This window comes from Methanosarcina sp. 1.H.A.2.2 (assembly GCF_000979975.1).
Taxonomy (GTDB): Archaea; Halobacteriota; Methanosarcinia; order Methanosarcinales; family Methanosarcinaceae; genus Methanosarcina.
The window spans coordinates 1-53,518 of the sequence record NZ_JJQL01000005.1; the positions used below are offsets into that span (position 1 = coordinate 1).

At 43.7% G+C, this 53,518-nt stretch carries 44 protein-coding genes and 1 pseudogene; 20 read left to right on the forward strand and 25 right to left on the reverse strand.

The annotated features are described in order from the left end of the window. From EO93_RS00755 to cobD, 10 genes and pseudogenes are all read right to left on the reverse strand, one after another. Positions 1 to 330: pseudogene (locus EO93_RS00755) on the reverse strand ([dimethylamine--corrinoid protein] Co-methyltransferase); the annotation flags it as partial. A gap of 6 nt (positions 331 to 336) precedes the next feature. Then, positions 337 to 987, reverse strand: a complete 651-nt coding sequence (gene mtbC / locus EO93_RS00760; protein ID WP_048137022.1) for a dimethylamine corrinoid protein MtbC — start codon at positions 985 to 987, stop codon at positions 337 to 339. A gap of 745 nt (positions 988 to 1,732) precedes the next feature. After that, positions 1,733 to 2,098, reverse strand: coding sequence for a hypothetical protein (locus tag EO93_RS00765; protein ID WP_048160616.1), 366 nt, complete (start codon positions 2,096 to 2,098; stop codon positions 1,733 to 1,735). 115 nt (positions 2,099 to 2,213) lie between these two features. Beyond that, positions 2,214 to 3,176 carry a SufD family Fe-S cluster assembly protein gene (locus EO93_RS00770; protein ID WP_048135212.1) on the reverse strand — a complete coding sequence of 321 codons (963 nt, stop codon included), beginning with the start codon at positions 3,174 to 3,176 and terminating at the stop codon, positions 2,214 to 2,216. A 3-nt stretch (positions 3,177 to 3,179) separates the two neighbouring features. Next, complete coding sequence (locus EO93_RS00775; protein WP_048135214.1) at positions 3,180 to 3,887, reverse strand: ABC transporter ATP-binding protein; 708 nt, start codon at positions 3,885 to 3,887, stop codon at positions 3,180 to 3,182. Between the two features lie 66 nt (positions 3,888 to 3,953). Next, positions 3,954 to 4,565, reverse strand: coding sequence for an NTP transferase domain-containing protein (locus EO93_RS00780; protein WP_048135215.1), 612 nt, complete (start codon positions 4,563 to 4,565; stop codon positions 3,954 to 3,956). Continuing rightward, positions 4,550 to 5,386 carry an adenosylcobinamide-GDP ribazoletransferase gene (gene cobS, locus EO93_RS00785; protein ID WP_048135216.1) on the reverse strand — a complete coding sequence of 279 codons (837 nt, stop codon included), beginning with the start codon at positions 5,384 to 5,386 and terminating at the stop codon, positions 4,550 to 4,552. The genes EO93_RS00780 and cobS overlap by 16 nt, the downstream gene beginning before the upstream one ends. Before the next feature lie 17 nt (positions 5,387 to 5,403). After that, positions 5,404 to 5,946 carry an alpha-ribazole phosphatase CobZ gene (gene cobZ, locus EO93_RS00790; protein WP_048135221.1) on the reverse strand — a complete coding sequence of 181 codons (543 nt, stop codon included), beginning with the start codon at positions 5,944 to 5,946 and terminating at the stop codon, positions 5,404 to 5,406. A gap of 317 nt (positions 5,947 to 6,263) precedes the next feature. After that, a complete protein-coding gene (locus tag EO93_RS00795) occupies positions 6,264 to 7,250 on the reverse strand; it encodes a cobalamin biosynthesis protein (RefSeq protein WP_048160617.1) in 987 nt (328 codons plus the stop codon). Next, positions 7,247 to 8,737, reverse strand: a complete 1,491-nt coding sequence (gene cobD, locus EO93_RS00800) for a threonine-phosphate decarboxylase CobD (RefSeq protein ID WP_048160618.1) — start codon at positions 8,735 to 8,737, stop codon at positions 7,247 to 7,249. Before cobD ends, EO93_RS00795 begins: the two co-directional genes overlap by 4 nt. A 633-nt stretch (positions 8,738 to 9,370) precedes the next feature. Between cobD and hisS the strand changes: the two genes are divergently transcribed. The 6 genes from hisS to EO93_RS00830 all read left to right on the forward strand — a co-directional run bounded on the left by hisS (position 9,371) and on the right by EO93_RS00830 (position 14,843). Beyond that, positions 9,371 to 10,612, forward strand: a complete 1,242-nt coding sequence (hisS, locus tag EO93_RS00805; RefSeq protein ID WP_048135231.1) for a histidine--tRNA ligase — start codon at positions 9,371 to 9,373, stop codon at positions 10,610 to 10,612. A 492-nt stretch (positions 10,613 to 11,104) separates the two neighbouring features. Beyond that, positions 11,105 to 11,470, forward strand: a complete 366-nt coding sequence (locus EO93_RS18035) for a hypothetical protein (protein ID WP_235284062.1) — start codon at positions 11,105 to 11,107, stop codon at positions 11,468 to 11,470. 17 nt (positions 11,471 to 11,487) lie between these two features. Continuing rightward, positions 11,488 to 12,111 (forward strand): hypothetical protein, encoded by a 624-nt coding sequence (locus EO93_RS00815; protein WP_235283248.1) that lies wholly within the window; start codon positions 11,488 to 11,490, stop codon positions 12,109 to 12,111. Between the two features lie 10 nt (positions 12,112 to 12,121). After that, positions 12,122 to 12,679, forward strand: a complete 558-nt coding sequence (locus EO93_RS00820) for a hypothetical protein (RefSeq protein ID WP_048160658.1) — start codon at positions 12,122 to 12,124, stop codon at positions 12,677 to 12,679. Between the two features lie 121 nt (positions 12,680 to 12,800). Then, complete coding sequence (locus EO93_RS00825; protein ID WP_235284063.1) at positions 12,801 to 14,072, forward strand: hypothetical protein; 1,272 nt, start codon at positions 12,801 to 12,803, stop codon at positions 14,070 to 14,072. A 312-nt stretch (positions 14,073 to 14,384) separates the two neighbouring features. Beyond that, a complete protein-coding gene (locus tag EO93_RS00830) occupies positions 14,385 to 14,843 on the forward strand; it encodes a 30S ribosomal protein S15 (RefSeq protein WP_048127524.1) in 459 nt (152 codons plus the stop codon). A gap of 183 nt (positions 14,844 to 15,026) precedes the next feature. Here EO93_RS00830 and EO93_RS00835 read toward each other — a convergent pair whose 3' ends face one another. The 6 genes from EO93_RS00835 to nadC form a co-directional block, all read right to left on the reverse strand. Further along, the gene (locus tag EO93_RS00835) at positions 15,027 to 15,821 is read right to left on the reverse strand and encodes an ABC transporter ATP-binding protein (RefSeq protein ID WP_048160622.1); all 795 of its coding nucleotides are present in this window, start codon (positions 15,819 to 15,821) and stop codon (positions 15,027 to 15,029) included. Then, positions 15,818 to 16,891, reverse strand: a complete 1,074-nt coding sequence (locus EO93_RS00840) for an iron ABC transporter permease (protein WP_048160624.1) — start codon at positions 16,889 to 16,891, stop codon at positions 15,818 to 15,820. The genes EO93_RS00835 and EO93_RS00840 overlap by 4 nt, the downstream gene beginning before the upstream one ends. Before the next feature lie 18 nt (positions 16,892 to 16,909). Beyond that, on the reverse strand, positions 16,910 to 18,124 hold the full coding sequence (locus EO93_RS00845; RefSeq protein ID WP_048160626.1) for an iron ABC transporter substrate-binding protein: 1,215 nt from the start codon (positions 18,122 to 18,124) through the stop codon (positions 16,910 to 16,912). A 415-nt stretch (positions 18,125 to 18,539) separates the two neighbouring features. Beyond that, complete coding sequence (locus EO93_RS00850; RefSeq protein WP_048135244.1) at positions 18,540 to 19,655, reverse strand: cell division protein FtsZ; 1,116 nt, start codon at positions 19,653 to 19,655, stop codon at positions 18,540 to 18,542. 159 nt (positions 19,656 to 19,814) lie between these two features. After that, complete coding sequence (locus tag EO93_RS00855) at positions 19,815 to 21,083, reverse strand: BatD family protein (RefSeq protein ID WP_156161188.1); 1,269 nt, start codon at positions 21,081 to 21,083, stop codon at positions 19,815 to 19,817. A 738-nt stretch (positions 21,084 to 21,821) separates the two neighbouring features. Then, positions 21,822 to 22,655, reverse strand: a complete 834-nt coding sequence (gene nadC, locus EO93_RS00860) for a carboxylating nicotinate-nucleotide diphosphorylase (RefSeq protein WP_048160630.1) — start codon at positions 22,653 to 22,655, stop codon at positions 21,822 to 21,824. A gap of 444 nt (positions 22,656 to 23,099) precedes the next feature. Between nadC and EO93_RS00865 the strand changes: the two genes are divergently transcribed. Both EO93_RS00865 and nadA read left to right on the forward strand, forming a co-directional pair. Beyond that, on the forward strand, positions 23,100 to 23,915 hold the full coding sequence (locus tag EO93_RS00865; RefSeq protein ID WP_082107513.1) for an aspartate dehydrogenase: 816 nt from the start codon (positions 23,100 to 23,102) through the stop codon (positions 23,913 to 23,915). A 341-nt stretch (positions 23,916 to 24,256) separates the two neighbouring features. Further along, the gene (gene nadA / locus EO93_RS00870; RefSeq protein ID WP_048160634.1) at positions 24,257 to 25,171 is read left to right on the forward strand and encodes a quinolinate synthase NadA; all 915 of its coding nucleotides are present in this window, start codon (positions 24,257 to 24,259) and stop codon (positions 25,169 to 25,171) included. Between the two features lie 150 nt (positions 25,172 to 25,321). On the opposite strand, the gene EO93_RS00875 is transcribed toward nadA, so the two are convergent. After that, on the reverse strand, positions 25,322 to 26,281 hold the full coding sequence (locus EO93_RS00875) for a PGF-pre-PGF domain-containing protein (RefSeq protein ID WP_235284064.1): 960 nt from the start codon (positions 26,279 to 26,281) through the stop codon (positions 25,322 to 25,324). A 562-nt stretch (positions 26,282 to 26,843) separates the two neighbouring features. On the opposite strand from EO93_RS00875, the gene EO93_RS00880 reads away from it, so the two are divergent. Next, positions 26,844 to 27,713 (forward strand): geranylgeranylglycerol-phosphate geranylgeranyltransferase, encoded by an 870-nt coding sequence (locus EO93_RS00880; protein WP_048133299.1) that lies wholly within the window; start codon positions 26,844 to 26,846, stop codon positions 27,711 to 27,713. A gap of 279 nt (positions 27,714 to 27,992) precedes the next feature. Here EO93_RS00880 and EO93_RS00885 read toward each other — a convergent pair whose 3' ends face one another. Both EO93_RS00885 and EO93_RS00890 read right to left on the reverse strand, forming a co-directional pair. After that, positions 27,993 to 29,225: a methionine adenosyltransferase gene (locus EO93_RS00885; RefSeq protein ID WP_048133302.1), complete on the reverse strand. Its 1,233-nt coding sequence runs from the start codon at positions 29,223 to 29,225 to the stop codon at positions 27,993 to 27,995. Between the two features lie 283 nt (positions 29,226 to 29,508). Then, a complete protein-coding gene (locus EO93_RS00890) occupies positions 29,509 to 30,252 on the reverse strand; it encodes an RNA ligase partner protein (RefSeq protein ID WP_048133309.1) in 744 nt (247 codons plus the stop codon). Between the two features lie 696 nt (positions 30,253 to 30,948). Between EO93_RS00890 and EO93_RS00895 the strand changes: the two genes are divergently transcribed. Continuing rightward, positions 30,949 to 31,383 carry a hypothetical protein gene (locus tag EO93_RS00895; protein WP_200895011.1) on the forward strand — a complete coding sequence of 145 codons (435 nt, stop codon included), beginning with the start codon at positions 30,949 to 30,951 and terminating at the stop codon, positions 31,381 to 31,383. Positions 31,384 to 32,138: 755 nt separating this feature from the next. Next, positions 32,139 to 32,531 (forward strand): co-chaperone YbbN, encoded by a 393-nt coding sequence (locus tag EO93_RS00900; protein ID WP_048160636.1) that lies wholly within the window; start codon positions 32,139 to 32,141, stop codon positions 32,529 to 32,531. An 8-nt stretch (positions 32,532 to 32,539) separates the two neighbouring features. On the opposite strand, the gene EO93_RS00905 is transcribed toward EO93_RS00900, so the two are convergent. Further along, positions 32,540 to 33,379 (reverse strand): ABC transporter permease, encoded by an 840-nt coding sequence (locus EO93_RS00905; RefSeq protein WP_048160638.1) that lies wholly within the window; start codon positions 33,377 to 33,379, stop codon positions 32,540 to 32,542. Between the two features lie 154 nt (positions 33,380 to 33,533). Continuing rightward, on the reverse strand, positions 33,534 to 34,175 hold the full coding sequence (locus EO93_RS00910) for an ATP-binding cassette domain-containing protein (RefSeq protein ID WP_048133308.1): 642 nt from the start codon (positions 34,173 to 34,175) through the stop codon (positions 33,534 to 33,536). 590 nt (positions 34,176 to 34,765) lie between these two features. On the opposite strand from EO93_RS00910, the gene EO93_RS00915 reads away from it, so the two are divergent. From EO93_RS00915 to EO93_RS00935, 4 genes are all read left to right on the forward strand, one after another. Then, a complete protein-coding gene (locus tag EO93_RS00915; RefSeq protein WP_156161189.1) occupies positions 34,766 to 35,053 on the forward strand; it encodes a hypothetical protein in 288 nt (95 codons plus the stop codon). A gap of 607 nt (positions 35,054 to 35,660) precedes the next feature. After that, positions 35,661 to 36,614: a deoxyhypusine synthase gene (locus EO93_RS00920; RefSeq protein WP_048160640.1), complete on the forward strand. Its 954-nt coding sequence runs from the start codon at positions 35,661 to 35,663 to the stop codon at positions 36,612 to 36,614. A 4-nt stretch (positions 36,615 to 36,618) separates the two neighbouring features. Further along, positions 36,619 to 37,284, forward strand: coding sequence for an orotidine-5'-phosphate decarboxylase (pyrF, locus tag EO93_RS00925; RefSeq protein WP_048135061.1), 666 nt, complete (start codon positions 36,619 to 36,621; stop codon positions 37,282 to 37,284). Between the two features lie 1,370 nt (positions 37,285 to 38,654). Next, positions 38,655 to 39,374: a CDGSH iron-sulfur domain-containing protein gene (locus EO93_RS00935; protein WP_235284065.1), complete on the forward strand. Its 720-nt coding sequence runs from the start codon at positions 38,655 to 38,657 to the stop codon at positions 39,372 to 39,374. Positions 39,375 to 39,464: 90 nt separating this feature from the next. Here the strand turns inward: EO93_RS00935 and EO93_RS00940 are convergent, their stop codons facing one another. Both EO93_RS00940 and katG read right to left on the reverse strand, forming a co-directional pair. After that, positions 39,465 to 39,770: a catalase-related domain-containing protein gene (locus EO93_RS00940; protein ID WP_082107516.1), complete on the reverse strand. Its 306-nt coding sequence runs from the start codon at positions 39,768 to 39,770 to the stop codon at positions 39,465 to 39,467. 6 nt (positions 39,771 to 39,776) lie between these two features. Then, the gene (gene katG / locus EO93_RS00945; protein ID WP_048160647.1) at positions 39,777 to 41,975 is read right to left on the reverse strand and encodes a catalase/peroxidase HPI; all 2,199 of its coding nucleotides are present in this window, start codon (positions 41,973 to 41,975) and stop codon (positions 39,777 to 39,779) included. Positions 41,976 to 43,120: 1,145 nt separating this feature from the next. On the opposite strand from katG, the gene EO93_RS00950 reads away from it, so the two are divergent. Beyond that, the gene (locus EO93_RS00950) at positions 43,121 to 43,324 is read left to right on the forward strand and encodes a hypothetical protein (RefSeq protein ID WP_048160649.1); all 204 of its coding nucleotides are present in this window, start codon (positions 43,121 to 43,123) and stop codon (positions 43,322 to 43,324) included. A gap of 453 nt (positions 43,325 to 43,777) precedes the next feature. On the opposite strand, the gene EO93_RS00955 is transcribed toward EO93_RS00950, so the two are convergent. Beyond that, positions 43,778 to 44,950 carry a mechanosensitive ion channel family protein gene (locus tag EO93_RS00955; RefSeq protein ID WP_048160665.1) on the reverse strand — a complete coding sequence of 391 codons (1,173 nt, stop codon included), beginning with the start codon at positions 44,948 to 44,950 and terminating at the stop codon, positions 43,778 to 43,780. Positions 44,951 to 45,275: 325 nt separating this feature from the next. Here EO93_RS00955 and EO93_RS00960 point away from each other — a divergent pair, with 325 nt between their 5' ends. From EO93_RS00960 to EO93_RS00970, 3 genes are all read left to right on the forward strand, one after another. Then, on the forward strand, positions 45,276 to 46,094 hold the full coding sequence (locus EO93_RS00960; protein WP_048160666.1) for an ATP-binding protein: 819 nt from the start codon (positions 45,276 to 45,278) through the stop codon (positions 46,092 to 46,094). A gap of 396 nt (positions 46,095 to 46,490) precedes the next feature. Beyond that, the gene (gene iorA, locus EO93_RS00965; protein ID WP_048160651.1) at positions 46,491 to 48,293 is read left to right on the forward strand and encodes an indolepyruvate ferredoxin oxidoreductase subunit alpha; all 1,803 of its coding nucleotides are present in this window, start codon (positions 46,491 to 46,493) and stop codon (positions 48,291 to 48,293) included. Then, the gene (locus EO93_RS00970; RefSeq protein ID WP_048160654.1) at positions 48,290 to 48,892 is read left to right on the forward strand and encodes an indolepyruvate oxidoreductase subunit beta; all 603 of its coding nucleotides are present in this window, start codon (positions 48,290 to 48,292) and stop codon (positions 48,890 to 48,892) included. The genes iorA and EO93_RS00970 overlap by 4 nt, the downstream gene beginning before the upstream one ends. Positions 48,893 to 48,950: 58 nt before the next feature. Here EO93_RS00970 and EO93_RS16405 read toward each other — a convergent pair whose 3' ends face one another. After that, on the reverse strand, positions 48,951 to 49,661 hold the full coding sequence (locus tag EO93_RS16405) for a glycoside hydrolase family 16 protein (protein ID WP_052735345.1): 711 nt from the start codon (positions 49,659 to 49,661) through the stop codon (positions 48,951 to 48,953). A 1,119-nt stretch (positions 49,662 to 50,780) separates the two neighbouring features. On the opposite strand from EO93_RS16405, the gene EO93_RS00985 reads away from it, so the two are divergent. Then, positions 50,781 to 52,487 carry a glycosyltransferase gene (locus EO93_RS00985; protein WP_052735346.1) on the forward strand — a complete coding sequence of 569 codons (1,707 nt, stop codon included), beginning with the start codon at positions 50,781 to 50,783 and terminating at the stop codon, positions 52,485 to 52,487. Positions 52,488 to 53,518: the final 1,031 nt, after the last annotated feature.

The following is a 53,518-nucleotide window of genomic DNA, read 5'->3' on the forward strand; positions in this document are numbered from 1 at the left end:
GGTGTCGGCACCAAAGGCTCTCTCGTGCATCATGCAGCCGACAAGACGGCTGGAAGGAATACCAACACCACTGTTGCCCTGGTCCCCGTCAAGCCTGAGAGTACCGATATCGTGGGTTACAGGAACTTCCATGCCCTGCTCAACACTGACTGCCTTTCCAGGCATCATCAGAATTTCTGCAAGCTTTTCAAGTTCACCATCACTGAGGACAGAAATCTCACCGAGGTCAGCGGCGTTAGCCGTACCTGCCTCAATCTCCTCAACAATCTTTTCTTTGGTAAGGAAGATCCTCTTTCCGTCTCCCATCCTCAGAGCGTATTCTGTTGCCATTTATTCTCACTTCCCAAGGAGCAGTTCCTTTGCCTTTGCCACGGCTTCGCTGGCATTTTCTGCGTAGCAGTCTGCACCTATCTTATCGGCCCAGGCCTGGGTTGCAGGGGCTCCTCCGACCATGACCTTTACCCTCTCCCTCATACCTTCTTCCTTGAGGAGTTCGATAACCCCTTTCTGTCCAGGAAGAGTTGTGGTCATCAGGGCCGAAAGTCCGATCATATCCGCATTGACCTCCTTTGCCTTTTCGATAAAGTTCTTGATCGGGACATCCCTGCCGATGTCATGAACTTCAAATCCTGCGGACTGGAGCATGGTAGAGACTATAGACTTGCCTATGTCGTGCACATCTCCCTCTACGGTCCCGTTAACAATGACTCCCATTGTCTTTTTTTGGGCTCCCGCAGGCATTTCAGATTCAAGGAGTTTGACCCCTGCAGTCATCGCGTCTGCAGCCATCATCACGTGGGGTAAGAAAAGTTTGCCTCTCTCAAAGAGGACCCCTACCTGGTTCATTCCGGCCGCAAGCCCCTTTTCAATGATCTCGGCCGGTTCCATCACTCCTTTTGCCTTTTCTACGGCTGCAATCACCCTGTCCTTCTTGCAGGAAATAATCGCATCCGAAAGTTCCTGAAGTAATTCTTCTTTGCTTGCCATTTTAAAACCCTCTTTTTCCACATTTATTTTGTAAGAACAGTGGGTTCTTCGTGCAGGAAGAATCCCAGTCTATACATTTAAAAAGAAAAACCATCTCTTCCAGAAAGCGAGTTTCATTTTCCCGCTTTTCCTGAGGGATCGAGATCTACTTTTGCATCAGTTTCTGTCTGTTGCTGGTACCTGCTTTAACCCCCAGGTTTCTACATCTATAGTTCCCACTATACAGCTGTACTTTTGGCCCCCTCCTCCGGATTACTCTTCCTGTCTGTTAAATATGGTAGTGCCGGTAGTTTGTCTTCCCGAACCTCACCTCTATTCTGTTATCCTTCCAGGCGTTCTCACGGAAAGCTACTGAAAAATCCCGTTTTTCCGGGCTATACCCCCTATTTAATATCGTTTGAATCTATATATTTATATCTTGTTAAAATTATTAAATAGTTATTATTTTTAATGTTTAAGTAGAACCCCGGATTTCTTCGATTTGGTGTAAATATACGCCGGGGCTCAGGAACACTGAGGATAAAAACGTGATAGGATGTGATTTTTTTCTGCTGGTTCTCAACGGCAAAAGAAACTCTTTACCCGAGAGCAAAAAGGCTGGAGAAAATCGAAAGTTTAAGTCAAAAGTCCGGGCCTCTGTAAAAAACAGGAGTTTTGGAAAACTCATTACTGCTTCAAGTTCCTGAATGTAGAAGGAGAGGGAAAAGGGTAAAGTCGGGAAAGAACTCTTTTAAGGCCAGAGCCCTCAGTCTTCTTCAAGGCTCGTATTATCCCCTACTGAAAGCATAAGCTCCCCGTAGAGTAATTTCTCAAGGGTTTCAGCTACGTATCTTCTCTGCTGGTATCTCTGGATGTCTTCATGCATCCTTATATCCGAATCTACCTGGACTCTGAGCAGAGCAAAATGAAAAGCTTTTTCATTCTTTATCTGTGCAGTATAAAAGGTTTCCAGCAGGTAAGGAAGTTTTCTGGGGTCTTCGATTACTTCACTTAAAAGCAACATTTCTTCGGGAATATCCATCGTATGCGAACTTATGTCCTTTTTTCCCGTAATTAACTGCAGGTTTCTTTCCGAATACTTTTTTTCAAGAATGATTAATTCACCATTCATACTTTCCACCTACTTCAGTGTTGAGATCTCTAAATTTTCCAGTAAATTGTTCTAGATTGGCTGAACCCCGTATACAGGATACCGGATTCAGGCAAAGAAGGGATGAAGGCAGATTTTAAGCCAGCATTCCCTTTACTATAATGTCTATTGCCTCGTCTTCTTCAAGACCGCGGGCCATGAGGGTTTCTACTTCCTTTTTGTCCACGCAGCCGATTGCAGCTTCATGAGTAACCTTGGCAAGGGGGTTGTCGACCCGGACAATTGGCACGGCTTCAGCCTTTGCATTGCCCTGGATGACTTCCATGCAGTCCACGTGTCCGCGGGCTCTCGGGGCGCGGCCTTCGGTGATTCCCCTGAATTCCGATATGGCATTATCAGTTATGGCAAGCCGGCTTTTGATAACACTGCGGGCGTTTTCCCCGTTCAGGGAGATTTTCTCGAGGATCTTTATCATATCATCTGCTTTTCCGTAGACCTTGGTGACCATCTCGCAGATCGAGTCTTTTTCGGCATCCACACTGTAATCGAATTCCAGATACCCTACCCTTCCGGAGAGAAGGGAAAAGTTCGTGTAGTAACTGCCTCCTTCCTCGATCTTTATATGGGCTTTCGGGATCACCTGAATTCCTCCGTGGGAGCCGTGGAAATGGGTCTCGGTGTATTTCAGGGACGCATTCTTTCCGATAAGCATCTCAGCATCCATTTTGTGGATAACCTTTTCAGCGTTCGGGAAGGTGCAGTGGGCTATAAGTTCCACAGCCGAGTCTTCTTCGGCTACGAAGTCCATATTGATTTCCTGAAGCCCATCTTTAGGGACCACACCGAAACAGAGGTGGACAGGCAGGGGGATTTTATATCCTTTTTTGATGGTCAGTTTAATGTCCACGCCGTGTTCGGTTTCTTTTTTCTCAAGCACTACGCCTTCGGTAGCATTTGCACTTAGCACCTTGTTCCCGCTTATCACAAGACTTGAGATTCCATGGTCATGCAGGACTGCAGTATCTCCTCCGGCTGCGGTATAAGCTGCCGTTATGCCTTCTGCTTCTCTTGAAAGCGCATTCAATGTAATCTGAGTCATTTTTCAGACCACCTTTGGGGGTGATACCCGGCTGTCACAGGGTATGCATCTGTTTTTAAAAAATTCGCTGATTTCCAGGGGATCCCCGCTCCTGAGGATTGACCCTTCGCACATAAGGGATGCTTTGTCCGAGGCAGCTGCAATTTCTTCCCGGTGCGTGATTACAAGGACTGAAGAGCCGTTTTCTTTGAGCGCCCGGATCAGGGAGACGATTTCTTTTAAGGAAACCACGTCAATTCCGGAGTCAGGTTCATCAAGAATTGCAAGTTTCGGCTTCATGGTAATGATAGAGGCAAGCTCGATTCGCTTTCTTTCGCCCCCGCTCAATGCCTCGCCTACTTCTCTGTCAAGGTATTTTTCAGGTTTCAGGTCGACTTTCCTGAGGGCTTCCTTTATCTCGTCTTCTGTAATGCCTCCATTGCCTTTTGCCCCAATTGCAAGATAATCCCTGACCTTTAGCCCCTCAAAGCGAGCGGGTTCCTGCCAGGCAAGGGTTATGCCTTTTTTTGCACGCTCGGTTATCGAAAGTACTGCAACATCTTCCCCATCAAAAATGATGCTGCCTTCTTCATGTTCATAACCCTGGAGCCCCATCAGGGTGTAGGCAAGTGTACTTTTCCCTGCACCGTTTGCGCCGATAATGCTGTGGATTTCACAGTCTCCCACTTCAAGGTTGACCCCACGCAGAATTTTTTTTCCATCACGGCTCAATATCAGGTTTTTTAAGGATAAAATATATGACACCTCTAGCAAATTTTTGTTTGAGCACTGCAACATTTAGTTTGAGCACTGCAGCAAATCCTTGCAGCGCTGCAGGTCTTTAACGGTATTTACGTTTAGTGCTAGTTTGGGATTATCAAGTATCAGATTAAAGTCTTCCTGTTCGGTTCGGATTTGAGAACTGTCAAGGATATTTACTCCAGCGGGCACGATAAGTTTTCCATCCTTGTTAAATACAGTATCCGGCCTGGTTCCTGCTCCCTTGCATACATTGATAGGGACATATACGGAAAGTGCAGGCTTTCCTTCTTCCCTGTATTTCCGGATTACCGAATCAATAAGCTCGGAGTCTATAAGGGGCAGGTCGGACATGATAATCATTACAGGACCCGTCGTTCCTGCAGTTTCCACTGCATGAATCATATCCCCTACATAGTTTCCTCCAAAAGTCCTGATTACCTGAACCTCGCCTTTGTAGCGTTCCTGAATCATGATTTCGGTCTTCGGGGTAACAGGCGAGACCGCTACGAAAACTCTGTCGATATTTTTTGTTGATCTAAGTGTATCTATCACATAGGTAATGAGTGGCTTTCCGAGCAATTCAACACAGGGCTTTTCCCCCATTCCAAGCCTCTGCCCGAACCCTCCTGCCATTACAATAGCGTCCATTCCAGACCTCCGGTGTTTAATGAAAGTTTGAGGATAACCGCAATAATAATCAGGGCAGTTATTCTTCCAATTTCGTTAGCAGTACCTATTCCGTCGCCGTTTAAGCCCCCAAAGTGGGCATAACTCCTGTTAAGGAGTACAAGAGCCGAGGCACATGCTGCAAGGTAGGGAAGCAGCCCTATCAATCCAAATGGCAGGGAACATACAACTGCTCCAAAGATAAATCCTATGAGGAAATTTTTATGGGTTGCCCCGTTTATGGTCATGGCTCCAAGACCCGGGTAAGCCTGGTCTTTCGGGGGAGGAATCGGTTTCCCAAAAGCGGCAATGGTTAACATGGACTGCTTGGCACTGACCTCTGCAATAAACATGGATGCAAACATAAGCAGCGGAAGGTTAGAACCAAAAGCTGTAAAGCCTTCTTCCTGGACAGACCTTATGGAACCGTACAGGGCAAGCAGTACAAGCATGCCAAAAGCTACTCCTCCTGTCCCGAGAGTCGTATCTTTTAAGGCTTTGATTTTTTTCTCAAGGGACCCATGGGCCATAAAGCCGTCTCCCATGTCAGTGACCCCGTCGAGGTGGTTAAAGCCTGTAATGTAATATATGACTCCCATGATAAGGGCTGCAAGGAACGGGCCCGGAAATATCAACTGCCCTATGTATGCAAATGCCCCTATGAGAAGTCCGATTACAGCTCCCACGATAGGGTAGAAGTAGATCTTTTTCATGAGCTCATCGATCCCTTCCATACTGATTCCTACAGGGATCGTGGACAGGAAGCCAAAACCCGACTTAAATGCCAGTAAATATGAATTCATTATGTATCGCCTGTTTTTTAGTCATTTCTTTCAAACTCTGCCATACCTCTTGAATACATATTGGAAGACACGCCTCCGATAAGGCCCCCTATGACGTCGTCCATGAAAGGCCCCAGATTTGCAAGGATTCCGGGCTTTAGTTTGTCATACCTGACAAACTCGAATGTCCCTTTAGAGCCGCTGATATAGTTTGCGATGCTGTTGCCCAGCACTTCGTCAGCGATTATAAAACTAAGGTCTTTTTCATAAGAACTTTTGCTAAGATTCGGAAGGTTTCCGGCTCTGCCTTCCCTCTCCAGCAGAACCCCGGAATAAATCAGAAGGCAGAGATTCGGGTCCGACAGAGCGAATTTGAGTTCCCTTTTAAACAGAGCTTCGGCTTTTTCCCTTGTCTCAAGTCCGGGGTGAGGGACATACATTTCGAGAGCTGTGTCCGCAAGGTCCTGGATACTTATGCCTTCTTCGGCCAGGACATCGAGGATATCGACGGTAGCTTTTCCCTCTATTTTTTCAGGCTGCCCTTTTTTCAGGTCCCTTTCCTCAATATCGGATAACTTCATACTGATCACTCCGGGGTTGTCAAAACGGTTAGTTTCTGCTTGATAATAGTATTAAAACGGTCGAGCTTGAAATGATGGAGCTTAAAACGAGAAATTGGTTTTAAGCTTTTTACCGGTTAATGTAATGGATTTATAATGGATTTAACTGCTTCCGGCATTCACCTGCCGAGCATATTCCGATTTCTCAGGGTCCCAGCTTCCGCGCATCCGGATTATGAAATTGGCGGGGGTCCTGTAAATTAATGGTTTCAAAGTAAGGGTTTCAAAGTAAGGGTTTCAAAGTAAGGGTTTCAAAGTAATGGGGGTACATCTACAGATCACAGATACAGGTAAATTCCCGTAATCTGTATCACTGCCACAAAAGCAACAAGTGAAAACCCTGAAGCAATTGCTATTAATTGGGAGACCCGTTTTATATCTTTTACTTCGGTAGGCGGGTATGAGGCTCCCAGCACATAAGTGTCGGGTTTTTCAAGTTTAACCCCCAGAGCCCCGGCAGTAGCAGCCATCGGATAGCCGGAATTGGGGGACGGAGTCTTCATCCCGTCTTCGAGAGCAGCCTTTATGCTGTCGAGCGGATTGATTTTTCTTCCGTTTTTAGGGAATAAGGATATTGTAAAGGCTGCAGCAAGGATAAAGATAACTGAAATACGTGCAGGGACCCAATTCAACACATCATCTGACTTCGCTGAGAAGTATCCCAGTTCCCTGTAAGGCTCGGTTTTATACCCTACCATCGAATCAAGAGTGCTTATGGCTTTAAAGGCATAGGCAGCCACAAGCCCGAGTTCTCCGAAAAGTGCGTAATAAAAAATCGGGCTCAGGACACCGTCCACGTAATTTTCGGAGACGGATTCAATAACCGCAGAAGACATCTGAGTTTTTGTCAGTTTGGAGGTGTTTCGGCTGACGTAGATAGGGAGCAGTTCCCGGACTTTTTCCAGCTGGTTTTCTTCAAGGTGTTTGTAAATCTTTCTGGCAGGGCTCAGCAGGCAGTTGATTGCAAAGGTGGCTTTCAGGAAGTAGGCTTCGATTAAGAGTGCTAAAATGTACGGAATTCCCGGAAGGGCTGCAATGTAGAGAACGGAATAACCCAGTAAAGACGCGAAGAAAACACAGCAAAGAGCCATTGCCACACCATAGAGTTTCCTGTGGGTTTTTGGGGCTGCGTTTTTCAAAAAACTGATTAATTTTCCGATCCAGACAACGGGGTGAATAGCAGCAGGAGGCTCTCCGAAAACTATGTCTATAACTGCAGCAAGCAGAAGTACCAGAGCAAGGTGCCCGCTGTCCGGGATAATCATAAGATAGGCTCCATTACTTTTTTCCAGGCCACTTTTACAAGTTCGTCCGTATCCCCTTCCTGCATAAGGCAGTCAAGGACCTTCTGGGCTATTTCTTTCTTATGGACAAGGTGGCAGTCAACGCAACTCCAGACTCTGCCGCCCCTTGAGCTCTTGATCCATTTTCCTCCGGTTTTCTCGTTTTCACAGGGGTAAAATGGGCAGAAGCAGAAGGTGCAGTTCTGGCCTTCAAAATGGCAGGGATAATACTCGCAGGTCTTCCTGCCTCCTATGCCTTCTTCACTGGCTTTTTCGATTACTTGCTGCAGTTCGTTCTTTGCCTGTTCTCTGCCCCACTCGGTGATAACTTCTCCGATTGCAGCAATGAGCCTGTCGTTTTCTTCGCCAGTCCTGACGGCAACTCTTATGTAATCTTTTCCCAGGCCGTGAAATGAGACACAGTCCCTAATAAGGACCCCGCGAGCTGCAAGGCGTGCACTCAGTTCACCTGAGTCAAGCATGAATTTGCTAATGTTGACAAAGATAAAATTAACATTTACTTCCCCGACTTCAAAGCCCCTTATCCTGTCAAGTTTGGCTTTGAGCTTTTCCCCTTCTTCAAGGATCATTGCCCTTGCTTTTTTCAGGTATGGGCTGTCAATCCCGCCTTCTATGTTGAGAAGCGCGATTCCGGTAGTGTTTGCAATAGCTCCGAGGTTCCAGGACAACCTTGCTGTGTTCAGGATCTCAGCCATATCCGGAGAAGCTATCCCGAAGCCCATCCTGATCCCGGGGATCGCAAAGTCCTTTGTAAGAGAGCGCATGACAAAAACATAGTCGTTGTCTGCAGGAAGGTCTGCAACGCTCTGTGAATAATCGGATAGCTCAATGAAGGCTTCGTCTACGTAAAGAAGAGTTTTATGCTCCCTGCAGCGTTCTGCAAGAGCTTTGAGTTCTTCCCTGCTGCGGAGTTTTCCAGTAGGGTTGTTCGGGTTACAGATAAAAAGGATTTTTGCCTTATCCAGTATCTCATCCGATAGTGTATCCACCTCGTCCTGTGCAGGATATACCGGCTCTGCTCCTACGATCCGGCACTGCATTTCGTATTCTCCGAAAGTGGGCCATGGTAAAAGGACCTTGTCTCCTTTTTCTACCACAGATTCAACTACAAGCCTGACAATTTCCGTTGAACCGTTACCAGGAATAATACTCTGCGGTGTTACACCCAGTCCTACAAATCTAGCAGCAGCTTCCCTGAACTCCAGATACCTGTTGTCGGGGTATTCCAGGAGTTTTCCGAGGCTCTCTTCAATGATATCCCCAAAGTTTAATCCGCTTTCGGGATAGTCAAATGGGCTTCCCAGTGGGTTAAAGTTTGCACTGAAGTCGAGAATTTCACCTTCGGGGATCCCGTATGTCTCCGAAGTTTCCTGGATTAACCCTCCATGTCTGCAGGGTTTCAGGGCCAGCAGATGCTCCCTTAAAGGTACACTTCTTTGCTCTGACACGTCGATCGCAAATATTTAGCGTGAATCATGTATATTAAGTTGTTTATTATATTAGCCGGTTCAAACTTGCCTTTATTTGCTTTGTTGTTGTTTGATTGCGAAAACTCTGCTTTCTGGAATCCATTATACTTTATTTTACATAAAAAATATATTACAAATGTTTTGGACTCTTATTATATCTGCTTTTCTAACTGATTTCTATTTGTATATTCTATTTGTATATTTTTTGACTTTTAGAGGGGGATATAGAAAAAGTAAAATAGCTTGTTTTTGACTACTCCATCCAGAAAAGCTGAAGAGGAACAGAGCAGCTTCCGTATAACCGCAGAATATATTGTAAAACTGCAGATTATGATATTGTAAAACTATAGATTATGAAATTATAAAACTGCAGATTATGATATTGTAAAACTGCAGATTACAGTAGAATGTAAGGATAATGCTTCCTATAGGAATCCATTTAATCCAGGAAACTAACCTGACCCTTTCTTTCATAGATTAAGAATAGATATAGGCTATTTGCAAGAGCTTTATATGCTGCTTATGAAATGTATATGAGTTATTTATCCGAACAAGCGGTTATGTCTTCAGCATAAATTCTCTAAATTCGATATATACCAGGTGCATTAAAAAATGACAGTTAACAGGCCAAGAGGGACCCGGGACTTTTTACCCGCAGATACTGCCCGGAGAAGGTACGTGGAAAGCGTTATGCGAAATGTTGTCCGTAACTGGGGCTACAGTGAGATCATTACGCCCACGTTTGAACATCTGGACCTTTTTACCCTTAAGTCCGGAGAAGGTATTATAGGGGAACTCTATAACTTCACGGACAAAGGAGGCAGGGAGATGACCCTCAGACCGGAACTTACGGCTCCTGTCATGCGGATGTATGTAAACGAACTTCAGTCTCTCCCCAAGCCGTTGAAGTTATTCTACTTTGAAAATTGTTTCCGCTACGAGCGCCCCCAGAAAGGCCGTTTCAGGGAATTCTGGCAGTTCGGGGTTGAACTCATAGGAAGCGGAAAATCCGACTCGGACGCCGAGGTTATTGCCCTTGCCGATGCAATGTTAAAAGCTGTGGGCATTCAGGGCGACATGAAGATCGGAAACCTTGCAGTGATCCGTACGCTTTTAAAAGGGCTTGAACCCGAGATCGTAAGTAAGGTCATGAGGCTTGTGGACAAGAAAGAGTATGCAGGCCTTGAAGCCCTGCTTGAGGAAATAGGAGCAGAAGAGCAGTTGAAGTCCGACATCTTCCGCCTGATAAATCTCGAAGGCAGGTACACCCTCCCTCAGGCAAAAGAAATAGTCGGGAACATCCCTGAGCTTGTAAGCTTTGAAAAGACCCTTAAACTTCTTGATGCATACGGCGTCAATTACTCGCTTGATTTCGGGATTGCCCGCGGGCTTGACTACTACACGGGCATGGTCTTTGAGGTTTATGCCGAAGGCCTTGGCGCCCAGAAGCAGGTCTGCGGGGGAGGCTCTTACCAGCTTATAAAGCTTTTCGGAGGCGGAGATGTGCCTTCTACAGGCTTCGGGATAGGTTTTGACAGGATAATGGAGATCTGTCCGCTCGAAACCCCGGAACCCAGAAAACTGGTGCTGGTCTCAAAACCCGAGACTCATCTGGAAGCTGCAAAACTTGCAACTACCCTGAGGAATTACCTGCCTGTCCATATAGACCTCATGGAGCGTAATTTCAAAGCCCAGCTCACCTATGCAAATACCATCAATGCTGACTACGTGATCATAGTCGGGGAAAAAGAACTCGAGGCAGGAAAACTGACTTTCAGGGATATGGTATCCGGAGAACAGGAGTTTTTGACACTGGAAGAAATAATAGGAAAGATTACAGGGCAGCCGGACTGAAAGTATTCCTTTTGTCCTATTTCTGCTTCTTTATTTCCTTTCCTTTCCTTTCCTTTCCTTTCCTTTCCTTCCCTTTCCTTGCCTTTCTTTTTTTTATTTATTTCCTTCTTTTTATTTATTATCTTTTTTTCATTTATTTCCTTTTTTTCATTTATTTCCTTTTTTATCACTTAGATTCTCTATCCCACTTATTATTAATTTTGAGGATATTATTTAGACAATATATTTATTGCCCTGTTTTTCAATCCAAAAAAAAGATAAACTTTTTATAGACAAACTGCTTAAATTTTATTACTTTTAATTCCCAAAGTTATCCGGAATCTGGGCGTGGGGGGTAAATTTACGGCTGGTAAGGCTCAAGTTTCAGCCTGTCAAATTATAACTGATGAATCTGCTGTATGCGGGCTTCCTTTCAGGTTTACAGTTACAGGCATTCTCTTTGCTGTGCTTCTACTTATTTCGTCAGTCTATATTTCTGGTTTTTTGGAGGATATGAGGGAACAGGAAACCCTGGATGAAGCTTCAAAACTAACAGCTGCTGCCGAACAGCTCTCCATACGCGGAGAAGGGAGTGAAATTGCCTTTGAGATAAGGATACCACACGGAGCATCTGTAGACTTCGGGACTCTGCCTGATCGGGAGGGGGACTGGCCCGAGGATGCGGATAATTATTGTATCACTGTTGGAGGGAAGTCAACCTTTTATCCCGCAGTTGCTTCCTTTTCGAATCCGGAGGTTAACGGACCCTTCTCACTTGGTTCGGGCAGGCACAGAGTACTCCTTTCAACAAAGATCGAGCCTGAATCCGGAAGGCTTTTCGTACTGATCTCTGAAACCGGAGCTGATGAAAAAACATGAGGTCAGGAGAAATCCGTATGGCAAAGGATTTTTCAGAGGATGATTCGGCATGGGCTGACTTTTTAATTTCAAAAGCGGCACTTATTCTTGCCAGCGTAATCCTCTTTACAGCCCTTTTTCAACTGGCTGCCGGATTTAAAGACCTCGAGGCACAGGAACAGCTCGATTTCCTTGCAAGGGATTTCAAAACCGCGGTAGATGAAGCTGGAGCAGGGAGTTTTCAGGAGGGGAGTCAGGAGAAAGTTCAGGAGGAGCTTTCTTTTCGTTTTGATGAGAACGAAGTCTTTCTGGCTTCCCCATTCGGGGAAAATATAGAGGTCTGCGTTTCAGGAGAGTATGTCCATTTGAAGGCCAGATATGATGAAAAAAGTTTCAGTGCTGTAAGGCCCTTTGCCTTCAGAGTCCTGCCTTTCAATGAATCCGTACTCCGGGGAAAGCTGAATACAAAGTTCGGGGCTGAGGGTAATGAAGGATCTCCACTCATCACTGATCTTCAGGAAATTAAGGCTTTCCTTCAGGTTTCCGGGACCGAGGAAGTGGTTTTAAACGCAGGTGAAAACATCTCCATAAAGAAAGAACTTATTTATGTGAAGGACAGTGAGGGGGTTTCTGGTATTGGTTGTGTCCTTGTTTATCAATAAGGTTGGATCTTTGTTTATCAATAATTTACTGGCAGCTGGAAAAAAATTTTGGAAAAAATCTGACACTTCAATCCTCAAGGATGAAAGGGGAGTCCTTGAACCCCATTCCGATCTTCTTGCCACTGCTCTTGCTGTCATAGGTTTCGTGGTCTTTGCTGCCCTTCTTTCCAGGGCATACATGGGATATGAGGACAGCTCTTTTGCTCTTGAGAACTATGAAAGCGCTTCCCTTCTTGCAGGAACGCTGGCCGAAGCACCTGCCTTTAGAGCCGAAAATTCGGGCATGCTTTCTGCATCAGCCCTTGATAAGCTTTCAGGTCCCGATGGACAGAATGAGAGAATGAAATTTTTTGCAGCCTTTTCCGGAAACTATCCGTTTCTGGTCGAAATTCGGACCGGAGATGGGCGCTGGCAGTGGCTCATCGATCCTGAAATTGTCGAACCTGGGCATTTTATTGGAAAACATGAAAAAGTTGCGGCTTCAGTGCCGGTTGTAATCGAGTTGAATCCTGCGGAATCGGTCCCCGGGACCCTTACTGTAGTGCTGTATAAAACTCCGTGGATGTGAAAGAGGATCAAGCAAAGGAGCAAAACGGAGTACACATCGAAAGCAGGAATTGACTGGTCCTTGACAGGAAATCTGATTCAGGACAGGAAATCTGATTCAGGACAGAAACAGGTGAAATAAGATGAAACCTTTGAGAGCTTCTCAAAATTCCGGAGAGTCACAAAAAGTAAAAAATATAAATGTAAAGGGTGAAACTGTTAAGGAATCTTCTGTTTATATGAGGGAGTCTTCAGGTTATTCTACAGTTTTTGATGCCCTATTTTTGCTTGTGTTGATTTCACTTTCAGGGGTCCTTCTTATGCCCTCCTTGCAGGCTGATGAACAGTATATTGCAGCCGGATATGTGACTTCTTCAGAACTGGATGCTTATCTGCTCGAATCCTTTCTTTCCTGTAAACTTGAGGACTTCGAATACGAAATATCTCCTCTTTCGGCACTTAACATTTCAGTCCCCGAAAACTCGATTGTGGAAAGTCCTGCTCACACCCTTTTCGGAAAGGAACAGAAACACAGGACTTTCGCTGACCTGACAGCCGAATACCTGGCCATATCCCTTACTCTATCAAACAACGGCTCAGCCATTTTGCTCAACCCACTGGCTGAGGACTACTCAGATAAGGCTTCTGAAACTATAGCTGCTTATCTGGACAAAAAGGTTGCAGGGAGGTTTTCTTATCGCTTTGAAGCTTACTGGTATCCCGTGGGAGCTTTTCCGATGGGAAGTGAACTTATAGTCGGAGAAGAACCTCCTGCAGATGCCATCCGACAGAGTACAAAACTATCCATGCCTCTTTATGCAAATGCACCTTCTAAGGATGCTCTTCTCGCCTGTGTGAATGATTCCGTGCTTGAAGCTTCACTTAACACTTCTGAAGAAGAGGCTTCAACAGCCCTTTTCCAGGCCTTTAATGCTTCTCTTGATGCCGCAGCTCTTGAAGGGGCGGAGACAGCTGTTGAGCTGCTTTTCCCGTCGGATTATTCGGGGTCAGTTTTCGGAGAAGAAGCAGATGAGTCTTTTGAGACCCTGCTTTACGGGGTTTCGGAAAATGCGGATGAAGAAAATTCTCCCTCAACAGAAGACGAATTTAATGCCTATCTCTCGGACCTGCTTGAAACAGGGTTTGCACTCGATTCCGAAACCTATCCCGGAAATGTATCCACTGCAGAACTCTCTCTACTTGAAGCCCTGCTGGTTGACCACATCAAAAAAGAGATAAGGACAGAACTTGAAGCTGAATTATCAGGTGAAATTAACGAGACTGTTTATGCCATACTCGAGGCTGAAGATCTCTCGAAGGCTCAGGCTCTAAGGGATACAGGGATAGAATCAATTTACAGGCAGATCAATCCCGGAGGGGCAAGAATAGTCCTTTACCTCTGGAAACCATTTTAATGGGGATGGAAGCCTTTTTCAGAAATTTATTTCGTCGGAAGAGACCCTGCTCCTATTTTTATGCTTATAATGTTTTTCCTTCTTTTTTCCCGACACAAAGTATATATTATATGGTGCAATCTCTAGTGATGTTTTTACCGAAACACTTACGCTTTTGCAGGAGTTCCTGAAAAAAGCCACGCAGCAGTTTGCTGTGGCGGATTAAAAATCTCCCGATCGATGTGTTGGTCCGTTATAGTCGGTAAAGATATAACCTCAGCCCGAAGAGCTTTTCTTTCGGGTATCGATCAATTAATATCAGGAGAATCAGATATGGCAAAAATGCATACCAAAAGAAAAGGAAAGTCAGCATCCACCAGGCCTAACAGAACCGAAGCCCCTGAGTGGTGCAAGATTGGAGCAGACGAAGTCACTTCAATTACACTGGATCTCTGGAAACAGGGTGTATCCACATCCGAAATCGGAATGATTTTAAGAGACCGCTATGGAGTCCCTGACGCCAAGCTCGTCACAGGTAAGAAGATCACAACAATTCTCAAGGAAAACAACGTTTATTCTAACATTCCCGAAGATCTTACCAACCTCATCGTGAAGGCTCTGAAACTGAGGAAGCACCTTGCTATTAACAAGAAAGACGTACACAACAAGCGTTCCCTCAACCTGACTGAGTCCAAGATCAGAAGGCTTGTTAAGTACTACAAACAGGAAAAGGTACTTCCGAGAGATTGGTTCTACAAGCCTGAAACCGCAGAAATGATGATTACCAGATAAACCTGAAAATTCCCACTCAAGGGATTTTTCCACATAAGGATTGAGTTTGCCTTTCCGGCAAACTCCCTTATACTCTTTTTTAAAACGTAAAATCCTTCCTGTGCCTCTGATATGAGGTGTCAGAAAGCGCGACCCAGTGTTTTTTTTGCCCGCAGTTGTGCCGCTTTTTTCATTACGGCATCATTATTTGCTTGCAATGTAGCTTATTTTGCAGTCCCATGCAGGGCTCCCCGGAACTACACACCGCATACCTGAAATCTCCCCGATAACGACTGGCAGGCCATATACCTCTTCGATTACCTGAGGGGTAATTACTTCCACTCCTCCATAGGCGTGAACTTTCCCTCCCTTCAGGAGAATGAACCGGTCTGCATATCTGAAAGCCTGATTGAGGTCATGCATCGTCATCACAGCCGCAATCTTATGCTTAAGGACTATCTGCCTGATAATGGCCAGGATCTCCACCTGGTTCCTCAGGTCGAGACTGCTTGTCGGCTCGTCAAGGAGAAGGACTTTTGGCTCCTGAACAAGGGAACGTGCTATTGCTACCTTCTGGAGTTCGCCTCCGCTCATCTCATCGATATAGGACAGGCGCAGGTTTTCCATCGAGAGTAACTTGAAGACCGAATCAACGATCTTGAGATCCTTTTCCGTAATATCCCATTTAATATGGGGCCGCCTACCTAGCAGGACTGCATCAAAAGCCGTCAGCCTCCCTGTTTCCACACGCTGCGGGACATACCCGATAAGGCGTGCAATTTCCATTGTCCCGAGGTCGGAAAGGTTTTCCCCGTCTATATGGACTGCTCCCCCTCTCGGGTTGAGGATCCTGTTCAGGCATTTTAACAGGGTAGTCTTGCCAACTCCGTTGGGACCCAGGATTGCGACAACTTCGCCTTCATCGATTGAAAAGGCAATCTCATGAAGGATTTTACGGTTACGATATAAAAACTGGAGTTCATCTACAGAAAGAATCATCGTTTATACCCCCTGATGAGCAGGTAAATGAAAGTTGGTGCCCCCATGAAAGCAGTCAGGATGGAGACCGGAAGCACATATGGGGACACTATAAGCCTGGCTGCGGTGTCCGATACCAGAAGGAGGATTGCCCCAAGAAGAGTTGAGCCGGGTATAAGGTATCTCTGGTCATCCCCTATAATCCGCCTTACCATATGCGGACAGATCAGCCCCACGAACCCTATGACGCCAAGGAACGAAACGATAACAGCCGAGACAAGTGCAGCAATAATCATGCCTATAAGCCTGACTTTTTCCACGTTGACACCGAGGCTTTTTGCGGTCTCATCCCCTGCATCGATTGCATTGTAGTTCCAGCGGTTGGCAATGAAGAATATGACCGCGAACAGGACAACCCCTGTCATAATCCCCAGTTCCGGCCAGTTTTTCACTCTTCCGACATCGCCAAAGGTCCAGAAGACAACTGCTGCAAGCTGGGTATCGTCAGCAAAGTACTGCAGGAACATTGTCCCTGCGGTAAAGAGGGAAGACAGCGAAACACCTGCAAGCACCATTACCTCGGGTGAAGACCCGCGGATCCGGGAGATGAGCAGGATTACCCCTGTGGCAAGAAGGCAAAAGATGAAAGCTACCATTGTGGTCAGGTAAGGGTTGTTGAGGATGACGGCGTTTGCAACGCTCGATTGCATCCTCCCTGTCCCGAGCACAATTACTGAGAAGGCAGCCCCGAAAGCTCCGGCGTTTGAGATGCCGAGAGTAAACGGAGACCCGAGAGGGTTACGCAGGATAGACTGCATTACCACCCCAGCAACTGAGAGCCCGGCTCCTGCTACTATAGCAGCCAGGGCTTGAGGGAGACGGATGTTCCAGATTATCGAATCCCATTTATCAGAGATGTTCTCCCCCATCAGGGTTTGCAACACCCCATAAGGGGGTATCGTTACCTCTCCTACGGAAATCGAGTATATAAACATGAAAAAAAGGAGCAGGAGCCCCCCCATTATCCAGAAGTACTTCCTCCGCACGTATACGAGGTAATCTTCGGGTACTGCTCCGTCGGCAAAATGCACTTATTTATACCCTCCATCTTACTGCAGAATCTGCTTGAAACCCGTATCATTGTACTGTCCGTTCAGGTCAGAAAACACAGGTTTGCCAATGAAGAAAGTATAGATCTCGTCGGCTTTGGCTTCAGGGTCGATATCCTCAAACTGGTCCGGATAGAGCACCTTTCCTACAAAATAAGCGTTTGCAAGCACTGACTCATAGTTGGTGCTGTAGAAGTTGTAGGGTATCACTCCGTAAACATTTCCATTCTTCACGGCTGAAAGCCCTTTGAGTGACGGATCGGTCTTGAGTTCTCCGACGGCTCCTTCATTTCCCAGCTGGAGGGTGCCAATGTCGATAAAGATATACTCAGGGTCCCAGTTTACCAGGGCTTCTTTAGCAATATCCGCATGGTCTGCGCCCATTCCGGCTGCAACGTTATTTGCATTTACCCAGAGGAATGGTGGATAAGCCGGTTCTGTGGAAATTATCCCGTGAGCTCCTGCACTGCTCACCCCTCCGACATAAACAGTCTTTCGTTCGGATTCCGGAATGTCGGCAGTCCTGTTTTCGAGGTCTTCCATCGTAGCTTCGATATAAGCGATTACCTCTTCTGCTCTTTCCTGTTTGCCCACTACCTCACCCATTATCCGGAGTGAACTGTACATTTCAGCTTTCTGTTCCTCGTTCTTCAAAGACCCGTAAGGGAATGAGATTACCGAGATTCCGGTTTTTTCCTGGAGACTGTCGGCTTCAGCGGCATTTGTTGCCGAAGGTTGGCCAGTTGTGCCGGTTTTCAGAACAACCTGAGGGTTGATATTAATGATTTTTTCCGGGTCATCCTTGCCCCTGAACTCGCCGATCAGGGGATAGCCCTTAAGCTGCGGATTTGCAAGGGCATAAGGACGGCCTTCTACCTCTGACTCCTTCTTTTCCAGACTGTCAACTCCGACTACGAAGTCCTGAGCCTGCAGATATACAAGGTAGCGCAGGGATCCTGCCCCTGAACAGACGACCTCTTCAACATTTTCAGGTATGGTTACATTTCTGCCGAACCCATCTGTGATTGTAATTCCTGCGGATTCTGTTAACTCCTCGGAATTTGTAGTGATCCCGGCAGACTCTGCTGGAGCCGCACCTTCTCCGTCCTCAACAGGAGTGGATTTGCTCGTACATCCTGAGGTTACGACCAGGGCAGCTATGAGCACTCCAATGAAAATAATTTTAGTTATTTTAATACTGGGGGATATATTCATGTTACGTTCCTCTAATTTACTAGAGAAAGCGTATTACATAAAGTTAACTAATTTATTCGATTAATTCTTATAATACCAATAATTTTTCAAATATTGGTATGATTTATTGTGAGATTTAATTTGGTTGAGGATAATATAGATAGTGAGTGCAGGGGTGTTATGAATCCGCTGCTACTTTCATTATTGTGCTGGGGGTACCTGTGAACAGTGACTTTTTTGACAGATTTCGCGTTGTCCTGCAAATGGTACATTTATTTTACACAGAAGACGGGAAAAAGGTCAGAAGAAGATGAGAAAAAGATAAGAAGAAGAAGAAGGGAAAAAGGTCAGAAAAAGAAGGGAAAAAGGTCAGAAGAAGACGGGAAAAAGGTCAGAAGAAGAAGATGAGAAAAAGGTCAGAAGAAGGACCTGAATTTCAGTATTCAGGTTCCAGCCCTTCAATCTGGGAAAAGGCTTTTTCCATTTCTACTCCTTCTTCCACGCGCTGCTTTTTTGCCTTTTCATAGTGGATTGCCTGGACTGCCACATTATAGAGTTTTTCCAGCTCATGGGCGGACTCCAGGGTAAGAAGTGAAAGAATCTGCGGATACTCTCCGTTGCATACGACTATCCCCTTGAAGACATGCCCTACGGCTCCGGAAAGTTTTTCGATTTCAGTTGAGATGTCGTCTATGCTCAGGTATTTGCGGTCGCCTTTGATTATGATCATTGCCCTGCTTGCTTCTTCATAAACATTGGTTGAAAATAAAAGGCCTGAAGGAGAGAGTGAATTCTGGATTGCGGTTTTAACAGGCATTTCCTTATCAGCCCTGAAAAAGCCGATTGTTGCAAGCCCTGCACCCCCGTTCATTACGGTTTTGAAATCCCCGAGGTCCGTTACCATCATCATCTCACTATCAAGAGCATCGAGAAGGAAGAGAAGGCGTTCTGCAATCATGTCATTGATGCCGTTATAGGCATCCTGGATACTTCCCCCTATATTTTTCAGGTACTGGTTATCAGCAAGGATAATCCCGTCTGCTCCGCTTTGGCGGATGTCCCGGATAGAAAAAGCTGCATTTTGAAGATAAAGGGTCCCTTCTTCCCTGAAAGGGAGGACAACGACACAATAAATAGGATAATCATAGCGTTTTTTCATCTCTTTTACGAGAAGAGGGGTAAAAGAAGAGCCTGTGCCGCCTGAAGCTGAGGTAAGTACAAAGGCGATATCAAAATTGCCCCTTTCCTCAATCTGCCGCATAATCTGTTCTTTACTTTCTTCAAAGACCTGCTTTCCTACATTCCGGTTTGCACCGACTCCGTGCAGGTGAGGTATATGGACTCTATCTTTTGCTTTTGTAAATTTCATCTCTTTTAAGTCATTAACGGCAGTGTTGAAGGCAAGGGTTTCAACATGGCTTTTAAATTTCTGCTTTGAATAAAACTTTGCAAGCTTGTTGCAGCTTTTTCCCCCTCCCATTGCATGTCGGTTAATGGAATCAAGAATCCTGTTTCCACATTGCCCGTTTCCTATTACCAGTATATTAAGCAAAAAATTCCTCCATTTTAAAGGTGAATTAACATTTTTCCTGTATGGAATCGATCAAGGACATTACATCTTATATATATTATTAATCAAGTTGGCATAGTAGTGATTAAGTTGGTATAGTGGTGATTAAGTTTTATATATTATTGATAAAGTGTTACTCTTTTAATACCTGTATTCCCTGTGCCGTCTGTAGACCTGAAATCCAATGACTGCAAGGATGATTACTGAAATTATGATGTATAAGGGGTTTTTAATCAGAAAATCGAACTTACCTTCTTTTACATTGATACGGGAAGTTGCAAACTCCTCGTTTTGCTTAATGTTCTGGGCATCTACACCGTTACTGTATTCATAAGAAAGCTCTGAATTTATACTGTAAGTTCCCACTTCTTTTGCTTTTAAAGTATACCTGAACTCTTTGTCGTTATTGGGCTGCAGAGTTTCAAGGTATATTCTGGGATTTCCGCCTATGGTTTCAATCCCCTCGTCTCCGCCCACGTATTCCATACCGTCCGGAACCATAATGTCGAGGCGGACAGCCTGTGCAGGGGCACTTCCGGTATTCTTCAAGATTACGGTTGAGGTGATTTTTTCGTTCCTTCCTACAGATGAGAGATCCACATTCATTATGGAATCAACATTCGCAATCTGCTTATTTCCTTCACTTACAGTAATGGATGGTGTGTTAGAAGAAGACTGGTAAGTCTGACCGGCACTGTTCGTATAAGTAGCAGTCACAGCTCTGAGGTCGAAGGTTCCTGCCTCGGTTGCTTTTAGGTTATAAATATAAACAAGGGTTTCAGGGACTGATTGCCCATAATCAATTTTAGGGATGCTGGTCGAAACTTCGTAAGTGGTTTCTTTCAGGATAAAATGTTCCTGCTTAGGGTCCGTAAACAGCACCTTGTTTGCAACATCGTTTCCGGTAGTTCTTGCAGTCACAGTAACAGTTATGACATCTCCTACCTCTATTTCGGATTTATCTACGCTCTTGACTATTACAAGCTTCGGATCCCCTGCGAAGGTTGTTCCAGAGTGCCCGCTTTCAATAACCTCACTTACATAAAGGTCTCCTATGTTGTAATTTGATATACTTATCTCAACTGTAGCCCTGGGTAATACGCCTCCACCATGCACGGACTTCAGGCGCATCTGGACTTCCCCATCATCCTCGAAATCAAACTCAAAACTCTCGTTTATATCCAGCAGGCCATTTGCGATTTCCTTATCTCTTTCGTACACGTAATATGAGGCTGTGCTAGCTTCAGGGAAGACATCGGTAATTTCGATTATGTAATTATTAAGCTGATATACCTCCCCTTCCTCAATATCACCGTCATACACTGTGGTTCTTGCCGATGCTGTGCTGCCAAGCGTCAGCAGGATGAGAAACGCAAACAAAACAGTTCTATGGGTCCCTTTCAGTTTCACTTCTGCTACCTCAAATTCCTTATAAAAAAAGATTATTTATGGCAGGTCATTCTCCTTTAAATTATTTTTAGATGAATACTATTGAATTAGCTGTTTATAATGCATTATTAATTTGTATAAGTTCATAACAGGCACTAACCGCTGTAGGATTAATTACATAAATAAATTTTTTACAAATACCCGGATTGAAAACTTGTAATACATCTTAGATTTGTTATTATATTTAAGTGCAAAATATACGGTTGAATACGTGAGATTCCACATAATCCTCAAGAATAAATTCTGAAACAAGTGGAATATTAGAAGCTGGATTTAACATTAATTTTCATCCGGGTTTTCGAGTTGTTTTTGTTTCATAAGTTTATATTTTTATATTATTATCTTTGTAATCTTTATTCATTACTTCCTTTTTATCTTTTCGGTGTTTTTCAAAGTTTCGGCCGAAAAATAAAACATATTATAAAATAGAATTGTAATCATTGGTGTAAAAAGGAGTAAAAGTTAAAAGTCTTCAACAGGAAAATCTATTAAATAAAAAAGAGAAAGATTAATGTGTTAACTTATAGGCAAGTATCAAAAAACTTATAGGCAAGTATCAAAATTTATTCATTAATCTCAAACAAAGATACCAACCACCGAAGGCACCGAAGGCACAGAAACCACGGAATACCGGGCACTTCCGTGGTTATAACGCATCTGGGGAGTTAACTGTAAGCATTTACATCCGAAACTATAGTTTCAGTTCTCGGAGTTGACTATTTCCAGGCTAACATCTATCCATCTTGATTTGTGGATAAGGGAGCCCATTGATATTACATCAACTCCTGTTTTTGCATAACCTTCAAGGTTTACGGGGGAAATTCCTCCTGAGGCTTCCACAAGGACTGATTTCCTGAGCCCTTTTTCTTCAAGTACGGAGAGAGTCTCTTTGACCGCCTCAGGCTGCATATTATCAAGCATGATAATGTCAGCTCCCAGTTCTGCAGCAAAGACCGCGTCTTCTGCAGACTCTACCTCAACCTCAATTTTCCGCGTAAAGCTTGTTTTTTGCGCTGCTTTGATTGCGGCTTCTATTCCCATGAGTTTGATGTGGTTATCTTTAATCATAACCGCATCCGAGAGGTTAAACCTGTGAGTGTCTCCGCCACCTGCAGCGACAGCGAGCTTTTCGAATTTCCTTATTCCGGGGGTAGTTTTCCTTGTACACGCAAGCCTTGTGCTTTCGGAGTGCTTTCTTACGACATCCATGCAGTTCCTGGTCAGGGTTGCAATCCCGCTAAGGTGCCCGAGGAAATTAAGGCTAAGGCGCTCTGCCCTGAGAATGGATACTGCTCCTCCCCTGAGCCTGAAAATTATATCGCCCTTGCTGAGACAATCCCCATCTTTAAGACCTGTTTCTGCCTGAATTCCAAAATAAAAAAATATTGATGCTGCCTCATTGAGTCCGGCAACCGTACAATCCTCTTTTGTGAAAATAATGGCTTCTGCAGGCCTGTCCGGAACAATAGTGCACGAAACATCATCGTACCCCAGATCTTCTTCTATGAAGCTTTCTACTTCTCTGATAAGCATGATTTTTACCCCGATACTTAATGCTGCCCGGATTTATAAGAGGCGCGGGCATTTTCCTTTGTTAGCTCTTTATTCCGTTTTTACTTTATTGTTTGTAATTTGGGTTCTCCAAAGTAAGGTGCTGAGAACAGGCAAAGAACAGGTGAAGAACAGGTGAAGAACAGGTGAAGAACAGGAAAAAGAACAGGAGAACAGGTAAATAATAGGCAAAGAACGGATAGAAATGTGCAGAAGAGTTTTGAGACGAAAACAAAAGCCGGACAACAGAAGATTTTAAGTGAGAGAACGGAATACAGTAATCCCGTTCCCGGATTTCCGTTATTCTGGACAGATAAAGAAAATTATAATGCAAGCAATTATAACGAATTGGAAAATACCAGCTAAAACAACTTAAGTTACTGGCTAAAGCAATTAAAATCTACTGATTATTCTCAGGAGCCTGAAATACTGAAAATTGGAGTTATTGGTTGCGGATTCATTGGCGGACAGATTTGCAAGGCTATTGATAACGGGGAGATCAATGCAGAGCTGTCTGCTCTCTGTGACTCTTCGGAGAGCAAGATCCTTGAACTTTCAGCTTCCCTGAAGACATGCAGTCCTGCGTATATGGAGATTGAAGAACTCATACGCAGTGTGGATCTTGTTATAGAAAGCGCCTCTCAGAATGCTGTCAAATCCATTGTACCACAGGCCCTTAAGGCCGGATGTGATGTGATGGTCCTGAGCGTGGGTGCCCTTGCCGATGAAGAACTGAGGACAACCCTTTTCGAGCTTGCAAAACAGCACAATTGCAAGCTTTATTTCCCCTCGGGTGCGGTTGTCGGCATCGATGGATTAAACTCAGCATCTGCGGCTGGCATTTCCTCGGTCACCCTGACCACCAGGAAACCTCCGTCAGGACTCATGGGAGCTCCTTATGTTATGGAACACGGCATAAAACTTGAAAAACTTGAAAAAGAAACCGTACTTTTTGAAGGGACGGCCTCCGAAGCCGTAAAAGCCTTTCCTGCAAACGTTAACGTGGCCGCTACGATAAGTCTTGCAGGCATAGGTTTTGAGCAGACCAGGGTAAGAATCATAGCTGACCCCTCCCTTTCCAGAAATGTGCATGAGATCACCGTTGAAGGAGAATTCGGCAAATTTAGCACCAGAGTGGAAAATCTTCCTTCCCCGGAAAATCCGAAAACAAGTTATCTTGCAGCCCTTTCTGCAGTTTCTACCCTCAAAAAGATCCTGAATCCCGTCCAGATCGGGACCTGAATTCTTCCCGGTTGGACCTTGAGGACTGAACCTGAACTGACAGGATTCAGGTGCTTGAACTTAGATATTCAGATTAAAGGCGGGTGGGGTTCACAAACATTAGGTTCACAAACATTATATAGTCCGGAGGAGTTAAGCACGTAAATCCTCCGAAGAAGGTTGCATGTATGCGAAAAAGTGCCTCATGGATAGAATGTTCCTTATTGCACTCCTTTCTACGTTTAACATGCACTTTTGCCAGAATGCCTTTACGTTAAAAATCTAAACGTCTTAATTAAAGGCCTCTTTACACTAAAAAAATTCTATATTCATATTTTTCTCTCAAATATTATGGTGGTCCCATGCATCAAGCAGACCTTATAAAAAGGATCCAGGAATTGAAGCTAAAACGAAACGCAGTAATTCTTTCTCACTATTACTCCCGCCCCGAAGTCCAGGACATTGCGGACTTTGTAGGGGATTCCCTTGCCCTGAGCCAGGAAGCTGTCCGCCAGGACGCAGATGTTATTGTGTTTTGCGGCGTTCATTTTATGGGAGAGAGCGCTGCAATCCTTTCTCCGAAAAAGACGGTCCTGTTACCGGAAATCGATGCCACATGCCCGATGGCTGAAATGGTAAATGTGGAAGGCCTTAAAAGACTCAAAGAAAAGCACCCTGAAGCTCTGGTCGTCTCCTATGTAAACAGTTCGGCTGCAATCAAAGCAGAGTCCTATATCTGCTGTACCTCTGCCAACGCTGTAGAAGTGGTAAACTCCCTGGACGCCGAAGAGGTTATCTTTGTGCCTGACAAGAACCTGGCTGCCTACGTTGCAGCCCGGACCGACAAAACTATCATTCCATGGGAAGGGCACTGCCCCACACACCACCAGGTCCTGAGGGAAGATGTCCTGAAAATGAAGGAAAAACATCCCCTGGCTAAATTCATCGCTCATCCCGAGTGCCGCCCTGATGTCCTGGAACTTGCAGACTATGTGGCAAGCACGCGAGGAATGATCATGTACGCGAAAAACTCTCCTGCACAGGAATTTATAATCGGCACGGAGTGCGGGCTTATTCACGGGCTCCTTAAGGCAGCTCCGGAAAAAACATATTACTGTATCTCTGAATTTGCCTGCTGCCCCAGCATGAAAATGGTCAATCTTGAAAAAGTCCTGGCTTCCCTTGAAAAGATGCAGCACGTAGTGACTGTTCCCGAGGACGTGCGGATAAGGGCGAAAGAAGCCCTTGACAGAATGCTTGCGGTAAAAATAAAATAAGCTGAATGTTTTATCCGTTTGCTACGGCCCGCTTATGCAAGGAAAGTTTTGATTTATCGCGGATTATTTCTTCGCGGGAATTTATGGGAAAAAATAATGAGGAGTAGGAGAGAAACAAAATCTCACCTACTTTCATGCTAAAGAAACCTTTTAGATCTTTTTCTTCAACACGCCGTATCCTACAATAAGCGCAAATAGGGGCAGAGCAATTACCATAAATATTTTAGCTGTCTCCATAGGCTTTTTGTCTGGACCGTTTTGTCCTGCACTTCCGTTTAGAAGTGACTTTCCTTCACTTTCCAGGTTTCTCAGAGTTTTTTGTAATTTTCCTTCCTGATATTCTGTTATCGCAAAGGAGGAATATCCAGAAGTTTTTGCCTTAAAATAAACGTAATCGTTATCTTCGCCAACTTTTACCGTGGAGAGCGGTTTCCAGCCTTTGTTATACCATTGAAGGGTTATAAGGGATTCATTGACATTATTATCTTCAATCCAGTCTTTTTCAACTTTGAATCCGATTAATCCATTTTTAAGGGAAGTAGGAAGTCCTTCTCCACTATTTCCTACCCAGATATTCACATGTTTATAGATTCTGCCAGAAGGAAGTTTTGGGACAAGTGTGGATTTGCCTTTAAGTACTTCTGCAATTGCTGTTGTCCTTCTGAATGTCCTTTCTGCATCATATTCAATATATGTTATGCAGGTAACGTTTTCCGGGAATTCATATTTAATATGATACCCACTCATCACGTTTCTAGTAGCAAGCTCCTTGATTTGGATATTGCTGGCCGGCTCTGCGGAAACACCACTTCCTATGCTGCTGGAACCGGAACTAGAACTGGATTTGGAACCGGAACTCCCACTGTCGGCATTATCTGTTGGTGTTGGATCTGCGGGTACTGGATCAGGGGTATCGGTTGGTACCGGATCGGGGGTATCGGTTGGTACCGGATCGGGGGTATCAGTTGGTACCGGATCGGGAGTATCGGTTGGCACCGGATCTGTAGTTCCCGTATCATCTGCAGCAGATGCCATGCCAGGAATCATGCCAGGAATTATTAGCATTATCAATAATACATAAATTAAAGAACTAAAAAAATCGGTTTTCATTTTTATAGGCCTCCGCCCACACATCAGTAAACAAAAATCTCTGGTATACCAGAGTAAGTCATTGACAATTTATTATATTATTCATATAAACAAAATTTAGAGATTTGTTTTGAGTAGATTTTTCCAATAAACTGCTGGTTTAAAACAATATATTTGTCCAAACAAAGTAACCCTGAATCTCCTTAGAACAGAAGTAGACGATGATTCAGATTTAAGGGGATCATACCGGGACATGGATTTCAAAATTTTGAGAAATTAACGATACAGTTTGTTATATGTTTCGACCCTCTTTCAAGATCCTTGAATCACTTTCCCCTTAATAAACCGGGCGGATCTTTCCCGATTTTAAAATGTTTTAATCTGGTAGGAGAATTATGTCCTTACACAATATCCAAATCTGACAGCCGGTTCAAATCTTAAATTTTCCCTCCACAGGAAGAGTTTTTTCATTTGAACGCTCGAACCTTATTTTGATTCATACTTTTTTGATTCAATACTAAATTTTTTGATTTGAGACAAAATATCCGATACTTTTAATACTTTATAATGCTGCTTTCTTCTGATGTCTGCCGGAATACGCACATACCTGGAGCTTATGAGGTACGGAAACTGCCTGATGGCAGGTTTTGCAGCTGTAATAGGAACTTTGATAGCCTTTAATATCCTGACTTCCGGTACTTTAAGTTCAAATTTTGCGGGACCATTTCCTTTTCTTGATGCAGGTCTCGTGTTTCTGGTAGTATTCATGGTTTCAGGCGCAGGAAACGCTATCAATGACTATTTTGACATAAGGATAGATTCGATCAACCGTCCGGAAAGGCCCATCCCATCCGGGAGGGTGCAGGCAAAAGAAGCCCTTTACTTTTCTTACCTTCTGTTCGCCCTTGGTACCCTGCTGGCTTTCTCTGTAAATTCGGTCTGCGGGTTAATTGCCCTTTTTAACTCCCTGCTGTTGATCCTGTATGCAAAAACCCTTAAAGGTACGCCCCTTTTAGGAAACCTGAGCATAGGCTACCTTACTGGTTCTGTGTTTCTGTTTGGAGCTTCTATTTTTGGGTTTGGAGGAATTAAGGTTCTTTCCGTGCTTTTCCTGCTTGCCGCTCTTGCCATTACAGCCCGGGAAATCGTAAAGGATATTGAGGATATGGAAGGAGACAGGATGGAAGGGGCAGATACCCTGCCTCTTAGAATCGGGGCAAAAAAAGCAGGTTATCTTGCAGTGCTCATAGGGCTCCTTGCCGTACTTTTAAGTCCTCTACCGTACTCTGTGTCCATCCTTGGCCTGCGTTATCTTTACATCGTCTTTCTGGCAGACCTGGGATTTCTTGCAGCTATTCATCAGCTCCTTGCGCGGAATAACCCGACAAAGTCCTCTAAGATGTTCAAAATAGCCATGTTTTTTGCCCTGATAGCTTTCATTGCCGGGGTATAAACTTTACATAAATTTACAAAAGTCTGTCCTTAGTTTGCCTGGGCCTGCCTGACCGTTCACACAGGTCACTAAGGATACAATCCTGATTTTGTCGGTTGCCTCCGCGGGAGAAATCTGCTGAGTTTCGATTTTCAGGTTATTTCTTCTCAGGTAATTTCTTCTCAGGTTATTTCGCGAGTCGGGAAACTGGCAGATCGGTAACTGGCAAATCGGCAACTGGCAGATCGGCCATTCTCAGGACTGAGAGCCTTAGCAAGGACTGCGGTCTCAGTAAATAGATTAGCAGATAGGTTTCTTTCCTGCTACAAGTTCCATAGAGAAGGCATGGATATTTTCAAGTTCTTTTTCTATAACTTCTGCCGCCTCTTTTTCGACATCCCCTGCTGCACCTTTTTTCATGATCAGCTGGGCAGTTGCAATCTGAGGCTGGTCAATAGGAGTTCCGATTTCGCTCAGGAGCCAAACATACACCTCAGAGACATCGGGAATCTGATTGTAAATTTCTGCTGCGATCCTGTGGGAAAGGAGATTATAGATCTTTCCTATATGGCTTACAGGATTTTTCCCTGCTGCAGCTTCACTGCTGACAGGACGGTTTAAGGGGATAATTCCATTTACACGGTTTCCGCGCCCCACCTCTCCGCAGTCGGCGTCCTCTGCGGATGTGCCGGTAACCGTTGTGTAAATTCCATCCATCCCCCTGCCCGGCATGTCCAGAGTGTTAAGGGAAGCAGTGGGTTTTGCACAAATGCAGGCTTCAAACTCAGCTCTCTCTTTTTCCGCAAATCCGGCAGCAAACTCTTCGATCCGGTCATGCAGTTCCATTTTCTGTTTGAAATAGTCCTCTTCAGACTCCACAAACCTGTCCACAAGAGGTGCAGCAACCGTAAGATGGATGTCTTCTTTATGCCTGAGGCCCATGACCTTTATGTCTTCTCCGGACTCCGGACATTCTTTCTTGAACCCCTTTGAGTTAAGGTAGCGTTCAGTCTCGAGTACCAGCCTTTCTGTAGGGCTCAGTGGCGCATATCCGACTGCTGCGGACGTATCATTTGCCCCGAGAACCTTTCCTCCCCTGCTAAAGATATCCGTAAGTTCTGCTGAACCCCTTTTGAGCTCCACCTGATAAATGAGGTTTTCAGGGTCTACAAAACGGAGGTTTTCTGAGAACCAGTCTTTTGCTGTACGGACTGCAAGCCCGGAAACATCGATCTCAACTCCCTCGTATTCGAAGGTTGCCCTATCCCCTATTATCAGCCGCATAGGGCTTACAACCCTTCCTCCTCCGAATTTTCCTTCCACCTGCCCTGCAACAAGCATGCCCTTGTCTATATTGTGGTGCAGGATGGTCCCGAAGGTGTCAAGATATTTCTGGCTGAGATTTACGGAAATCTGTTCCATGATAGCGTCACAGATATAGTCCGGATGCCCAAGCCCTTTTCTTTCAACGACCTCTACCTTCTGGCGGTAAACTTCCGAAGCTTTCAACTCTTCTATAACAATATTTCTCAAACTCTTTCCCCCCGGATTGCCCTTAAGGGCGTACAGATACTGTATTGATCTTGTTAATGTAAGTGAAGACAGATTAGTTTGCCAATAAATGTATTTCAGTGAAGATGGGATATTCAGTGAAGATGGATAAGGTCTTCAGTGAAGATGGAATATTCAGTGAAGATATGTGGCGAATGCAGGCAATAAAGGCAGGTCAGTTAAGAAATTCCCCTTAATAAAACTAAAACTGACCAGGACAGTCCAGATCCTTAAAGCTGTCAGCCTTCAGGGCCCATTGAGCCTGTTAAATAAATTCTGCTTCCTCTGAATGACCCTTTTTCTTTTTATCCCCATCCCCCTTTTCTTTTTCACCTTCCGGAGTATGCCTAAGATATTCTTTGATCATCATCGGAAAGGTGTTTGCAGGCACGAAGCGAACTCCAAGCTGCTCGGCCCATTTTTCAATTCCGTAGTCGCTTGCAACGACAGCTGCATCAAGTTCTTTGGCAAGGATCAGGACATCAATATCCGGCGCGCTGTCAAGGATGCCATACCTTAGAGCTGCCCTGTATTTATTCCTGAATTTGCCGATTATCCCCCCAATAACTTCTCTTTCAACTTCTTCCCTGTACTCTTTTTTCTTGTTTTGCGGGTTTTCCATGAAAAGGCATTCGGTTGCTGCCTCCCATATTGCATCTTCTGCAACCCCCATTCCCCGGTTAATCCGTTCCCTCATGTAAGATACGTATTCGTGGAATATCTGTGAGGTTACATCGACTCTATAGCGGTCAGGAGCTTTTTTCACAAGCCAGGTATCTATCTTTGCTATAACCTCCCTGTCACAGCCGTTATGGCTTGCAAATTCGTACATCTCCTTGTACACTGATGGATAGGGAACATAACAACTGATCCCAAACTGCAGACGAGCATCGGCTATAAGGTCAAGTATTGATTTCATCCCCTCACAAAGGGATGTATAGCCCATAACCTCCCGGGTCTGCAGATCCGTTAGTGCTGTAGTATCCAGCACGAATCTCTGCTTAAGCATTTTTTCGAGTCCTTTTATAGTATTCTTTACCCTTATTATGTATTGATCAAGGAGCAATAAAATTCTTTGTTTAATTTCCCCTCTCCTACCCCTGCATACTGAACTTTCCTCATTAACGTATTTTTTGTTCCTATATTGTACTTTTGTTCTCTTTCTTCAGGCTTATTTTAGTTCTCTTTCCTCAGGCTTATTTTTGTTCTCTTCCTTCAGGCTTATTTTTGTTCTCTTCCTTCAGGTTTATTTTATTCATAAACCCTCAGCAGGAAACCCCTGATTCTTTAGCTAAGAGTTAACCTATCCATAACTATTATTTGTGTAATTATTCATTGAATTTCGATCAAAATGAATAACTGTATATACTCTTAAAACCTATATTTACATAGGGAAGTTTAAGCCATAAGCTGAAAAGCGGTTTGAAACATATTTTGCATATTGTTTTCTCGGATTGTTATTGCCTGAGTGCGTAAAGTATTTCCGGGAACACATTTTAATAAAAATAAATATGTTATCTTCCTTATCGCTTTTATCTCAGTTTGGGACAGGACTTCTCTGGCTGAAATGCCGGCAGCTTAAATATTATCTGGCAGGGTGAAAATTCAGATCAAAGGTGTGAAAGATACTGAACCGGAGTAGAAATACTGAAAAATGGACCGGTCTGGTATGATATGGATAAATAGGCTAAAAATGGGGAATTAAATGAGTGCAAACACGGAAAGTATAAAACCTTTTGTAGGCTCAGCACAGGGTTTTGTGAGGAATCCTCTGATGAAGGGAGGCGACACAATGAAAGAGTATTGCAATATCTGTGGTCGGGAACTGCAGGAAGATGTGCTGGTTGTGGACACCAGTCTAGATATGAAACCAATCACGTTCAGGGATGTTCACGGGGAGAAGTCCGATCTGATATGCATTGAATGTGCAATTGATTCGGTTGAGAACCCACCCTTTGTATGTACAAGGTGCGGACAGCCAATAGAGTTTAACGAAAAATTCTATGTATTTAAGGAAGCAACCACAAAACCGGGTGGTCCCAGAGTAGATTTCAAAGAAACATGCCTCGATGACAAATATATCTGCAGCACATGTTTCGATGAAACTATGAACCCGGAGTATGAAAAAAAGGAAGTCTGAACAGAAAAACTGACTGGTAAAATTCGGTTCTCCAACCCGCCATGAAGTTTTTACGAGAAAGAAGGGAGAAAGCTCCTATGCTTTAGCTTGGAGATGAATCCCGTTAACTTTCCCAACATTCTTTTCGTCATCAACTACCATTATATTCTTCAAACCTATCATAATGTACTGAAATCCTACGCGATAACCAAGCACAGGATAACAGGAACAAAAAATAGTATTTGATTTTCACCTCTGGGACAGAGGGTAGGGCCTGTGGACTTGTGGAAGTTGCTCCGAGGTATGAAGCAGGAAGCCCGTTAAATCTTTAGATTTAGCAGGTAGTTCACCAATGGGTAAAAAGCCGGATGTAACTGCCCGACGAATTACTGTATCCGAAAAAAGACAGAACTGTTCCTCCAGTTCTGTTCACCAGCTTTTTCTTAATCTTTCCTCCATTTCTTTTAATATCTTGCGAACTTCATTCTTTACTGACCGGAAACTGACACAAATTTTTTTAGCAGACTCTATTTAACCTTCGTGTTTTTATTTGTTAGATCCTGTTTTCCGGAATTGAGAGGCTGCAAACAGCAGGTTTTCATAACCTTGAATCCACAGATGCGTGAACTTTAATTCCATGAAGACATAAATATTGCTTTAATTAAAGCATAAAGTACTGTTAGCGTAAAAAACCACATATTTCTTCAAACTTAAGAGCGGATTCATTCCTGAATTTAATTCATTTATCTCATAATTTCTTTTAAGGGGGTAATTGATTGGACGAGAATTATGTGCTTGAAATTGAGGATGCGACCTGGGGACAGCAGGTGGAAGGTTCTGAGAAACCTATTATTGTAATGTTTTACAGCCCTTCCTGCCCGTATTGTAAAGCTATGGAACCGTATTTTGCGGAGTATGCAAAAGAATACGGGGCTTCGGCAGTTTTTGCCAGGCTAAATGTGGCAACAAACCCCTGGACTGCAGAAAGATATGGGGTCCAGGGCACACCCACGTTCAAGTTTTTCTGCCGTGGAAAACCTGTATGGGAACAGGTAGGCCAGATCTATCCTTCCATCCTGAAGAACGCGGTCAGGGATATGGTCCAGTATGGTGAGGAATGCGTAAGAAAAAGCACTCCGGTAGGGCAGGACATCACAGGATATGTATAACCTGAAGGTCAAGCCCAATGTGTCCTGTTCTTCTTTTTTCCTTTTCCTTTTCTCGTACCTTTTTCCCTGTATATTTCTTTATTTACCAGCCCATACTCGTCAAAAGCGGTATGGATAGTGCTAAGGATGCTAAAGGTAGTGCTCATGGCTGTGGACACATAAAGAGCAACCATGATTGAAATCTGATACTTGATTGCAAGGATAGGGCTTGCACCTCCGAGGATCTGCCCTGTCATCATTCCGGGAAGGAAGACAACCCCTGCAGTTGCGATATTAGCAAGGGTAGGCCTGAGTGCGGAGCGAAGGCATTTTCGAATATAGGGTATGAGGGCTTCATACCTGCTTGCCCCGAGAGAGAGGCTGTAAAGGTACCTGTTTTCGTTTCTGCGGATATCCTCATAAAAATCTCCCATACCCACAATGTTGCCCCTGAGTGAGTTCCCAAGAATCATGCCCCCTATGGGGATCAGGTAGCGGGCTTCCAGAAGGTTTCCAAGGTCAAGCACGAATTCGTTGAAGTACAGCAGCACGCTTAAATTTGCTGCCGTAAAGGAAAGTATCACCGGTAGAAGCAGTTTATCCATTTTGAGTTCTACATTGCGTATGGTTGTGTAGCTTGCAATTGTAACCATTCCCAGAACCCAGGCCAGGTTCAAAGCCCCATTGTTCAGATCGAAGACGTAGGTCAAAAACACGCCTACCATTCCCAGCTGGACTGTCATGCGGAAAACCGAATCTATAGTTGTCCGGGAGATCTGGAGCTTTATCCTGTAACTGATTGCCAGAGGAATCACAAGCAGTAGAAAGCAGAGTATCAGGGAAGGTATCGATATATCGGGGCTTACCATCTGAAAATTCCTCTTGTTATTTTCGTGCAGTTCTTTTTATTCGGCTCTTTATACATCCTTTTTTAAGATTTAACTCATTTAGCTTCTTACAGACGGACGCAACACTTCCCGAGATGGTTTTCAGTCCGATAAATTGTTCCTTAGGGACAGTTTTTCAATCAGATCCATTATTTCCTATAGTCACAATCTCCACTCCATCCCTTTCCCATTCTGTATCATGTGAAATTACAAAAAGTGTCCAGTGGCTGTGTTTAAGGAAATGGTCAACAACCTTTTTTTTAAGCTCGGAATCGAGAGCTGAGGTTGCCTCGTCAAGCAGGAAAATCTCTCTTTCAAGCAGCAGGGCAATCAGAATTCCGATCCTTTGTTTTTCTCCTCCGGAAAGGTTTTCAAAGTTTTTCTCAAGTATGTCTTTTTCCAGCTCGAGTTCCCTCATAAAAATATGCAGCTTTTCAGGGTCGATTTTCTCCCTGTTAGAGTGGTAAGAACGGACCTCATCAAGCAGATCCCTTACAGGTCCCTCGCCGAGATCCATATCCTGAGAAACATAGGCCACATCTTTTCGAACCTGCCAGGCCACCCGAGGGCTTAAGGGCACGCCTCTGTAATAGACTGAGCCTTCAGAAGGTTTTTCAAATCCAAGAATTATTTTAAGTAGAGTGGATTTTCCAGTTCCCGATTTACCTTTTAACAGGATCTTTTTACCTTTCAGAATGCATAGAGAAAAACCAGAAAGCACTTTTTTGCTGCCGAAATATATGCCTGTGTTTTCATACCTTATTATTTCGTCATGCATCTTTTGCCTCGAATCGTTCCACTCTATATATTTTGTGTATATTTCTTTTGCGGGCTTTTGTTTTTTTATTCCTTTTTGTAGAAGAGGTTTCTGTCCTGCAGTTCCTCTAAGAGAAAGTTTATCTATACAGAGGTGTTCACATAAACCAATTCATATAATCAGTTTCCATTGGTCATCGGTTAAGGATATATTTTCCCTCGTTTTCTACTTTTTTTGGTATTAATCCCTTCATTTCTTATCTGCCACAATAAGGCGTACATTCCTCTCGTTCTGTTCTTACTTGCTTTACACTCACATCTTTTGAACGGTATTTCTACAACTGCATTTAATTTTTCAGTGTAAAGATATAGTTACACACGATATACATTAATTTTTAATTTAGGATGATATAATCCTTTATAAAATAAAATAAAATAAAGTATTATAAAGCTTCGAATGTATTTTTATTGCTTTATTTCTGCTTATTTATAATAAGAATCTTTATATTATTGGATTCCCAGTTTGTTTTTGATTACCGGTATTCTCGTATAAAAAATAAGCAAATAAGGTGAAAAAAAATGAGTTTCAATAGAAAGTCAACTTTGAAGATTATGGCATCAGTTTCTGTTGTATTAATGTTGTTAACTTTGCTTCCTGCGGGAGTCTCTGCAGTTCCAATAACAAAAGACTTCCACAATGAGAAATCCCTTGGTGACCAGGACCAGGACCGCCTTAGAGATGGATCATGCACATTATCCAGCAGGGCTTCTAACTGCAACGGTGACAGAGACCGCCTTAGAGACGGATCATGCACATTATCCAGCAGGGCTTCTAACTGCAACGGTGACAGAGATCGCCTTAGAGACGGATCCTGTTTATCCACTACTTCAGGAATCTAACTGTAACACTTACAATAGGATTAACTGCCCGTGAACTTTAGTTCACGGGTTTCCTGCTTCATTCCCCAAAGCTACTTTCACAAGTCAGCAGGTTCTTACTCACGTGCCGTAGGCGTCAAATTACGATCAAGTTCTGATCCTGCAAAGAGAATTTTTTGAACACTATTGTAGAAGTGGATACAATTTGTCATGATTCCTTATTTAACCGATGACCAATGAATCAGTTTTATATAATTAATTTCATATAATCAGTTCCATATAATCAGTTCCATATAATCAGTTCCATATAATCAGTTTCATATAATCAGTTTCATATAATCAGTTTCACATAATCAGTTTCACATAGTTACTTGCAGGATAGAAAAACTTCAAACAAAATGCTGAACATGGAACGCTTACCTCAGTGTCTCATGCCAGTCTATTAGGCGACAAACTTCACAGACCTCCTATATGCCTGTATACTTATTTCAACACGCTTATGCATTAAGAAAATTATATAAATAATTATATTTTAGTATCTCTACGTTTTAACATAACAACTATTAAAAATGTTTATATTTTTGTTATAGTTACGTCTTAAGAGTATTATAATCTATGAGGAAAAAAAATGGACTTTGAAGCTTCTGCTAAAGATCTTACAAATCCGGTCAAAGGGGCAAAGATAGTTCCGAATATGACCGTAGATGAGCTGGTAAGGGAGTACAGCGGCTGTGCCTTTGGAGCAGGCAGGCTGGCTGAGGCTGTAGATATCTATTATGAGATGCTGGCTTCAGAGAAAACTACGAAGTTTTTCGGGCTTGCGGGGGCGATGACGCCTGCAGGCATGAGGAATATTGTTGCAGACCTGATCCGCGACGGTCATATCGATGTGCTTGTCACAACCGGAGCCAATATGGTTCATGACACGGTTGAGGCTCTTGGCCTTCACCATTATAAAGGTTCAGATTGCGCAAATGATATTCAGCTCAGGCATGAATGTATTGATAGGATCTATGATGTCTACCTCCCGGACCAGCACTTCACCGACCTTGAAGAATTTCTACAGGGCGTTTATGCAGGGCTTCCACAGGAAAAACTCTCAATCCGGCAGGTCCTTACCGAAATCGGGAAGAATCTGGACGATGACTCCTCCATCCTTAAGACCGCAGCCGAAATGGGTGTGCCGGTCTACTGCCCTGCTATTCAGGACTCAGTAATAGGGCTTCAGGCCTGGCTATATAAGGAAGGAAACCCTCTGCATGTTGATGCTTTTGCGGATATGCACGAGTTCATAGATATCTGCTATGGGGCTGAAAGTGCAGGCGCTATGCTGCTTGGAGGCGGGGTCCCCAAGAACTATATCCTGCAGTCTATGCTTATAACTCCCAGGTCTTTTGACTACGCAATCCAGCTAACAATGGACCATCCGGAAACCGGCGGGCTGAGCGGGGCAACTCTTGACGAAGCCCGGTCCTGGGGAAAGGTCGGTGAAGAGGCGAAATCAGTAACAGTCTACGCAGATTCAACAATTACTCTTCCGCTTATTGTGTCAGCTGTGAGGACACGCCTTTCAAAGAGGTGATTTGATGGAAAGGAATACCGGTATGATCGTTGCCCTGGACGTGACTGACAGGGAAGAAGCGCTGAAGATTGCAGAAGACATCTGGGAATTCGTGGACGCAATAAAGGTGGGCTACCCTCTGATACTTGCTACAGGGCTTGACATAATCAGGGAACTTGCCGAATTTGCCCCGGTTATAGCAGATTTCAAGGTTGCCGATATCCCCAACACCAACCGCCTTATCTGTGACCAGGTATTTGAAGCAGGAGCCGATGCAATCATTGTGCAGGGCTTTACAGGCAGGGACAGCCTTGATGCCTGCATTGAAATCGCTTCCGAATACAGAAAGGACGTCTTCGTTGTGAGCGAAATGAGCCACCCCGGCGGAGCCGAGTTCATGCAGCCAGCCGCAGAGGCAATTGCAAAGATGGCGCTTGAAGCAGGAGCTTTCGGGCTTGTCGCCCCAGCCACGCGGCCCGAAAGAGTGAAGAAAATCCGGAAGATCGTCGGGGACAAACTCACTATTATCTCTCCCGGCGTAGGCGCCCAGGGAGGAAGAGCCTCGGACGTTATTGCTGCAGGGGCAGACTGGGTGATTGTAGGCAGAAGCATCTACAAAGCAGAGTCTCCTAAAGAAGCTGCACGTGAGATTGCGGAGGAAATTCAAGCTGAGCTTCGCGGAGAATACTGAAGATATTTTGATCTGAAAGAGAAAGTTTCTCTAAAATACATTTATAATCTCAATTACGTGCCTGTGATGAAAAAATCGGCTGATTTCATGATGAGCCCTATGAGTTCTGAGGCACGAAAATTGTTTTTTTCTTCTAGAAAAAGCAATCCTGCACTTCTCACTACAGGTCTATTTTCTGGGGGTTCGAAGTCTCGAAAGGCTGATTACAGTTTTTACATAACATCTTAATCAGGGACCCCTCTTCTCTTCCTGTGTTACTTCTATCCGGCTGAACTATCTGTAACATACTTATTTTGGCAGCTGCAGCTTCTATTTTTTATTCTTTTTTACCAGCAGCCGCCCGATATCTGCTCACTTCGTGAGCATGCGGGCGTGGAGGGAAGTTTTAAGATAGTTATTTAAAAAGAGATTTGATAACTTCTTCAGAGTTAATAAGGTGCTGCGGGATCTTTACACCTAAAACTTTCCTATTTTTCACCGTTGAAATTATTAGCGTTATATCCGTGCATGACAGACTGAACAAATGTTTTTGCAATAAAAGTTTAATTTCAAGACCCTCTCTAAGCTGGTTTACGATAACAGTTTATTACTAATATACTAAGAGTTATGAATAAATACGGAAAGATAGATTCCAATATAGATGCAGTACTTGCATTCATAATAATAAAAATAGGATTGGTAAACCAGAAAGTATTACACCACGATTTGGCATAGACATTGTAAAACCATGAACTGTTATACATATTATACAGATTATAAAAAAATAGCGGGATAAATAAAGCAAAAAACAATTTTAAGTAACTCGATTTACTCATACAATGTCTTTCTTTTCTTGTCATCCTACAGTATAAATATAAAATAAATAATACAAATAATGCTCCAATAACAATGTAAACAACCGGTATCCCATATAATGTTACAGCATGACTCGAAAATTCTGCATGACTCGTTGTTACAGCATGACTCGTAACTTCTATTTCTCCTGTGCCAGAACCAATGATTGCGCTGTCATTGTTCACGCTTCCTTATATGTTTTGAAAAGTTAAAAGATTTTTTGTTTCATCCAGCACCCTTAGACTTGATAAACCTTATTTTATCTCCAGTGGAGAAGTGAGATTTAGAAATCCGCAATCATCGTCTGTCTCTGATCCCTCTCCCTCAGTCTTGAAACCCTCAGTTAAGCTGATAGCTATCGAATATGTCTGCAGCAGTAACCATCTTATTGCCTGGTTGAGGATTTGATCAATCCTATTACATGCGCCCTTATTTGAGACAGTATGAATCGGAAAACTATAGAAATTATCAAAGAGGTGAATAGTCAGACTAAACATCCAGTACTGCATTATAAGAGGTAATGGGGGATTATGATTATGGCAGTCAATGAGAAAGAAATGAGGATTAAGATAATCAAAGACGGACCGTATCGGGTTACAGGTGGAGTGCCGCTTTTCGAACAGGTAATTGTCACCGATGACGCCGGCCACACCAGAGAATTAATTGATCTAAAGGAATACCCCCGGCGGGAAGCCTATATTTTATGCCGCTGTGGCTCATCCGAAAATAAGCCCTTCTGTGATGGGACCCACCGCAAGATTGGTTTTGACGGTAGCGAAACAGCCAGCAGAAAGCCTTACCTGGAAAAAGCGGAAACGTTTGAAGGTCCTGATCTAAAACTCACCGATGTCTACGAGCTCTGCGATCATTCCCGTTTCTGCCAGCGGGCTGGAGGAATAAGGGATCTCATACAAAAATCAGACGACCCGGAAGCCAGACAAACCGCCATAGAGGAAGCCATGGTCTGCCCGTCAGGACGGCTGGTCCTGTGGGACAAGAAGACAGGCAAACCCTTTGAAAAAGAATTTGAACCTTCTATTGTACTGGTTCACGACAAACAAAAAGGTTGTGAAGGTCCCCTCTGGGTTCGAGGTAGTATCCCCATTGAATCTGCAGATGGCAGCATGTACGAATCCCGGAACAGAGTAACCCTCTGCCGCTGCGGGAAATCGGAGAACAAGCCCTACTGTGACGGCAGCCACTGGATGAACAGCCAGCAGAAGCTCGAGTTCAGGAAGAAGTGGGGCCTGGAATGAGTGAGTTCGTTGATTAATAGAGATTCTTAACTTGCGGAAATAGTAATCTCGCATAACAATCAGGCAATCCAGAAGCCAAAATGAAAGCAATCAATGTGCAATTCCGCGATAAAAAATAGAGAATTCGAGGGTAGCCTTCTTTATTTCAATATATCCTCGAACTCCTTCTGGCTCTACAGATGCTGCCAAAGTCTCATCAGCCTGCAGCAAGTTTTCGATTGCACTTTTCTGAATAGCTGGAATGGTGACATGCCTCACGTTGGCCACATGCCTCACGTTGGCCACATGTTTGCCAATCATATTTTCCTGCCCTGTTTTATCAAGTGACCGATACCTTTCTCCAGCCTGAGCAAAGTCGTTTGTTTTAAAGATCTTCAGGCACTTGAAGACATTTATACTCGGTCAAGCGAGGTCGAAGCGATCAAGGTTCATTACCCTGGTCCAGGCCGCCACGAAGTCCTGGACAAACTTCTCCTGCGCGTCCGTACTTCCGTAGACCTCGGCCAAAGCCCGGAGCTGGGAGTTCGAACCGAAGATGAGATCGACACGCGTGCCGGTCCACTTGACTTCGCCTGTCTGGCGATCGCACCCTTCAAACATGTCCCTGGCGTCCGATACCGCCTTCCACTCCGTACACATGTCGAGCAGGTTCACGAAGAAGTCGTTTGTTAGCGCTTCCGGCTTCCGGGTAAAAACGCCGTGCTGAGTCTGTCCGAAGTTGGTGTTTAACACGCGCATACCGCCAACGAGCACCGTCATCTCTGGTGCGGTCAGCGTCAGCAATTGCGCCTTGTCAACCAGCAACGCCTCGGCTGATACAGTGTATTGGCTCTTGAGGTAGTTGCGGAAACCATCCGCAATCGGTTCGAGTAAGGCAAAGGAGTCCACATCGGTCTGCTCCTGCAAGGCATCCATGCGCCCTGGAGAGAGGGGGACCGTCACATCGTGACCAGCATTCTTCGCAGCCTGCTCGATGCCTGCACAACCAGCCAAAACGATCAGGTCAGCAAGCGAGACCTTCTTGCCGCCAGAAGCCGCGCTGTTGAACTCGTTTTGGATACCTTCGAGAGTGTTCAGCACTTTCGCCAGCTCGGCTGGCTGGTTGACTTCCCAATCCTTCTGCGGCGCGAGGCGAATTCGTGCGCCGTTCGCACCGCCGCGCTTGTCGGAGCCACGGAAGGTAGACGCCGACGCCCAGGCAGTCGAAACCAGTTGCGAGACCGACAACCCTGAGGCAAGGACCTTGCCCTTGAGGAAGGCAATGTCCTTCTCATCGATCAACTTGTGATTGATCGCAGGGATGGGGTCTTGCCATATGAGCTCTTCGGCAGGAACTTCCGGGCCGAGATAGCGGGCGCGCGGACCCATGTCTCGGTGCGTCAGCTTGAACCACGCGCGAGCGAATGCTTCCGCTAATTGATCCGGGTTCTCATAGAAGCGCCTTGAAATCTTTTCATAGGCAGGGTCGAACCTCAAGGAAAGATCAGTGGTCAGCATGGTTGGCGCGTTACGCCTGGACGGGTCGTGGGCATCAGGAATCGTGCCGGCGCCGGCGCCACCTTTCGGTTGCCACTGATGTGCACCGGCCGGACTCTTCGTCAATTCCCATTCATAGCCGAACAGAATCCTGAAGAAGTTGTTGCTCCACCTCGTTGGCGTGTTGGTCCAGATGACCTCCAGGCCGCTGGTGATCGTGTCACCGCCTTTGCCGGTGCCGAAGCTGCTCTTCCAACCGAGGCCTTGCTCCTCGATACTGGCCGCTTCTGGCTCAGGCCCGACATGGGACGCAGGACCGGCACCGTGGGTTTTGCCGAAGGCGTGACCGCCAGCGATGAGCGCAACGGTCTCTTCGTCGTTCATGGACATGCGAGCGAAAATATCGCGGATATCCCTGGCCGCCGCGATCGGATCCGGGTTGCCGTTCGGGCCTTCCGGATTGACGTAGATCAGCCCCATCTGCACGGCAGCGAGCGGATTTTCGAGGTCCCTGTCGCCGGAATAGCGTTTATCACCACCCAGCCACGTTTCCTCAGGGCCCCAATAGACATCCTGATCCGGCGCCCAGACGTCCTCGCGACCGCCTCCGAAACCGAACGTTTTGAAACCCATTGTTTCCAGGGCGACGTTACCCGCAAGAATCATGAGGTCAGCCCAGGAAATCTTCCGGCCATACTTCTGCTTGATCGGCCAGAGCAGGCGACGCGCCTTGTCCAGATTGCAGTTGTCCGGCCAACTGTTGAGCGGCGCAAAGCGCTGCTGACCTCTACCGCCACCACCGCGGCCGTCAAAGGCGCGGTAGGTGCCGGCGCTGTGCCACGCCATGCGAATGAACAAAGGGCCATAGTGACCGAAGTCCGCCGGCCACCAGTCCTGCGAATCGGTCATCAGCACCGCGAGATCTTTCTTCACAGCCACCAGGTCGAGGCTCTTGAACTCTTTCGCGTAGTTGAAGTCCTCGCCCATAGGGTTGGACTTGGAAGAATGCTGGTGCAGGATCTCGAGCTTCAACTGGTTTGGCCACCAGTCGCGGTTCGACATGCCTCTACCGGTTTCTTGTTTGTCTGCTCTGCCCACTTCAGGGTTCTTTCTGTCGTCAGTCATAACGTTACCTACCCCCACCATTGATAAAAATTCAAGACCAAATCTCTAGTATACAATCTCTTAAATCTTGTCTCCTCCTGGAAGAATTGAATGCCAATTGCCAGAGAGATTAATTTCGGTCCGCTTTCCAAATGCTTGAAATTCTTACATGCTGTTTTGCCATGTCCAATTTGTCATCTTTTAAGGTGAGCTTGTTTCAAAACTACCTCTTATCCTTCCATGCCAATTTTTCGGAGTAAAGAAATCAAGATCATCAAGTCAAATGGAAAATCTGCTTTAGATAAAAACATGAATAATCGGGATTTTGAAACTAGCTCGGTATGAACGACATAAGCCTCTTAATAGGATTCATCATAATACAGCTCATGTAAAGTCCATCGCTATTCTTTCAAACCGTCATCCTCTTGTCGAATTTTCCTTTCCAATCCAGGAAGTTCGTTACTTTAGGTCTTACGACTCCGATTATGGCTATATTTCCCCCCTTAATCATTACTAATAGTTCTATCCCTGAAGAACTTATTCCAATTCAATATTCAACAACTATAACCACGGATATCTATTTAATATTGAGTATTAAATAAATAGCACTTACGCGGTTGAATTGTTTTCCAGATCACATTGAAATAATATTGTATTCATTATAATAATAGCAATATATTCGAAAAAATCTTTGAAATGAATGCAATAAATCCTCCAAAGTGTACTGATCTTGATTACGAGCTCATCCCAAAACCCATTTTTAATCTCACTTATCAGAATTATTCAGGATTGCTTTAATAATCGAAAGCCAGATTTGTTACTCAAATATGTGACCCAAAGAAGCAAATTTTGAGTTTTGGGATAGGCTCTCATATAAATCTATGCAAGCATTTCTAAATTACAAAGAGCTTGATTTTTTATATAATTAAAGGAGTTAAAATCGAGAAATAATGTCAAATGCCACTTCTCTCTCGATTATGTATCCAACCTGGCGACATCTCACCAGGCTCTGTCTCAACTCGAAAATTGCTCAGGTATGAAATGGCAGAAACAGATGTGGATTTTCTTATCGGATTATATTGTACAACCTGTGATTGAGAGGAAATAAAAAAATAAATAAGATACCTGATCTTTGTAAATCGTACTACATGTGGAAAAAATAAACCATGATTCGGAAAAACGACACATTTCAGATTGGAAGTGTCTCTGAGCCTAGCAAAGGACTTGTTTTCGCTATGGACTGTGCATGTGGAATCGCGGTGGCAAATATCTACTATAACCAGCCAATGCTTGGGGTTATCGCACGTTCTTTTCCCGGTGAACTCGCTCCCAGCCTTATTCCTACTGCTACCCAGTTCAGAAACTCTTAACTTTCGGGCTTATTTCCCTACGTTTTAGAAATTTGACCTTCTATGAATTGATGAAATACTTTGCATTCATACAGGCTATGGAACGTTTCCTTCTTTTTCCCAGTGACCACCTGATATCTGCTCATTTCGTGAGCATGCGGGCATGGAGGGAAGTTTTCAGATGAGTTGATTAAAAAGAAATTTGACAACTAAGAGCCTATCAGGAAAATCGATAACGATATTAGTGAAACACTGAGATTAGAATAAGAACTCTATGTTTTAAGAGTTTTGAGGTCATATTTACTTCAAAATTTGAAGTAAAAACCTATGCATAGATGAAAAAGAAAATTCTGTTTTTTTTGAAGAAAAGGGATACAGAGCATTTCGAATTTACAGAACTTCAGTTACATTGCCTCTAAAAGTTTTAACTCATGTAAATTCCAACTCGTCTAAAAATTCCAAACACTGTAAATTTCAAACCTTTCCCAGGTTTTCGCTTCCCAGAATTTTCTCAAGTTCTTTTTCCAGTTGTTTCCTCTGGATGTCCAGATGGTCAGCTTTCAGGTTAAGGCTTTGAAGTTTCCTTGAGCGTATTTCCGGCTCTATATTTTCTTCGGTTTCTCCGATTTGTTTTTTCATGGTTTCTAATTCGGTTTTTACTTCTTCTTTTTTGCTTTTAATGAATCCCAGTTTTGTTTTTAAATCTGCTTTCTTATCCTCTTCAGGTACGCTGCTGACCTGCTGTTCAAGTTCTTTTTCCTTCTTATCTAAAACTTCCAGGACATACCCTATCCTTCCCAGGATTTCGGCTTCTATTGCTTTGTCAAAGATGATTTCTTCAGGTTTCTTTTCCGGAGGATTTTCAGGCATTTCGGCTTTTAGGGGCTCTTTTGGGGGGATGAAAACTGTTCCTTCTTTCAGGATCCTCTGGTTCATGAAGTTGGGGGAAACGATTTCTACATCAGCTTCGTGAAGGGTGTCAAGAACGGCTTTTTTGAAATCCGATCGGGCCGTAATCAGGCTCTCAATATTCTTTAAGAGCCCTCCCACCTTATAAGTGACCGAAAAGTCCCCGAGTTCCAGGACGTGAACGAAAGGGTTTTCAAGCCCGGTTTTTTCTGCAGCCAGGAGCAGGTTTTTTTCGATTTTCTGGCGGGGGACATCGTAGCCCAGGGAGACGCAGGTGAAGATAATGGTCCCCGATGTCCTGATCGTTTTTAAGGGGTTTGAGACCAGTTTGAGGTTAGGGAAGGTTACCAGGTCCCTGTTTATCGACTGGACTTCCGTGTGCAGGATATGAATGTCGGTGACTCTCCCGAAGACGTTCCCACTTTCAATGTAATCCCCTACCCTGAAGGGCTTTATGATCCGCAGCATGATCCCGGACATCGCGTTGGCAATAAAAGTGGTGGAGGAAAGTGCAACTGCAGCCCCGGCAATGATCCCGAGCAGGCTGAGAATCGATTCTTTGTACTGGGCTGCAATTGGGAGGCTGAACACGACAAAAATGAGGCCGATGCTGAGGATGACGAACTGAATTAGGTGCTTTGCGAATTTCACGTCTGTGTGGATTATCTTTGTCCTGACAAGCAGGCGGTCAACTGCAAAAATCAGAAAAAGGGTAACTGCCACCGTAATAATGCTCACCAGATAGTCCCCAAGAATCTGGGATAAATAACTCAGCTTCTTTTCCCCCTCTATAATTTCCTTTAATTTTTTTCTTTTTCCTTTTAGCCTTCGCAATCCCCTTGAATAAAAAATTCGCCCGGTTACATCCCATTACATCCTGTTAATTTGTTCCTGATGCTTGATATTATTAACTTCAAAGCTTTCTATTAACTTCAAATCCTTAGAGGCATAAGGTAGTTTCAGGGTTTGCCTACGAATAAGGAAACTTTATCGTAAGGACAATATCTGGCAGGAAATAACTTTAAAGGCAGTTAGATAAATTACTGTGGTAGGTGAACCGGATATGAGAATCGCAGTATGTGGGAAAGGAGGAAGTGGTAAAAGTACGATTTCCGCCCTCCTGGCAAAGCAGATGGCAAAAACAAAGAACGTCCTGGTACTTGACATCGATGAGTCCAACTACGGGCTGCACAGCCAGCTCGGGATGGCAGCCCCCGGAGACCTCATGGAATATTTTGGGGGAAAGCAGGATTTCAAGAAAATGCAGAGGGCTCCAAAGACCGCACCTCTCGGAGGGCTTACCGTTCCAGGGGCTTCAGGAAATCAGCAGCAATCTCGCTTCTTTAAGAAAAGGTGGAGTTTTTCCGACCTGCCTTCGGAGTTTGTTGAAATAAAAGGGAATTTAAGGCTCATGGCTGTTGGCAAGATCCATGATTTCGGAGAAGGCTGCGCCTGTCCTATGGGAGTCCTGACAAGGGAGTTTCTCGAAAACCTCGACCTCGGAAAAGACGATGTAGTAATTGTTGACACTGAAGCCGGCACGGAACATTTCGGGCGCGGCGTTGATAAAGACTTTGACCTGATCCTGGTAGTTATCGATCCTTCCTACGAATCCCTCAAACTTTCAAAGAAATTTGAAGATTTTGGAGGACAGTGCGGGTGTAAAGTCTATTTTGTGCTTAACAGGGTTGAGCCGGATATCAGGGAAGAGATGCTGGCTTCCGTGAATTGCGTGAATGTCGTGGCTGAGATCCCTGCAAAAAGAGAACTTTTCAAAGCGTCCCTGAAAGGCGAAGAACTCGACCTTGAGCTGGAAGAGATTGCAAAGCTTGCAGAGTTTCTTGCAGAGTTTCGGGGGAAATCCGATTCATTGGTTCATTGACTCATTAATTCATTAATTCATTAATTCATTGATCCATTCATTGATTCATTGACTCATTGATCCATTCATTGATTCATAGGTTTTGGGCAACTGATGGGTATTTTTGATCTCCCTGCAGCTTTTTCATTTTTAACGCCTTCAATTAGCTGGGGCTGCAGCCCTGAATGAGAAAATTCCGGACAATTATCCGAAAGTATATTATTGATCGTGTTATTTGAATAATGCAAAAGTTTTACGTGGTTTGCGGACAGCAGGTTTTGTTTACCGGAGTTGTCCTTTTCCGGAATTTCTATTCATTAACTTATTGATCAAAACTATGTTTGAAATGTTTGAAAGGTATGAAATATTTGGATGTTGGAGTTATATTTTCATTATTAAAACGCTGGAGAACATAAAATGACTACACGCGAGTACATGCTTGGAAACGTGGCAATTGCCCGGGGCCTTTTGGAAGGCGGCGTACAGGTGGCTACAGGCTACCCCGGGACTCCTTCTTCGGAGATCATCGATACCCTTGCGGCCCGGAAGGACCGGGACTACTATATTGAATGGTCCGTGAATGAAAAGGTGGCAATGGAAGTGGCAGTCGGAGCCGCCTGGGCAGGAGTCCGGTCTGTCGTGACAATGAAACACGTCGGGTTAAACGTTGCAGCCGACCCCTTCATGACCCTTGCCTATGCAGGGACAAAAGGCGGGCTTATTGCCATTGTGGCTGATGACCCTTCCTGTCATTCCTCCCAGAACGAGCAGGATACACGGCGCTATGCCCAATTTGCCCTTGTGCCCTGTTTTGACCCTTCAACTCCCCAGGAAGCCAAGGATATGCTTCCATATGCGTTTGAGTTCTCGGAAAAGTTCGAAATCCCTGTCATCTTCAGGCCCACCACCCGGATTTCGCACGGTAAATCAGATATCGAGCTCGGGGAAATCCCTGTAGAAAAAGCGATTCCTCATTTCGAAAAACTTCTCGACCGCTGGGTCATGCTGCCCAAGAATGCACGCACCCGCCATACCCATATCCTTTCTATCCAGCAGCCAATGGAAGATGAGCTTGCAGAATCTCCCTGGAACTCCCTGGAACTAATACCAGATGCAAAGTTCGGGGTAATAGGTGCAGGCATTGCTTCGGTATACGCAAAAGAGGCCATGCAGGAACTTGGGCTTGAAGCTTCTTTCCTGAAGATAGGGACCTATCCTGTCCCGAAAAAGCTTATTCTGAAACTGCTGAACACAGTTGATACTATTCTCATTTTCGAAGAGCTTGAGCCGATTGTCGAAGAGCAGGTAAGGATGCTTGCACAGGAAACCGGGCTTGAGGTCTCTATTCTCGGGAAAACGGGTGGTTTTGTCCCGCGAGAAGGAGAACTGGACATAAGCACCTTCCTTGAAGCCTTAAAGAGAGCTTTTGATCTGGATGCCGAACCAGAAACCGAAAAAATGCCCCTTGAACTTGCCCCCCGCCCGCCTGCCCTCTGTGCCGGCTGTTCTCACAGAGCAACCTTCTATTCCATGAGAAAGGTCTTTGGAAAGGATGCTATCTACCCAAGCGATATCGGCTGTTACACCCTCGGGATCCAGAGCGGGACTGTTGAGACCACGCTCTGCATGGGCTCAAGCATCAGCATAGCTTCCGGGCTTTACCATGCAGGGGAAAAGCGCCCTATCTGCTGTTCTATCGGGGACTCAACCTTTTTCCATACAGGTATGAATTCTCTCCTGAACGCTGTCTTCAACAAAGCCAATATTACGGTCACCATTCTCGACAACCGCATCACGGCCATGACCGGGCACCAGCCAAATCCCGGAGTTGGCTTTACGGTTACCGGCGAGCCAACTGTAGAGGTCTCGCTTGCCGAACTCTGCAGGGCTATGGGAGCCGGATTTGTAACTGTTGTTGACCCCTACAACCTTGAAGCAACCCAGGAAGCTTTCAAAGCCGCAAAGGACTTCGAAGGCACATCTGTAGTCATAGCAAGGCAGCCCTGTGTGATCTCAGGAAAGAGAGCAGGGATCAGGCGGGCCCCGTACATCGTCGACCCTGAAAAGTGTGAAGGTTGTAAGCAGTGCGTCAAGTTCGGCTGCCCGGCAATCGAATTTGATGAGGAAAAGAAATGCGCTGTAATTACTGCCCTGTGCAGCGGATGTGGGGTCTGTGCGCAGATCTGCAAGTTTGAAGCTATCCGGGAGGTGAAGAGATGAATCAGGTAAAAGGAGAGAAGAAGCTCGATCTCCTTATCACGGGAGTCGGAGGGCAGGGAGCAATCCTTGCTTCGGACATCATCGGAAAAGCCGCAGTCATTTCAGGGCTTCCCATCCGGGCAGCAGAGACCCACGGCATGGCGCAGCGCGGAGGCTCGGTTGTAAATCACATAAGGCTGGGTTCAGATCTCGGATCAATGATCCCTAAAAAAGGCGCAGACATCATGCTTGCCCTTGAGCCCATGGAGGCAGTCCGGTATCTTGATTTCCTGAAGGACGGCGGAGTAATTATAGTAAACACTCAGACAATCATCCCTGTAACCGTCACATCGGGCCTTGCAAAGTACCCTGATGTCCAGGAAATCCTGGACGTCCTTTCTGAAAAATATATAGTCAAAGCCTTTAATGCGGACGAACTGGCCTATGAAGCCGGGAACAGGCTTGCAATGAACGTGGCAATGGTCGGGGCAGTCTCTGGCTACCTGCCCATTCCGAAAGAGACTCTGATTGAGAGTGTTAAAGCCCTCGTGCCGCAGAAGACAGTTGAGATTAATTTAAGGGCTTTTGAGATGGGGAGGAAAAAAGTCGATAAAAGCTAAACAGAGGAAAGCTTAAGCTTTCCTTTTTATGCTTCTTCATAACAGTTGTAGATTATATTTATTGTTTATATGGAGTATAAGAGAAATCACTGATTATAAGCTCAATATTCTTTCCATCAGATGGAGCACCCTGTAACCAGAGATTCATTATTACGTATTCGGGATTTTTCGGAATACCGTTTACATTAGTATAATTGAACTCGGAAAGTATTTTTCCGTCTGTCGTTGAGGACGTGAATCTGACGTATGTAGGCTGCCAATCAATCTGATGAATTGTGTTTGTGCCCGTGATGCAGGAGGGAATCATTACGCCTTTACTATTTCCGCTGATATTGTAAGGCTGCACAGCATTCCATAACTGACTTCCATTTGATTGCCCCCATCTTGCCATTTCAATGTCTAATTCCTGGGAATCATCGAGGTATGTAAACAATCCAACTACGCTATTCTTGTCATAAGTGAAAACCGGAGATGCTACCTTCCATGTAAAAGTTCCGTATAAGAATTTATTCCTGCTGTCGATTTCTGTGCATTTCCATTTTCCGTTATCATTTACAATTGTTAAGTGCATTCTATTTTTATCATCGACCCATACACCTTCATTATTCCAGCAATTGTTCCCTGGTTGTCCGGTTCCTGATCTGACATCCCAGGTTTGACCTTTCCAGTTAATTACTCCATTAGACGGGTACTCAGTAGCTCCGATGGTTACAGCCGAAATCAACACAACAAACAGTGTAATAAACAATATCAAATAATCTGTTTTCATGTTATTTTTCCCCTCTTCTCCCCATACTAATAAATGACTTTTAATCGACTTCCTCGATAACTCATTGGCCTAATCCGAAAAAATGTCTGCTCTCTCCGGAGTATCAACAAAATAATTATATTTTTAAAGAGTGCAGAGATTAAATTCAATCCTTTTTGGTAATGAAAATATATCCCAGAATTACCCCCCGGTATTACAGGATTTATACTTTTTTTATATTTTTAAGACATCTTTTGTGTATTACATCTACAAACAGTTTTAATTTGTTTTGTGCTTCAATTGATATTTTATGCTTTGAAATTTCTAAAAATTATTAATTTTCAATGTGTTAATTTATTATTCAATTGTATCAATGAAACTACAATTTTAATCTAAGGTTACAAATTAACTCAAATTAACTCAGATTATAGAAACACAAATATATATTCTAATTTCTCATGAAAAATTTGGAAATGTTTCTCGCTAGGAATAGTGTTTTCCTTTATAAATATTTTTTGTAACTATTCCGTCTGTCAAAACCAGTTGATTGACATTTTGATGTCACTAATGAATCCTCTTCAAATTGTATGGGAAAAAGTAAGTATCGCCTATTTGTTGAGAATTTAAAAATTTAACCAAGTTGTTATACTATGCTTGATCCACTTTAGTAAAATATGCTTAAGATATATATTCAACTTACTAAATTTGCGATAAAACTGTTGTATGTTTTTCTGGTTAGAATACTTCTCATTAAATTTGGACTTGTTACTAATTTTTTCCATATGCACTTTACAAATAACTGGTAAAGTTGGATTATTTTTTTCTAACACTCCGGAAGTGAATCTGCTAATTAATATATATATGTAGATTGTTTGATTATCCATATTCTCTAATAGGTATTCAATACCATATGTCATTTTTTTAAAACGTTACGTAAAAGGGGTTCAATTTTGATATCTTCCTGCATCATGTCAAAAATATGAATATTGTGAAGGCATGAAAAATAGGTATAGGGTGAAAAATGGATGATTATTAATAACATTCTTGTGTTTCCGGGTCTGAGTGTCGCAGTAAGGCGTAGCATACGTGAAGTTGTGCAGTTCAGTGATGATACAGTTCTTCTTTCCGGAAGGCGTTAACATGAATAATAAACAAATAGCACTTATTTCGTTTTTTATTGCTATATTAATTACAGTTTTTATGTGCTTTTTTATTCATACCGAAGGGAATTACTTATACTCAAAAATAGTTGGCGAAAGTACAATTGCAGATGATCCCGAGCTTGTACAAGCACTTCAAGTAGCAAAAAATCATGGTGTCATCATGGGCATTCATGGTTGGAAGCATGAAAATTATTTGGAGTTAACACCTGGTCAAGCTAAAATGTACGTGGAAAAAAGTGAGGAAGTATTTAGGAAAATTGGACTTCAGCCTGATTTGTTTGTACCGCCTTATATGATTACTGATTTTTCATCGAGTGAATCTGTAAAACAGGCAATAGAAAGTACCGGAGTTAGCGCCGATTTATCCCCTTATATGCAGGGGGTAGTTTGTGAATATACCTGGGAATGGAAAAACATGACTTCTGTTAATGATCCCAGATTTAAAATCGCTCTTGGAGAAATAAAAAATGATAGGCCAAATGTAATTATGCTACATGCCCAAGATTGGAATCCATATACAAAACAACTTATAAGCAGTTATTTATCGTCTTCAGATGCAAAGAATGTGACCATAAGGGTAGATGATATTAGTGAAAATACTCCAAAAGAAACGATTGAGGATCTAACTAAATTAACACAATACAAATCAGTTAAGACGACCATATTCGCTATTATACCAGCAAGTCTTGATGTACAAGAAGAAAATCCCACAATCATAGGTAGTACTATCAAAGCGGATGATATACTTGGAGTCTATTTCACATTTTTTATAATAACTACACAACTACCGATAATATTCTTTTTGATCTGGAGATGTTTGAGTGGGCTGAGAGTAGAGAAATGTAGCAAAATCAAAGATGACTCTAAATATCCTGATCTTATAACAGCAATCATTTCAGCTTATAATGAAGAGCGGTCGATTGGAAAATGTCTTGATTCATTACTCAAACAAGACTACAAAGGTAAGATGGAAGTAATTGTTGTAAATGATGGATCAAAAGATAGAACTGCTGAAATCGTGCATCAATATCCTGTTAAGTTTATTAATCTTGAAAAGAATGTCGGCAAAGCTAATGCACTTAATAGAGCAATAAAAGATGCAAAAGGAGAGATACTTGTATTTACTGATGGTGACTCCTATGTTGAGAAGAGCGCGGTCAGTAAAATAGTTCAATGTTTTATGGCAAATCCTGATGTGTCTATGGTGGCTGGAAACGTTCGTGTTAATCCTAGCAAAAAAGGAATGTTTGCCAGGTTTTTAACATATTGTCAAATGATAGAATATAAACTGGATCAGGATATTAAGCGGTATTTGCAGGGATTATGTAAGCAAGTAGTTATTTGTCCTGGTTCTCTAACAGCTGTTAGACGCAAAGTTTGTGAGATCATTCCATATAGCGACGAAACAATTGTTGAAGATGCGGACTTCTCATTTACCGCACTAAAGAATCAGATGAAAATTATTATGCACGGAATCTTGTATGGTATTATTTCTGTATTTTTGTACTTAGTGTTCATTGCACCTTTTTTTGTAAGAGACAAAAAGCTATTATTAATGCTAATGCCCTTCATAATGACTTATGAAATAATGGTGACGATTGTAGTCAGTTATATCTACGTGTATTATTTAACTGGCCGTGGTATGAAAATACAATTTGGTTCCAGATTAATTCATGCAAGATAATATAAAGATTTATAATGTATCCCTTAAATCAAATTACGTGCATCCGCTCTCTGAAGAGGCTGTTCGACAATTACTTATGGTAATAAATTACAAAAAAGGTAAGTGAACAAGTACTTTCATTTAGTACTTTCATTTATTTGGGTATGTTATGTCGAATAAGTTAGGGGTTTACTCCCCCTTTCTCTTCTAAGAACTGGATGTGCATCTTTCAATGCATCAGGCTCACGCATTTGATAATGTTTATCTATATAACTGGTTATTGGATTATCGTTTTGTATTTGTAAAACTTATCAATAAGTATTTTTTCTATCTTTGAACATTCTGTCACATTCGCGACAAATGTATTCTCGAACTCTCTTATTCTTGATTTGAGATTTTCCATTACCTAAAATGTTTTCTTTTCCAAAAATATCTTGGGGTTTTCAATCATGATTCGGACAGAAAACATCAATGATCTTTGATTTCTCTCCTTATTAACCATCGTGCCCATATATGGGCAAGTTATGTTCTATATGCTCTAGTGCAGTATATGATCTCAATTAAATATAATTTAATCTCCCATTTTGATCGGGCACTATTATATGGGCTTTTTAAGTAATATTAATTTAAGAAATTCTTATAAACTAAGTATTTATATGGCAAAGAATATCGATATAAGTAAGAGAAACAAATTGATCCATGATAGAACACAGTTTTTCAATCTCATAATATAAATTTTAAACGAAGTGATTAAATCGTGGGCTACGACGATTACGAAGGCAAACCCAATCTTGATTATTATATTATTATTACTCTTACGGGACTTATTATATTACTGGAGATTGGGCTCACTGTGTTGAGTATTCTCAAAGTGTTTGCATGAAACAAGAATGAAAAATCTGAGACTTGTTATATTATTTTCTGGTCTTCAGATATGCTCTCTTATCATATAATACAACAGACTTTCCGCAGATCTCGGATTATTATTCAGGTATTTTTATTGGAAAACTGTAAATAATGTAACTTGCTATTGAATTTTTGAATTTTTATGC

Excerpts from the sequence above, each read along its gene's own strand:
- EO93_RS00765 (WP_048160616.1), bottom strand. The coding sequence starts at position 2,098 with ATGAATGGTGAATTAATCATTCTTGAAAAAAAGTATTCGGAAAGAAAC.
- EO93_RS00890 (WP_048133309.1), bottom strand. The coding sequence starts at position 30,252 with ATGCTTAAGCAGAGATTCGTGCTGGATACTACAGCACTAACGGATCTG.
- hisS (WP_048135231.1), top strand. The coding sequence starts at position 9,371 with ATGACAGTTAACAGGCCAAGAGGGACCCGGGACTTTTTACCCGCAGAT.
- EO93_RS00825 (WP_235284063.1), top strand. The coding sequence starts at position 12,801 with ATGAAACCTTTGAGAGCTTCTCAAAATTCCGGAGAGTCACAAAAAGTA.
- nadA (WP_048160634.1), top strand. The coding sequence starts at position 24,257 with ATGCATCAAGCAGACCTTATAAAAAGGATCCAGGAATTGAAGCTAAAA.
- katG (WP_048160647.1), bottom strand. The coding sequence starts at position 41,975 with ATGACTGACGACAGAAAGAACCCTGAAGTGGGCAGAGCAGACAAACAA.
- EO93_RS00875 (WP_235284064.1), bottom strand. The coding sequence starts at position 26,281 with ATGAAAACCGATTTTTTTAGTTCTTTAATTTATGTATTATTGATAATG.
- cobS (WP_048135216.1), bottom strand. The coding sequence starts at position 5,386 with ATGAATTCATATTTACTGGCATTTAAGTCGGGTTTTGGCTTCCTGTCC.
- mtbC (WP_048137022.1), bottom strand. The coding sequence starts at position 987 with ATGGCAAGCAAAGAAGAATTACTTCAGGAACTTTCGGATGCGATTATT.
- EO93_RS00770 (WP_048135212.1), bottom strand. The coding sequence starts at position 3,176 with ATGACTCAGATTACATTGAATGCGCTTTCAAGAGAAGCAGAAGGCATA.
- EO93_RS00970 (WP_048160654.1), top strand. The coding sequence starts at position 48,290 with ATGAATCAGGTAAAAGGAGAGAAGAAGCTCGATCTCCTTATCACGGGA.
- pyrF (WP_048135061.1), top strand. The coding sequence starts at position 36,619 with ATGGAAAGGAATACCGGTATGATCGTTGCCCTGGACGTGACTGACAGG.
- EO93_RS00960 (WP_048160666.1), top strand. The coding sequence starts at position 45,276 with ATGAGAATCGCAGTATGTGGGAAAGGAGGAAGTGGTAAAAGTACGATT.
- EO93_RS00795 (WP_048160617.1), bottom strand. The coding sequence starts at position 7,250 with ATGATTATCCCGGACAGCGGGCACCTTGCTCTGGTACTTCTGCTTGCT.
- EO93_RS00830 (WP_048127524.1), top strand. The coding sequence starts at position 14,385 with ATGGCAAAAATGCATACCAAAAGAAAAGGAAAGTCAGCATCCACCAGG.
- EO93_RS00985 (WP_052735346.1), top strand. The coding sequence starts at position 50,781 with ATGAATAATAAACAAATAGCACTTATTTCGTTTTTTATTGCTATATTA.
- EO93_RS00845 (WP_048160626.1), bottom strand. The coding sequence starts at position 18,124 with ATGAATATATCCCCCAGTATTAAAATAACTAAAATTATTTTCATTGGA.
- EO93_RS00895 (WP_200895011.1), top strand. The coding sequence starts at position 30,949 with ATGAGTGCAAACACGGAAAGTATAAAACCTTTTGTAGGCTCAGCACAG.
- cobZ (WP_048135221.1), bottom strand. The coding sequence starts at position 5,946 with ATGAAGTTATCCGATATTGAGGAAAGGGACCTGAAAAAAGGGCAGCCT.
- EO93_RS18035 (WP_235284062.1), top strand. The coding sequence starts at position 11,105 with ATGAGGGAACAGGAAACCCTGGATGAAGCTTCAAAACTAACAGCTGCT.
- iorA (WP_048160651.1), top strand. The coding sequence starts at position 46,491 with ATGACTACACGCGAGTACATGCTTGGAAACGTGGCAATTGCCCGGGGC.
- EO93_RS00920 (WP_048160640.1), top strand. The coding sequence starts at position 35,661 with ATGGACTTTGAAGCTTCTGCTAAAGATCTTACAAATCCGGTCAAAGGG.
- EO93_RS00905 (WP_048160638.1), bottom strand. The coding sequence starts at position 33,379 with ATGGTAAGCCCCGATATATCGATACCTTCCCTGATACTCTGCTTTCTA.
- EO93_RS00780 (WP_048135215.1), bottom strand. The coding sequence starts at position 4,565 with ATGGACGCTATTGTAATGGCAGGAGGGTTCGGGCAGAGGCTTGGAATG.
- EO93_RS00915 (WP_156161189.1), top strand. The coding sequence starts at position 34,766 with ATGGCATCAGTTTCTGTTGTATTAATGTTGTTAACTTTGCTTCCTGCG.
- EO93_RS00880 (WP_048133299.1), top strand. The coding sequence starts at position 26,844 with ATGTCTGCCGGAATACGCACATACCTGGAGCTTATGAGGTACGGAAAC.
- EO93_RS00815 (WP_235283248.1), top strand. The coding sequence starts at position 11,488 with ATGGCAAAGGATTTTTCAGAGGATGATTCGGCATGGGCTGACTTTTTA.
- EO93_RS00910 (WP_048133308.1), bottom strand. The coding sequence starts at position 34,175 with ATGCATGACGAAATAATAAGGTATGAAAACACAGGCATATATTTCGGC.
- EO93_RS00835 (WP_048160622.1), bottom strand. The coding sequence starts at position 15,821 with ATGATTCTTTCTGTAGATGAACTCCAGTTTTTATATCGTAACCGTAAA.
- EO93_RS00935 (WP_235284065.1), top strand. The coding sequence starts at position 38,655 with ATGGCAGTCAATGAGAAAGAAATGAGGATTAAGATAATCAAAGACGGA.
- EO93_RS16405 (WP_052735345.1), bottom strand. The coding sequence starts at position 49,661 with ATGAAAACAGATTATTTGATATTGTTTATTACACTGTTTGTTGTGTTG.
- EO93_RS00950 (WP_048160649.1), top strand. The coding sequence starts at position 43,121 with ATGATTCGGAAAAACGACACATTTCAGATTGGAAGTGTCTCTGAGCCT.
- nadC (WP_048160630.1), bottom strand. The coding sequence starts at position 22,655 with ATGCTTATCAGAGAAGTAGAAAGCTTCATAGAAGAAGATCTGGGGTAC.